The organism is Galbibacter sp. (assembly GCF_048266365.1).
Lineage (GTDB): Bacteria > Bacteroidota > Bacteroidia > Flavobacteriales > Flavobacteriaceae > Galbibacter.
Genome location: NZ_JBLWZP010000001.1, coordinates 230,686 through 288,356, shown reverse-complemented (window position 1 = coordinate 288,356; position 57,671 = coordinate 230,686). Strand labels below are relative to the sequence as shown.

At 39.2% G+C, this 57,671-nt stretch carries 53 protein-coding genes and 3 tRNA genes (1 of these 56 running past the window's edge); 31 read left to right on the top strand and 25 right to left on the bottom strand.

Annotated elements, in window-relative coordinates; genetic code table 11:
* Positions 1 to 1,209, bottom strand: the 5' portion of a protein-coding gene (locus ACN0TV_RS01325; protein ID WP_417359353.1) for a PLP-dependent aminotransferase family protein. 207 nt of this gene lie to the left of the window's left edge; 1,209 of the gene's 1,416 nt are visible here — the first part of the coding sequence; its start codon is at positions 1,207 to 1,209; the stop codon falls past the left edge of the window.
* A 92-nt stretch (positions 1,210 to 1,301) separates the two neighbouring features.
* Here ACN0TV_RS01325 and ACN0TV_RS01320 point away from each other — a divergent pair, with 92 nt between their 5' ends.
* Positions 1,302 to 2,192, top strand: a complete 891-nt coding sequence (locus ACN0TV_RS01320; RefSeq protein WP_417359351.1) for a DMT family transporter — start codon at positions 1,302 to 1,304, stop codon at positions 2,190 to 2,192.
* A 37-nt stretch (positions 2,193 to 2,229) separates the two neighbouring features.
* Here the strand turns inward: ACN0TV_RS01320 and ACN0TV_RS01315 are convergent, their stop codons facing one another.
* Complete coding sequence (locus ACN0TV_RS01315; protein ID WP_417359349.1) at positions 2,230 to 2,760, bottom strand: NAD(P)H-dependent oxidoreductase; 531 nt, start codon at positions 2,758 to 2,760, stop codon at positions 2,230 to 2,232.
* 100 nt (positions 2,761 to 2,860) lie between these two features.
* On the opposite strand from ACN0TV_RS01315, the gene ACN0TV_RS01310 reads away from it, so the two are divergent.
* From ACN0TV_RS01310 to ACN0TV_RS01275, 8 genes are all read left to right on the top strand, one after another.
* Positions 2,861 to 3,217, top strand: coding sequence for a winged helix-turn-helix transcriptional regulator (locus tag ACN0TV_RS01310; protein ID WP_417359347.1), 357 nt, complete (start codon positions 2,861 to 2,863; stop codon positions 3,215 to 3,217).
* A 119-nt stretch (positions 3,218 to 3,336) separates the two neighbouring features.
* Complete coding sequence (locus ACN0TV_RS01305; protein WP_417359346.1) at positions 3,337 to 3,708, top strand: VOC family protein; 372 nt, start codon at positions 3,337 to 3,339, stop codon at positions 3,706 to 3,708.
* 5 nt (positions 3,709 to 3,713) lie between these two features.
* Positions 3,714 to 4,649 carry a pyridoxal-phosphate dependent enzyme gene (locus tag ACN0TV_RS01300; protein ID WP_417359344.1) on the top strand — a complete coding sequence of 312 codons (936 nt, stop codon included), beginning with the start codon at positions 3,714 to 3,716 and terminating at the stop codon, positions 4,647 to 4,649.
* A gap of 355 nt (positions 4,650 to 5,004) precedes the next feature.
* Positions 5,005 to 5,406 (top strand): hypothetical protein, encoded by a 402-nt coding sequence (locus tag ACN0TV_RS01295; protein ID WP_417359342.1) that lies wholly within the window; start codon positions 5,005 to 5,007, stop codon positions 5,404 to 5,406.
* Positions 5,407 to 5,563: 157 nt separating this feature from the next.
* Positions 5,564 to 6,016, top strand: coding sequence for a hypothetical protein (locus ACN0TV_RS01290; protein WP_417359341.1), 453 nt, complete (start codon positions 5,564 to 5,566; stop codon positions 6,014 to 6,016).
* An 82-nt stretch (positions 6,017 to 6,098) separates the two neighbouring features.
* Positions 6,099 to 6,830, top strand: a complete 732-nt coding sequence (locus ACN0TV_RS01285) for a hypothetical protein (RefSeq protein WP_417359339.1) — start codon at positions 6,099 to 6,101, stop codon at positions 6,828 to 6,830.
* A gap of 184 nt (positions 6,831 to 7,014) precedes the next feature.
* A tRNA-Leu gene (locus ACN0TV_RS01280) sits at positions 7,015 to 7,098 on the top strand.
* 182 nt (positions 7,099 to 7,280) lie between these two features.
* Positions 7,281 to 7,997, top strand: a complete 717-nt coding sequence (locus tag ACN0TV_RS01275; protein WP_417359337.1) for an AAA family ATPase — start codon at positions 7,281 to 7,283, stop codon at positions 7,995 to 7,997.
* 14 nt (positions 7,998 to 8,011) lie between these two features.
* Here the strand turns inward: ACN0TV_RS01275 and ACN0TV_RS01270 are convergent, their stop codons facing one another.
* Positions 8,012 to 9,067, bottom strand: coding sequence for an FUSC family protein (locus tag ACN0TV_RS01270; protein WP_417359335.1), 1,056 nt, complete (start codon positions 9,065 to 9,067; stop codon positions 8,012 to 8,014).
* Between the two features lie 59 nt (positions 9,068 to 9,126).
* Positions 9,127 to 9,486: a DUF4180 domain-containing protein gene (locus tag ACN0TV_RS01265; RefSeq protein WP_417359333.1), complete on the bottom strand. Its 360-nt coding sequence runs from the start codon at positions 9,484 to 9,486 to the stop codon at positions 9,127 to 9,129.
* 141 nt (positions 9,487 to 9,627) lie between these two features.
* Here ACN0TV_RS01265 and ACN0TV_RS01260 point away from each other — a divergent pair, with 141 nt between their 5' ends.
* The 5 genes from ACN0TV_RS01260 to ACN0TV_RS01240 all read left to right on the top strand — a co-directional run bounded on the left by ACN0TV_RS01260 (position 9,628) and on the right by ACN0TV_RS01240 (position 16,971).
* On the top strand, positions 9,628 to 10,194 hold the full coding sequence (locus tag ACN0TV_RS01260; protein WP_417359331.1) for a Crp/Fnr family transcriptional regulator: 567 nt from the start codon (positions 9,628 to 9,630) through the stop codon (positions 10,192 to 10,194).
* Positions 10,195 to 10,257: 63 nt separating this feature from the next.
* Positions 10,258 to 11,058 (top strand): DJ-1/PfpI family protein, encoded by an 801-nt coding sequence (locus tag ACN0TV_RS01255; protein ID WP_417359329.1) that lies wholly within the window; start codon positions 10,258 to 10,260, stop codon positions 11,056 to 11,058.
* A gap of 139 nt (positions 11,059 to 11,197) precedes the next feature.
* The gene (locus tag ACN0TV_RS01250; protein WP_417359327.1) at positions 11,198 to 12,115 is read left to right on the top strand and encodes a dihydrodipicolinate synthase family protein; all 918 of its coding nucleotides are present in this window, start codon (positions 11,198 to 11,200) and stop codon (positions 12,113 to 12,115) included.
* A gap of 75 nt (positions 12,116 to 12,190) precedes the next feature.
* Positions 12,191 to 15,454 (top strand): SusC/RagA family TonB-linked outer membrane protein, encoded by a 3,264-nt coding sequence (locus ACN0TV_RS01245; protein ID WP_417359325.1) that lies wholly within the window; start codon positions 12,191 to 12,193, stop codon positions 15,452 to 15,454.
* A gap of 11 nt (positions 15,455 to 15,465) precedes the next feature.
* The gene (locus ACN0TV_RS01240) at positions 15,466 to 16,971 is read left to right on the top strand and encodes a RagB/SusD family nutrient uptake outer membrane protein (protein WP_417359323.1); all 1,506 of its coding nucleotides are present in this window, start codon (positions 15,466 to 15,468) and stop codon (positions 16,969 to 16,971) included.
* Positions 16,972 to 17,193: 222 nt separating this feature from the next.
* Here the strand turns inward: ACN0TV_RS01240 and ACN0TV_RS01235 are convergent, their stop codons facing one another.
* Complete coding sequence (locus tag ACN0TV_RS01235) at positions 17,194 to 17,916, bottom strand: FadR/GntR family transcriptional regulator (RefSeq protein WP_417359321.1); 723 nt, start codon at positions 17,914 to 17,916, stop codon at positions 17,194 to 17,196.
* A 160-nt stretch (positions 17,917 to 18,076) separates the two neighbouring features.
* Here ACN0TV_RS01235 and ACN0TV_RS01230 point away from each other — a divergent pair, with 160 nt between their 5' ends.
* From ACN0TV_RS01230 to ACN0TV_RS01195, 8 genes are all read left to right on the top strand, one after another.
* Positions 18,077 to 19,237 (top strand): AGE family epimerase/isomerase, encoded by a 1,161-nt coding sequence (locus ACN0TV_RS01230; RefSeq protein ID WP_417359319.1) that lies wholly within the window; start codon positions 18,077 to 18,079, stop codon positions 19,235 to 19,237.
* Between the two features lie 10 nt (positions 19,238 to 19,247).
* Positions 19,248 to 20,849, top strand: coding sequence for an exo-alpha-sialidase (locus ACN0TV_RS01225; protein WP_417359317.1), 1,602 nt, complete (start codon positions 19,248 to 19,250; stop codon positions 20,847 to 20,849).
* A gap of 77 nt (positions 20,850 to 20,926) precedes the next feature.
* Positions 20,927 to 21,694, top strand: a complete 768-nt coding sequence (locus ACN0TV_RS01220; protein WP_417359315.1) for a creatininase family protein — start codon at positions 20,927 to 20,929, stop codon at positions 21,692 to 21,694.
* Between the two features lie 40 nt (positions 21,695 to 21,734).
* Positions 21,735 to 23,750: a family 20 glycosylhydrolase gene (locus ACN0TV_RS01215; protein WP_417359313.1), complete on the top strand. Its 2,016-nt coding sequence runs from the start codon at positions 21,735 to 21,737 to the stop codon at positions 23,748 to 23,750.
* A gap of 4 nt (positions 23,751 to 23,754) precedes the next feature.
* A complete protein-coding gene (locus tag ACN0TV_RS01210; RefSeq protein ID WP_417359311.1) occupies positions 23,755 to 26,379 on the top strand; it encodes a sodium:solute symporter family transporter in 2,625 nt (874 codons plus the stop codon).
* Positions 26,372 to 27,874, top strand: coding sequence for a sialate O-acetylesterase (locus ACN0TV_RS01205; RefSeq protein WP_417359309.1), 1,503 nt, complete (start codon positions 26,372 to 26,374; stop codon positions 27,872 to 27,874). The genes ACN0TV_RS01210 and ACN0TV_RS01205 overlap by 8 nt, the downstream gene beginning before the upstream one ends.
* A 29-nt stretch (positions 27,875 to 27,903) precedes the next feature.
* A complete protein-coding gene (locus ACN0TV_RS01200) occupies positions 27,904 to 29,052 on the top strand; it encodes an SGNH/GDSL hydrolase family protein (protein ID WP_417359308.1) in 1,149 nt (382 codons plus the stop codon).
* A 141-nt stretch (positions 29,053 to 29,193) separates the two neighbouring features.
* Positions 29,194 to 29,568 carry a group III truncated hemoglobin gene (locus tag ACN0TV_RS01195; RefSeq protein WP_417359306.1) on the top strand — a complete coding sequence of 125 codons (375 nt, stop codon included), beginning with the start codon at positions 29,194 to 29,196 and terminating at the stop codon, positions 29,566 to 29,568.
* On the opposite strand, the gene ACN0TV_RS01190 is transcribed toward ACN0TV_RS01195, so the two are convergent.
* On the bottom strand, positions 29,546 to 29,770 hold the full coding sequence (locus tag ACN0TV_RS01190) for a hypothetical protein (protein WP_417359304.1): 225 nt from the start codon (positions 29,768 to 29,770) through the stop codon (positions 29,546 to 29,548). The two genes, ACN0TV_RS01195 and ACN0TV_RS01190, sit on opposite strands and share 23 nt — an antisense overlap.
* Positions 29,771 to 29,953: 183 nt before the next feature.
* Here ACN0TV_RS01190 and ACN0TV_RS01185 point away from each other — a divergent pair, with 183 nt between their 5' ends.
* Positions 29,954 to 30,982: a Fic family protein gene (locus tag ACN0TV_RS01185; protein ID WP_417359302.1), complete on the top strand. Its 1,029-nt coding sequence runs from the start codon at positions 29,954 to 29,956 to the stop codon at positions 30,980 to 30,982.
* Between the two features lie 303 nt (positions 30,983 to 31,285).
* Complete coding sequence (locus ACN0TV_RS01180) at positions 31,286 to 31,495, top strand: zinc ribbon domain-containing protein (protein ID WP_417359300.1); 210 nt, start codon at positions 31,286 to 31,288, stop codon at positions 31,493 to 31,495.
* 518 nt (positions 31,496 to 32,013) lie between these two features.
* On the opposite strand, the gene ACN0TV_RS01175 is transcribed toward ACN0TV_RS01180, so the two are convergent.
* From ACN0TV_RS01175 to ACN0TV_RS01150, 6 genes are all read right to left on the bottom strand, one after another.
* Positions 32,014 to 32,949, bottom strand: a complete 936-nt coding sequence (locus tag ACN0TV_RS01175; protein ID WP_417359298.1) for an NAD-dependent epimerase/dehydratase family protein — start codon at positions 32,947 to 32,949, stop codon at positions 32,014 to 32,016.
* 354 nt (positions 32,950 to 33,303) lie between these two features.
* A complete protein-coding gene (locus ACN0TV_RS01170; RefSeq protein ID WP_417359296.1) occupies positions 33,304 to 33,864 on the bottom strand; it encodes a TlpA family protein disulfide reductase in 561 nt (186 codons plus the stop codon).
* A gap of 106 nt (positions 33,865 to 33,970) precedes the next feature.
* The gene (locus ACN0TV_RS01165; RefSeq protein WP_417359294.1) at positions 33,971 to 36,235 is read right to left on the bottom strand and encodes an aconitate hydratase; all 2,265 of its coding nucleotides are present in this window, start codon (positions 36,233 to 36,235) and stop codon (positions 33,971 to 33,973) included.
* 295 nt (positions 36,236 to 36,530) lie between these two features.
* Positions 36,531 to 37,484, bottom strand: coding sequence for an AAA family ATPase (locus ACN0TV_RS01160; RefSeq protein WP_417359292.1), 954 nt, complete (start codon positions 37,482 to 37,484; stop codon positions 36,531 to 36,533).
* A 7-nt stretch (positions 37,485 to 37,491) separates the two neighbouring features.
* The gene (locus tag ACN0TV_RS01155) at positions 37,492 to 38,976 is read right to left on the bottom strand and encodes a peptidylprolyl isomerase (protein ID WP_417359290.1); all 1,485 of its coding nucleotides are present in this window, start codon (positions 38,974 to 38,976) and stop codon (positions 37,492 to 37,494) included.
* A complete protein-coding gene (locus ACN0TV_RS01150) occupies positions 38,973 to 39,857 on the bottom strand; it encodes a peptidyl-prolyl cis-trans isomerase (protein WP_417359288.1) in 885 nt (294 codons plus the stop codon). Before ACN0TV_RS01150 ends, ACN0TV_RS01155 begins: the two co-directional genes overlap by 4 nt.
* Before the next feature lie 124 nt (positions 39,858 to 39,981).
* On the opposite strand from ACN0TV_RS01150, the gene ACN0TV_RS01145 reads away from it, so the two are divergent.
* Positions 39,982 to 40,227: a hypothetical protein gene (locus ACN0TV_RS01145; RefSeq protein ID WP_417359286.1), complete on the top strand. Its 246-nt coding sequence runs from the start codon at positions 39,982 to 39,984 to the stop codon at positions 40,225 to 40,227.
* Between the two features lie 652 nt (positions 40,228 to 40,879).
* Here ACN0TV_RS01145 and guaB read toward each other — a convergent pair.
* The 11 genes from guaB to proS form a co-directional block, all read right to left on the bottom strand.
* Positions 40,880 to 42,352 (bottom strand): IMP dehydrogenase, encoded by a 1,473-nt coding sequence (gene guaB / locus ACN0TV_RS01140; protein WP_417359284.1) that lies wholly within the window; start codon positions 42,350 to 42,352, stop codon positions 40,880 to 40,882.
* A gap of 142 nt (positions 42,353 to 42,494) precedes the next feature.
* Positions 42,495 to 43,358 (bottom strand): hydroxymethylglutaryl-CoA lyase, encoded by an 864-nt coding sequence (locus ACN0TV_RS01135; protein ID WP_417359283.1) that lies wholly within the window; start codon positions 43,356 to 43,358, stop codon positions 42,495 to 42,497.
* On the bottom strand, positions 43,358 to 44,017 hold the full coding sequence (locus tag ACN0TV_RS01130; protein WP_417359282.1) for an HAD family hydrolase: 660 nt from the start codon (positions 44,015 to 44,017) through the stop codon (positions 43,358 to 43,360). The genes ACN0TV_RS01135 and ACN0TV_RS01130 overlap by 1 nt, the downstream gene beginning before the upstream one ends.
* A 95-nt stretch (positions 44,018 to 44,112) precedes the next feature.
* Positions 44,113 to 44,730: a LysE family translocator gene (locus tag ACN0TV_RS01125; protein ID WP_417359280.1), complete on the bottom strand. Its 618-nt coding sequence runs from the start codon at positions 44,728 to 44,730 to the stop codon at positions 44,113 to 44,115.
* Between the two features lie 3 nt (positions 44,731 to 44,733).
* A complete protein-coding gene (locus ACN0TV_RS01120) occupies positions 44,734 to 45,750 on the bottom strand; it encodes a quinone-dependent dihydroorotate dehydrogenase (protein WP_417359278.1) in 1,017 nt (338 codons plus the stop codon).
* A gap of 71 nt (positions 45,751 to 45,821) precedes the next feature.
* A complete protein-coding gene (locus tag ACN0TV_RS01115; RefSeq protein ID WP_417359276.1) occupies positions 45,822 to 46,403 on the bottom strand; it encodes a YfiT family bacillithiol transferase in 582 nt (193 codons plus the stop codon).
* Between the two features lie 423 nt (positions 46,404 to 46,826).
* Positions 46,827 to 47,759: a peptidylprolyl isomerase gene (locus ACN0TV_RS01110; RefSeq protein ID WP_417359266.1), complete on the bottom strand. Its 933-nt coding sequence runs from the start codon at positions 47,757 to 47,759 to the stop codon at positions 46,827 to 46,829.
* 113 nt (positions 47,760 to 47,872) lie between these two features.
* The gene (gene rpsT, locus ACN0TV_RS01105) at positions 47,873 to 48,124 is read right to left on the bottom strand and encodes a 30S ribosomal protein S20 (RefSeq protein ID WP_417359258.1); all 252 of its coding nucleotides are present in this window, start codon (positions 48,122 to 48,124) and stop codon (positions 47,873 to 47,875) included.
* 63 nt (positions 48,125 to 48,187) lie between these two features.
* Positions 48,188 to 48,259, bottom strand: a tRNA-Glu gene (locus tag ACN0TV_RS01100).
* A 53-nt stretch (positions 48,260 to 48,312) separates the two neighbouring features.
* Positions 48,313 to 48,384, bottom strand: a tRNA-Glu gene (locus tag ACN0TV_RS01095).
* Positions 48,385 to 48,469: 85 nt separating this feature from the next.
* Complete coding sequence (gene proS / locus ACN0TV_RS01090) at positions 48,470 to 49,945, bottom strand: proline--tRNA ligase (RefSeq protein ID WP_417359256.1); 1,476 nt, start codon at positions 49,943 to 49,945, stop codon at positions 48,470 to 48,472.
* A gap of 99 nt (positions 49,946 to 50,044) precedes the next feature.
* On the opposite strand from proS, the gene ACN0TV_RS01085 reads away from it, so the two are divergent.
* Positions 50,045 to 51,193, top strand: coding sequence for a hypothetical protein (locus ACN0TV_RS01085; protein WP_417359254.1), 1,149 nt, complete (start codon positions 50,045 to 50,047; stop codon positions 51,191 to 51,193).
* A gap of 34 nt (positions 51,194 to 51,227) precedes the next feature.
* On the top strand, positions 51,228 to 52,754 hold the full coding sequence (locus ACN0TV_RS01080; protein ID WP_417359252.1) for an OmpP1/FadL family transporter: 1,527 nt from the start codon (positions 51,228 to 51,230) through the stop codon (positions 52,752 to 52,754).
* 61 nt (positions 52,755 to 52,815) lie between these two features.
* Here ACN0TV_RS01080 and ACN0TV_RS01075 read toward each other — a convergent pair whose 3' ends face one another.
* Entirely contained in the window at positions 52,816 to 53,259 is a 444-nt protein-coding gene (locus ACN0TV_RS01075) for an SRPBCC family protein (protein WP_417359251.1), read from the bottom strand.
* Positions 53,260 to 53,553: 294 nt separating this feature from the next.
* On the opposite strand from ACN0TV_RS01075, the gene folE reads away from it, so the two are divergent.
* From folE to yidD, 3 genes are read left to right on the top strand one after another with little or no spacing between them, the layout of a single operon-like run.
* Positions 53,554 to 54,234 carry a GTP cyclohydrolase I FolE gene (gene folE / locus ACN0TV_RS01070; protein ID WP_417359249.1) on the top strand — a complete coding sequence of 227 codons (681 nt, stop codon included), beginning with the start codon at positions 53,554 to 53,556 and terminating at the stop codon, positions 54,232 to 54,234.
* Positions 54,235 to 54,289: 55 nt separating this feature from the next.
* Complete coding sequence (gene cysS / locus ACN0TV_RS01065; RefSeq protein ID WP_417359247.1) at positions 54,290 to 55,774, top strand: cysteine--tRNA ligase; 1,485 nt, start codon at positions 54,290 to 54,292, stop codon at positions 55,772 to 55,774.
* Between the two features lie 33 nt (positions 55,775 to 55,807).
* Positions 55,808 to 56,032, top strand: a complete 225-nt coding sequence (gene yidD, locus ACN0TV_RS01060; RefSeq protein ID WP_417359245.1) for a membrane protein insertion efficiency factor YidD — start codon at positions 55,808 to 55,810, stop codon at positions 56,030 to 56,032.
* Positions 56,033 to 56,065: 33 nt separating this feature from the next.
* Here yidD and ACN0TV_RS01055 read toward each other — a convergent pair whose 3' ends face one another.
* Entirely contained in the window at positions 56,066 to 56,647 is a 582-nt protein-coding gene (locus ACN0TV_RS01055) for a PhnA domain-containing protein (RefSeq protein WP_417359243.1), read from the bottom strand.
* Positions 56,648 to 56,786: 139 nt separating this feature from the next.
* Here ACN0TV_RS01055 and kdsA point away from each other — a divergent pair, with 139 nt between their 5' ends.
* Positions 56,787 to 57,620, top strand: coding sequence for a 3-deoxy-8-phosphooctulonate synthase (gene kdsA, locus ACN0TV_RS01050; protein WP_417359241.1), 834 nt, complete (start codon positions 56,787 to 56,789; stop codon positions 57,618 to 57,620).
* The last annotated feature ends 51 nt before the right edge of the window (positions 57,621 to 57,671 follow it).

The following is a 57,671-nucleotide window of genomic DNA, read 5'->3' as shown; positions in this document are numbered from 1 at the left end:
AGCAAGTCCTCCTTGTGGTCGACTAATCTTCGTTCCTTCCGGGAAAAATTCTCCTATCGTTGTTGCGTATTGTTGATAATTATCATGCAAGGTTCTACGTAAATTACGAAGATAATTATCATATCTTCCCGTCAACAAAAAATTACCAACCGCCTCGTGTATTATAGAAGTGGACGCAATAGAATGAATATACTTCAATTTCAGTAGTTGTTCTTTGTACTTTCCAGGTGCGACCCACCCTACCCGATAACCAGGTGCAAGGGTTTTAGATACTGATCCGCACCATAAAACATTTCCGTGGGTATCAAATGATTTACAACATTTTGGGCGTTCATTGCCGAAATAAATATCTCCGTAAGTATCATCTTCAATAAGGGGAATATCATACTCGGCCAGCAAGGATACAATTTCTTTCTTGTTATCATCCGGAGTACAATACCCGAGTGGCGTATTGAAATTAGGGACTAAGAGACAAACATCTATTTTTGGTAATAGATTTTTTAAGGCCTTAACATCAATTCCACTTACGGGATGTGTAGCGATCTCCATAACCTTTAATCCCAAACTAGCAGCAAGGTGTAGAATTCCCGGATAACAGGGACTTTCCAATGCAATAGTATCTCCTCGCTTAGCTAACGCCATAAGACAAAGCACCAATGCATTCATACAACCACTGGTTGTCACAAGATCACTTTCTTTTAAACTACCTCCCCATCCCCTTGAGCGAGCTGCTACCATTCTCCGCAGTTTCACATTCCCTTGGAGTGGCTCGTATTCTGTCCCACCCTCTTTCAATGATCTAGTAGCAAGAACGATTTCCTTCTTTAACTTTGTCAAAGGAAGTAAATCCCCAGAAGGGACTCCGAGGGAGAAAAAGGTTAAATCAGTACGACCCATAGCAGAATACACACCGTTTATCAACTGGTCCGGGTCCACGCTGTTTGCAACAGCCAATGGTTGACTAGCTTCCGGTAACGGGAGCTTTAAATACTCCATTGGACTTACAAAATAGCCCGATTGAGGTTTGGACTGCACGAGTGATTGAGCTTCCAATTCAAAGTAAACCCTTTTGGACGTGTTAATGCTTACACCATATTCTTTACTTAGATTCCTTACAGACGGCAAACGCTCCCCTGTTTTCAGTACACCCGATTTAATGTTTATCGCAATAGTACCAGCGATCTGGTTGTATAAAAAATCCTTCCCCATAACACAAATATAGCTGTGTCCATTAAAATAAAAAAAACTGAGACTGTGTTTATCAAATTCCTTTACCCAATTTTGTATTAAAATAATTCACTATGCAAGAATTGACAATAAATCGCATAAAAGAAAAGACAACACAAGGATGGATAAATGGTTTTATCGGTGTTTTACTATTCAGTGGAACATTACCCGCAACAAGGGTAGCCGTCTTAGAGTTTGATCCTGTATTAGTCACTGCTGCCAGAGCTTCCATTGCAGGATTTCTTGCAGTTTTTGCCTTGTTGTTTTTTAAACAGAGACGCCCTGATAAAAATCAAATCATACCATTAACTATCGTAGCATTAGGTGGCGTTGTGGGCTTTCCGCTACTTAGTTCTTTGGCCTTACAACACGTTACCTCTGCGCATTCTATTGTCTTTGTAGGTATACTGCCCGTGGCGACAGCAATATTTGCCATCTTCCGTGGGGGCGAACGTCCACGTCCAATCTTTTGGCTATTCTCTACCTTAGGGAGTTTACTGGTGGTAGGTTATGCCGTTGCACAAGGCATCACTGCCTCACCTCTGAGCGACATCCTTATGTTTGCGGCTGTTATAGTTTGCGGATTGAGTTATGCTGAAGGAGCAAAACTAACAAAAGTACTTGGAGGATGGCAGGTAATTTCATGGGCACTTGCACTCTCCCTACCGGTTATGCTACCCCTATGCTTTATCTATGAACCTTCTTCGATTGAGAATATCAGTACAGAGGCTTGGATTGGCTTAGGGTACGTGTCGCTATTCAGCATGTTCATCGCCTTTATTTTTTGGTACAATGGTTTGGCACAAGGTGGAACTGCAAGCGTAGGCCAAATACAGTTATTACAACCCTTTTTCGGATTGGCACTAGCATCTTGGTTACTTCATGAGAAAGTTAGCATAGGTATGATCGTAGTTACCGTAGGGGTAATCCTGTGCGTTTTCGGGACAAAGAAATTTGCAAAATGATGATGGCCTAAAACTGAAGTTTAACCCTATAAACCATTTAAAAGTCTCTTAAATATCTCATATAGGATTTCACACTTTCTTCAATATCTTGATTTGAACTATTCAATTCGATTCCATAATGTGGAAAGAACGGTTTGTAATCTGCTTTTACATATTCAAAGGTCAACTCAAATGGTCGAAGTAATTCTTGCATAGTATACTTATACTTTTCGTTTTCGTGATACTCATATTGGTCTATGCCAATAGTAATGGCCAAGGCAATCTTCCTCCCTTTTAATTTGTAGCCGCTCTTTTTACCAAATGCCCATCCATAGCGTAAAACCTCGTCCAACCATTTTTTGAAAAACGGAGGGCAATTGAACCAATAAAAAGGAAATTGAAATACAATTTTATCAAATTTTTCTATCAGATTTTGTTCTGCAATTACATCGATTTTTTCATCGGGATAGACCTTGTGTAGTTCATGAACGTGAAATTCGTCCGGGAATTTCTTGAGCTCCTCTACCCATCGTTTATTGAAAACGGATGCATGCATATCGGGGTGAATAACGACAACCAGTGTCTTCATTTTTTCTCAGCGATTTTAAAATTAAGGCACGAAGTTAAATACAAAACACTAATTTTACAGCTAAGCTGCCAATTGTATGGTACTATACAAAATGTAAGTAATGTCAAAAATTAAAGAAACCTCTACCAATTTTGTCAATAAAAAAGCATTAGCGAGAGAATGTCCTGAACTCTACGCTTCACAGATAATTGGCGGGCAGTGGGCGCTTGCTATATGCTGTTATTTGATCAATGGAAAACATAGATTTGGCGAACTGAAAAAATGTATACCAAACATTACCGAACGGATGCTTACCCTACAACTTCGCAAACTGGAGGCCAACAAAATTGTCACTCGCACTGTTTATGCTGAAGTCCCTCCTCGAGTTGAATACGAACTAACTCCGGTAGGCTATGAATTAAAACCAGTTATTGAAGCCCTTGCAAAATGGGGTGAAAGGCATAAAGCACTTCAATGATCCGGAGTTTAATCCTGAAATCACCTTTATTAGGTGTGTTTCCTTTGTGAGCAAGTTCCTTTTTTGTTCAACTTGTTGTTGAAGATATTATCTTTATGGAAATACTTAAGTAAAGCAAAATGGACCAACAATTTACACCCGGGGTAAACATCGCAATTAAAATACCGAAGAGCAAATACGAAAAGACTGTTGACTTTTATAAAAGAATTCTCAAACTTGAGGTCATAGAAAAACCAATAGATAACCCCACAGTTTCGAGAACACATGAAGTTAAATTTGGGAATATTACAATTTGGCTTGATTGTGTTGACAATTACACACATTCAGAAACTTGGTTACAGTTAGCGGTTCCTGATGTAGAACAGGCTACGAATTATTTGCAGTCCAATGGTGTCGAAACATGTGACGAACTAGAAAAATTACCGGAGAATATGCACTGGATCCAAGATCCGGCTGGCACTGTTTTTAATTTACAAGAACTAAAAAAATAAATTTAATGTTTAAAGAGCCTTTAATTCAAGTGCACCAGCGGATTAAACCATACATTCACCATACTCCTGTTTTAACCTCAACGCTCATCAATACCATTGCAGCTGCAAATTTGTATTTTAAATGCGAGAACTTCCAGAAAATGGGGGCCTTTAAAATGCGCGGGGCCACCAATGCGATTATGCAATTATCGGATGAACAAAAAAGAAGAGGAGTGGTCACGCATTCTTCCGGGAATTTTGCACAAGCACTATCCCTAGCTGCTCAAAGTTTAGAAGTTCCTGCTTATATTGTCATGCCCAAAACAGCTCCTCAGGTTAAAAAAAATGCAGTGAAGGACTATGGTGGTGAGATCATCGAATGTGAGCCCACTCTGGAAGCAAGAGAGCAAACCGCTATGAAATTAGAACGCACCAAAGGAGCTAGCTTTATTCACCCTTCAAATGATTTAAATGTCATTTTAGGTCAAGCAACAGCTGCCAAAGAACTACTAGAGAAGCTTCCAAACTTAGACTACATTTTTACTCCTGTTGGTGGAGGTGGCCTAATTGCCGGAACCGCTATTGCTGCAAAGCATTTTGGAAAGCATTGCAAGGTCATTGGCGGCGAACCGATGGAAGCAGATGATGCCTATCGCTCTTTAAAAAGCGGAAAAATACAAACCAACTCGACCACCAACACTATTGCCGATGGACTAAAAACCCAACTAGGATCCATTAACTTTCCAATTATTCAGCAGGGTGTAGCGCAAATTATTCGTGTTGAAGAACACGAAATCAAATATGCTATGCGCCTTATTTGGGAACGCATGAAAATCATATGTGAGCCTTCTTCAGCGGTAGCCTTGGCCGCTTTGATAAAGGAAAAGGAAGCATTTAAAGGTCAAAATATTGGTGTTATTATTTCTGGAGGAAATGTTGATCTTAGCCAATTGCCATTCTAGAGAATAACCATTAATCATGGTGGTAAGCTCACTTTTGCTTGCAGTAACTAAAATCATAGACCCAGGTCAACAACTACCCGACTACCACCCCTTCCATTACTATTAAAGCACTATTTCCTATTTTAAAAATAAAAAGTGTTCGACAATCGATAATAGCATCTTTTCTCATTTCCATGTAAAGGGCTACAATCACAGCTACTGCAGTGATGATTACAGTATTTCAAATTTTGTAGACGTTTTGTAGACAAGAAAACTGAATTGGTAGTCAACATATAAACGTTTGAATTACGGAGCAATTAAAGGAGCATCTTAAATTTGCTATTTGAGAATTTAACGTAATTATAAATTTAGAGACATGAAAACAGTTCAAATAATTATAGTGGCTTTTCTGGGTTTGCTATGGGCTTCTTGCGGAAATAGTAACCTTAAAGATGTTTCCGATGAGCCGGAGTTTAAGGGCATGAGTAACAATATCTTCTTCACCAATCAACCCATGTATTATTACAAATACAACAACGAGGGTGGAGTAATTACAGATCACTTCTTAAGCCTCCAGCATGATGATTCCAATGGTACAAAAATCCAAGACATTCCCAAGGGTAGCCATATCAAAGTATCCAAGGTTTACAAATTAGCCTTGAAAGATGGTGATACATTAATCTGGATTACGGGTGAGGTATTTCCAAGTCCAAATGTGTCACTTCCTTATGAAACGGCATTAATAGAATCAGAATCCTTTTTTGAACAGCGAAACTAGAGAGATCCTGATTTTCAAACAATAGATTATGTGGGTGCTATTATATCTGATATACATTCAGTTTTTGGAGGCTATTATGAATCTCTTACAGCCACTATTGATACACGTATTTTTGTAAACCAGACAGATATAATAATTAATTAAACACCTAAGATTAGTGGAGTTACTTATTCCAAAAATAGAAATTGAATCCTTAACACCGAAAGAGCTGGAGATTTATAAACACTTAAATCAATCTCCTTATGGAATGGCACTTGCTACTCAGGTGACCGCTAAACTAAAGAAGAATCCAAATGAGAGTGGTGGATTATATCTTTCACATCGAGATTATTGTGGGCATGGTATTTATCTACTTCGCAACAGGTTTTGCTTGGGTATTGTAAATGATGGTCGTGGACCTTATCCGACAATTATGAGCTTTGACCATAGCCATGAATTTATTAATTGGCTAGCTTCTGAAAACGATCAAAGTATGGCATTATATGGGGAACGTTTTAATAATCAAACCATCTCCAAAATTCGGCTAGAATGGTATTTAGACAATGCGCACAGTCCTATTTGGAATGCCTATTGTACTTATATTAGAGAGAACCATAGATCGGCAGAATGAGGTAAAACAATCCATAGCCATCCACATGATAAATTATCACAAGTAAAACATGAACTAAAGAAACAATCACAATCTAATTTTTATGATGCATTTTATTAAAACACTAAAAAACATAGGCCTTGGCATTCTTATATTGGTAATAGGAGTATCCTGCAGTAATGATGACCAGGCCACAAGTGAGCCTCAGATGGGGTATTTCGTGAAAGAAATAGTAACCTTTGGAGAGCATGACAGCTTGGTGCTTAGCTTTGAGTATGATAATCACAATAGAATGATTAGCCAGAGATCAAATGATCTATTGATGGAATTTGGATATAACGATCTGGGACAAATGACCACATATAAAGAAGATGGGAAACTACTTTTTGGTTTTGAGTATAGCAATGATCTGATCACAAAACAATTGATATATAGTCCTGTTTATGATTCGATAACCGAAGAAATAGCGTTCACTTTTTCTAATGGTTATTATATATCACAACAAGATACAATTATCAAAATAGGACAGAATAAACAAATTTTAGAATATGTAGTTGATCAAGTTGAATTCTTGTATGGAGAAGAAACGGGGGTTCATCCACACCTATCTCCTATACCGGCAAGATTTTTAATTGATCCTGATGCATTACTATATGATATGACAATTTCAAATCAAGAACTTCAAGGTTTCAGTACCCTCACACGTCTTGCTATTGTAATGAGCTCCCGAAATGACAAAGGATTAATAGAGAGGATCGACATGAAGAACATGCCAGATGAACGGATTACTCAAAGTTGGGAAATCACCTATGAGCAAAGGATATTGAACCCGTAGTGAGCGGCTGCATTAACAATAATTCAAAAGACAGTTAACGGCTGGTTTTAATTCAAAGGAGAGCTCTAATTCCGAATTTTGAAGCCTGAAATTCTTCAAGGAGCCATTCAGAATTAATTACTTTTATAAAATCACAAAAAAGTTGAACTTATCGCTATATTTTTTTTACTTTTGCCAACCATTCACCGGGGTGCTGGAACTGGTAGACAGGCATGGTTGAGGGCCATGTGTCCATTAGGGCGTGTGGGTTCGATTCCCATTCCCGGTACAAGACAGGAAACGTGATTCTATTTATCGCTTTTCCTGTTTTTTTTAAGATTTCCTTTATAACTCGGGTCAATCTAAACAACTGTATTTTAAAACTGTAAATTTAAAATATAGCCAGATGAATTTTAGTATTTTTGCCTTTTTTCCAAAGGGTGTGTTTAAAAAATTCTAAAGTTGGCAGCCATGAATGTATTCGACCTTACCATAAACGATAGAGAACAAGTAGCTTTAAATGATGTAGTCCTAAGTCAAACCAGCAGGCAGCAGCTTGAACAGCTGGTTAAAGAACATACCTATATTGAAGAATTACACCCCTATGGTCTTCCGGTAAACAACAAGATACTACTGCAAGGAAGTTCAGGTTGTGGTAAAACAATGACGGCAAAAGCTATCGCACAATCATTGGGCAAAAAGATTCTTATCCTTAATTTGAGTAATGTGGTATGTTCACGCATCGGTGAAACTTCCCAAAACATCAAACAGGTGTTTGATAAAGCCGCCAGAGACAAAGCCATTCTTTTCTTAGATGAATTTGATCAGATTGGCAAAGCGAGAGGCAACGATGATAAAGATGTCGGCGAAATGCGAAGACTGGTAAACACCCTGATTCAACTCATCGATTATTACCCGGAAAATGCACTTTTGATTTGCGCGACCAACCACCCTGAAATCATAGATAATGCTTTATTAAGGCGCTTTCAACTTCGAGTCAATTACGAGCTCCCAAAGACTGACGTTTTAGATCGCTATTACGATGAACTATTAGGTAAATTTCCAGAGGAATTACAACACATAGATCGTCTTTACAACATCTCTTTTGCAGAGGCCAAAGATCACGCTTTCACCATGGTAAAGGCAGCCCTAATTCAACACTTGGAGGCTAAAAAAGAACTTGGATAATAGTTGACATTGCACTAGGATTTGTATTTCCTAAGAACAACCTTAGTCCTTTTGACGTGTTTTTTTGCAAAGAAATGTAACCTCTCATTGTACAAGAACCACCCTCCTACGGCTCCAATAATACTTCCTACTACGATATCGAAAAATCTGGTAATCATTAAATGGTCCGGAGTCTCTAATAGACTGATGTTTGGTTCGGCCAGTAATATAGTTAAGGTTGTGATAAACATAGCGGCAATGGCGTAGTTTCTGACAATTAAGAACTCTACAATTGTTTGAAGGATTAGAATGCTTATACAGATCCCGAGCACAGTAATGTCCATTTCTAAGATGAGCCAGGTGAGTCCAAGACCAAGAAAGGTACCAAGGACCCTTTGCATAGCCCGAGTCCAAATATGCTTGGTACTAATGCCCTGCATCACCGCCATACAAGAAATTGGAACCCAATAGGGGTTTTCAAGTTTTAACAGGATTCCGACCAGCAACGCCAAAGCAACCATGACACTATATATTATAGATTCCGTAATGTTGACATATAGGTTCTTTTGTACCACCACTACTGCCGGAGCGTCGCTAATTTTGCTTAGAACAATGATGCTGTATAATAAAGCAATAACACAGGCAATCATAACTCCCATAGCAAAATTTCCTATACTACCGGAGATATCTGAATAATGCGCCGGCATCGTAATGGCAATGGAAGCCACCATAATAAAAAAAAAATTACCTGGAGGCTTGGTAAGTTCTAGTCGATTCAAAGCATAGTGAACCCCAAAGGTATAGAGTCCTAAAAAGATTGGAGTCAACCAAAGATTAAATGAGAATATCAGTCCATAGGAAAAGGAAAGAATAAACCCAAATCCACAAACCATCAGAATCATCATGCGATTCACAAGTTTATTCGATTGGATGTATAAGATGGTCAGCGCCCCTAGAGAGGCTAATTTTCCAGCTTCTATATCATGGATTAAAAATCCAATCAGCAAAGGAATACCTACACAGGAACCAGCCACTATAGGAAGGTGCCAGGCACGATTTGTCTTATTAAATCTAAATAGTTCTTTCCACATTGCAAATGCAAAATTACTTAAAAGAATAGACCCGAGCTTTATTTAAGGTAGCATTACCGTTAATTCGATAAACTTTTAATAGCATCTGAGAGCTGAGCAAGCATATTGACCATCCGCCCCTGATTACACTCGTAGATAAATGCCTGTAGACTCTCTGAGTTATAGGATTTGAAATCTCCTACGATCACAAGTCGCATACGGTAGTTGGAGAATTTTTGCAGAACCTCCCCGGCTAGTCCGTTTTTGAGATCAAAAAATTGAGCTGCGATATTCTCCTTATAAAGAATTACCCTATCATAGCCCTGAAAATACAGTGTTCCAACAAGATCTAATCCATCAGATTCGTTGGTAATCAGAAGATCGTCGGATATAACTTCCGCAATGTCAATCCCATTACTACTATGCTTTTTTACAACCATCTTTGCTTATTTTAATCAAATATAATGAAGCCCTATTGAATACTGTATCTTATAAACCTACAGAAGTAGTTTTAAAATAGTGTATCTTGGGGGTCACTTTTAATCAACCACCAAAACCAGGTCTATTATTTTTGACCAACCATGGATACACTTAGAGCTTATATAGAAAACTTCGTCGATTTAACCCCTATTGAAAAGGAATCCTTTACAACATTGTTTACTGAAACCCAACTTGAAAAAGACGACTATTTTGCAGTAGAAGGTCAGTACGCATCCACCCTCTGTTTTCTTAAAACCGGAGTAATGCGAGCATTTTATCGTAACAGCGCCGGCAAAGAGTACAACAAAACTTTTTTTACGAATTCAAATTTTGTGGCGGCCTATGTTTCCCTGACCACAAAGCAGCGCAATTCCATCAACATCCAGTGCCTGACAGACTGTAGTGTGCTGATAGCGGATTATGATAAAGTCACCGGGCTGTACGCAAAATTCCCAAAGATTGAAAGCCTGGCGCGAAGATTAGCAGAATACAAATTTGCACTCAAAGAAAAGAGAGAAATTGAACTAGCTACTTTAGACGCCACCAAGCGTTATGATATCTTTAGAGAAGAGCACCCGGGTTTGGAGAACCTCATCAACCAATACCATATTGCGTCGTACTTAAGCATCACTCCTACTCAATTGAGCAGAATTCGATCCAAAATTTAAAATCTTTACCTATGTAAATGCACCGCTGTAGATGATTGATGATTTTTGTTAAAAAACAAAACCATGATCAATCTGAAAACTTTCATTATTATGATAATCATCACCGGGTGTACTGCGAATTACCTAACTGCGCAAAATAAAATAGTTATGGTATTAAGCGCAGCAGACACTCTTAGCCTGAATCAAGGAAAAAAATTAAGACAGACCGGTGTGTTCTTAAACGAATTCTATCTGGCGTATCACGCCTTAAAACAAGCAGGCTACCAGGTCGATTTTGCTACAGCTGAGGCTAAAGCCCCTAGTATAGATCAGGAGAGTCTTCATGATAAGTATTGGAAAGAACAACTGGAATTAAAGATTAAAGCCATGGATTTCATTAGAAAAGATAGTAGCTTCTTGCATCCTAAATCTCTAAAGTACATTCTTGAACATCAAAGTGAATATATGGGTTTGATCATCCCTGGAGGCCAAGGCCTAATGGTTGACTTGGCCCATTCCAAGCATATCCCACTGCTATTACAGCAATTTGCTGCAAATCAAAAGCCTACGGGACTAATCTGTCATGCACCTAGTCTACTGCTGACTATAGATAAAGACAAGCATCCTTATATAGGCTACAAGGTAAGTGCCGTCTCTCCAATAGAGGAATTTGTAATCGAACGCTTTATCATGAAAGGTAAGCCCGTTTCCAGAAAAATAGGAAAGCGACTTCGCAGACTTGGTCTTAAATATCGTTCCGGATTTCCAAAGGCTAATTTTGCAATAAAAGATAGAAATCTAGTGAGCAGTCAAAATCCATTTTCTTCTGCAGCTTTTAGCGAATTGTATCTAAAGGCACTCGTGGAATACGGCAATAACAACTAAAAAAATATACATTAGTACGCGGAATCCTTACGTACAATAGGCTCACTAAATTTCTTATTTTAATAACAAATTTTTAACTTAAGTTTGGCTATATCAAATTTTTACATATATTTGCTTATGTTATACATAATACATATATATGAATTTACTAGCAGCAACATATGCTCCCATGAGGGAGGATTACAGTTTAAATACTGAGCTTATAAGCACCTATGGAGAGTTTTTGAAAAACAACGCTATTAAAGGCGCCTTTATCAATGGGTCCACTGGAGACTTTGTTTCACTTTCAACCAAGGAGCGTATGGAGCTTATGGATGCTTGGAGCGGGCAACGCAGTGAGGATTTTAAAGTGATAAATCACGTTGGACACACCTCACTTATTGAGGCTGTTAAGCTTGCCAAGCACTCTGCAATCCTAGCTGATGGTATTGCGGTACTTGCACCCTATTATTTTACCATTAAATCCGTAGGTAAACTCGTTGAGTATTGCAAAGAAGTAGCTATGGCTGCTCCTGAGCTTCCATTCTATTATTACCATATTCCTGTTCTATCAGGAGCGAATTTAGATATGAGAGACTTTGTTCCACATGCTGTTGCAGAAATCCCAAATTTTATGGGTGTTAAGTTCACCCATAATGACATTATCGATTTCCAATTCTGTATGGAACTAAAGGACAAATTAAAACCGGAACTGGAATTTTATTTTGGTATCGATGAAATGTTCGTCGACAGTATCTCTTTAGGCGGACATGGTTGGGTAGGTAGTACTTATAACCATTTAGCACCTTTATACCGTACTATTTCAGAATGTTATAAAATACAGGATTACGAGCAGGCTAACGAACTACAGCGTCGTGCTATAAAATTTGTTCAAAACTTAGATGCCTTTGGTGGCTTTAACGGTGCTGGAAAAAGTTTTATGAGAGCCCTCGGAATAGATTGTGGCCCCAGCAGATCACCGCACATCACATTAACTGATGCGCAGTTAAACCAAGCTTTAGATCAAATGAAATCTATTCAATTAAATCATGATGATTTTGCAAGAAGCGAATCTTAAGTGATTTTTTTGATCAAGCATGTTATACATAATACAATTAAGCTATCAATATTCAATAACTAAACTACACATTTCATGAAGAATTTCTATCATTTTATCAGGACCAAGTTCCTGATTTTAGAAAATCATCTTCGCTTTGGAAGAAGCATACAGATGATGCTCTTAGTATGTTCGCTAGTAACATCTTCCGCATTTGCTCAGAGCAAGCAGGTGAGCGGAACCGTCTTAGACGAATTGGGGACTCCTTTACCGGGAGCCACTGTATTAATTAAAGGAACCACTACTGGAACTCAAACCGATTTTGACGGGAATTTCAGTATACAAGCTAGTGCTGAGGATGTACTTGTCATTAGCTATGTAAGTTATAAGGCTCAGGAAGTTGTCGTTGGAAATCAATCAACTATCCAAGCGAGTCTTCAATTAGACACCGCCATGCTGGACGAGGTGGTTGTAACCGGATATGGTAAACAATCCAGGGCTAAACTGACCACATCGGTATCTAAATTAGATACTCGCGTTATGGAAACCTCAACAAGATCCAATGCTGCTACCGCGCTACAAGGTACCATATCTGGATTAAGAGTAACGAACACTACAGGACAACCTGGGGCTACACCACAAATTACACTTCGTGGTGGAACTAACTTTAACGGTACAGGTTCACCACTGATTTTAATAGATGGCGTCCCTGGTAGTTTTTACGCACTGAACTCGGATGATATCGAATCCATCGAGGTACTAAAGGATGCAGCTGCTACGGCTATCTACGGTGCACGTTCTGCCAATGGGGTAATCTTGGTTACCACTAAAACAGGAACACCCGGACGATCCAGCATCAACTTCAAGCAGAAGTTCAGTATGAACCACAAAAGAAAAACACCTACCTATCTTGGCGCTGCTGATTTTATCAGATACAACAGACAAGCTGTTGCCTACTACAGGGAGGCTACTAATAATCCAAATGGTTTTGGTGCTTTTGTTGACGGAGCTACTGGTTTTGGAACTGGTGGAAACACAACAGACTCTCCGTTTACGACCCAGTTTTTAACTCCTGATAATAGATACTTATTACAGTATCCAGGTTGGGGAACTGTAGCAGATCCACTAGATCCTAGCAGACAGATTTTATTTATGGAGAACGAGGTTGGTGATAATATTTACCAATCCAGTAGAACCATTGATAATTACCTTTCCTTTGATGGGGGTAATGAAAAAGGGTCTTATTACTTAGGACTAGGATATTTAGATAATGAAGGACTTATTCTAGGTTCTGGGTTTAAACGAATTTCAGGTAAATTTAGCGGAAGCTATAAAATCACCGACAAGTTCAGAGTAAACTCGAACATCATTTATTCGCACTCAAATTTAAAACAGAGCCCACTTGGAGGTGATGATACCGTATTTAGACGTTTTGCCGGTCAACCACCAACATCACGTGTATTCAACAACAATCCTGATGGTTCATTATCTGATATATACAATCAAGGTACAAACTCCGGATTTGGTAACCCACTTTACTATCAGGACAAATTTGTTCGTAAGAACTTAGAACAACGTTTGCAAGCCTCTGTAGGAATGAATTGGGAGATAACTGATGAATTAGAGGCTGCTGTAACAGCGAGCCACTTTACAATCAACAACCATAATGATCGATTCAACAAGGCCTATTTGAATGGTGGTACTTATATCACTACCAGAAATGCCTCTACAAGCTTGGAAAGAACCCTAAGGAATCAAGTGACAGCAACCTTAAACTACACCAAAGTTTTAGGAAACCACACCTTTGATTTACTTGGAGGTACAGAGTATTACCAAGATAATTATTATTCTTCTTCGGCGGGAACTAAAGGCTCTCCTACAGACTTCATCTACACCCTTAATGCGGGAAGTGAAGCTAATGGAGTCCCAAGCAGTTTTGAAACCGAACATAGAATTGTATCCCTTTTCGGTCGTTTAAATTATGACTTTGATGACAAATACCTTTTAAGTCTAACCTTTAGACAGGATGGTTCATCCAGGTTAGCTAATGATAAATTTGGATTTTTCCCGGGAGCATCCTTTGCATGGAATGCACATAAAGAGCCTTTCTTTATGAATTCAGGGATCAGCGATGTCGTTACAACATTCAAACCTAGAGTTAGTTACGGGGTGAACGGAAACATCGATGTGTTAGGAAATTACCAAGTTTATGGTTCTTATGGATCCCAAGGTGTATATGATGGCCAAACGGGTTACGCCAATACCGGTCTAGCGACTCCGGATCTACAATGGGAGCGTTCAACAACGCTAAACTTTGGTTTGGATCTAGGATTGTTCAATAACCGTGTAAGTGTTATCGGGGAATATTTCATCAGAGATGTTAAAGATAAATTGGCAGGTTTAACCCTTCCCTACTGGACTGGATTTAGTTCCATTACCACTAATAACGGTACCCTTAGAAACAAAGGTTTTGAATTACAGTTAAACGCAGATATTATCCGTACTCAAGACTTTACTTGGAATTTTGGAGCGACCATGTCTCAAATCAAAAATTATGTGGTTAATCTTCCGGAAAATGATAATGAAAACAACCGTCAAGGTGGACACCAAATCTACAACCCGGATTCAGGAGAATTGGAATGGGTAGGAGGATTACAAGAAGGACAACGCGTTGGAAACGACATGGTTGTTACTTACGTCCAAGATTATATCTATGCCGATCAGGCAGAGGTTGATGCTCATGCTGAGCGTCAGGATGATTTACTTCCGGATCCATTCAAAAGATATCCTGGAGATGTTGCTTGGAAGGATTTTAACGATGATAATATCATCAACTCCTATGACCGTAAGGTGATCGGTAGAACGACTCCTGATTTTGTCGGAGGTTTTACTACAAGTTTCAAATACAAAGGGATTGGTCTTTATGTGAAAACCGACTTTGCAACAGGACATATCGCTTACAACCACATCCGTGGTAAAGGAATTGCACAAACACAAGGGAACTTAAATCAAGACGCTTTGGTTTTACAATCTTGGACTCCTGAAAACAGGGATACAGATATTCCACGATTTGTTTTCACTGACGTACAACGAAATATTTTTAGAGGCAGCGAGGCCTACATCAACAATAACTTCTGGGAAAAAGCGGACTATCTGGCATTAAGGGAAGTCACATTGAGCTATGATGTACCTACTGTTGCTTTCAGTGATAAAATCCAAGCGCTGAGTCTCTACTTGACCGGAAGTAATTTACATTACTTTAAAAGTTATAGCGGTGATACTCCGGAAGAGGGTGGCTACCAGGCTGGTGAATTCCCAATGCCTGTAACTGTAACTCTTGGACTTAATTTAACCTTTTAAAGAACGAGAAGATGAAAAATATATTTAAAATACTATTGGTGTTGCTGCTGGTATCCTGTGAGAGCGAGCTGGAAATCACCGCTCCGAGTGAATTAAACACCAACGGCTTCTGGACCTCAGAGGAAGGAGCCAAAGCAGCACACACAGGACTCTATGGATCATTCCGTGGAATGCAGAGTAACTTCTGGTTACTCGGTGAGCTAAGAAGTGATGTATGGGGAGGACAAACCTTTGAATCTCCTGCTAACGAACCCTTAATTGAATCCAACATTACGGTTTCAACAGCTCCATTTGGAGGTTGGGCAGGTATTTATACCAAAATCCATCAGCTTAATGATTTCATCGAAAATGTTGCTGAAATCAGCTTTAGTAATGAAGCGGACAAAAAACATATGTTAGGACAAGCTTTCGGGTTAAGGGCGTTTTATTATTACACCCTGACGAAAACTTGGGGAGCAGTTCCAATTTCTACGGAATCGCTTTCAGATATAGATCCTTCCTCTCTAAGTAAACCAAGATCTTCTGAGCAAGAGGTTATGAACTTGATCAAATCAGATCTTGAAATTTCTTTGGAATACTTTGGAGGTGATGCCTCTTACTGGCAAGGAAAAAGAATCTATTGGTCTAAGGCAGCAACCCTAGCGCTCAAAGGAGATGTTTACATCTGGTCTGGAAACCTTTTAGGAGGTGGAGCAGCAGACTTTAACACCGCTAAAACGGCATTACAGCAAATCGCTGCTATGGATGTTGCACTAGAAGCTAATTTTGCGGATCTATGGAATACTGAAAACGAAGCAAACAAGGAATTTATCTTTGCTGTAGATTATGAACAAGATCAAGCAACGAATTACTATTCTCTTTTAACAGGGAGAACCACAGAGATTCATCCACAATTTGATCAACATGGAAACCCTATGAATGAGTTCATCTCCAATGGAGGAAACCGTTATGGACCTTCAGAGAAAACACTACAACTTATAGATGATCCATTAGATACTCGTAAGGATGCTACCTTCACGCAGCTTTATAAAGATGATAATGGTGGCGAAGGATATAGCAGTTATAATGCTGATAAATATTTCGGTGCAATAACTAGCAAGTTTGTCGGAAGTGTAGACGGAAGTGTTCGAATTTCAGACAACGACGTTCCTGTATATCGCTATGCGGACGTATTACTTCTATTAGCTCAAGCTAAGAACCTGTTAAATGAAGATCCTTCTACGGAAATCAACTTGGTTCGCGCCAGAGCATATGGTAGCAATTACGATCCTGTAATCCACGGGTATGTCAACGGATCTAAAACTGATAATGCCAATGCTATATTGAATGAGCGTTATAAAGAATTCTTATCAGAGGGTAAACGCTGGTGGGATTTAAGACGCGCCGGAAATCAGTATGTATTTAATAACATCGAGTACATTGACGCCTCAGAAGAATATTTATTAGTGTTGCCGATTACCCTTGATATGATAGGTCGTAATCCAATGCTAGAACAAACTGCAGGTTATCCTGAGTAGGGGTTAAATCATAAAACCCTGCATTTTGAAACATAACAAAACATAGGGTTTAAATATATTTTAAACTCATGTGCAAAGTTTAGAATTGGTTAGTTTTTATTATGTTGTTGTAAAGAGGGAGCTGTTTCGCAGCTCCCTCTTTCTTTTTAAGTCTATTTGAAACGCATCGTTATGTCATGCGTAATCCAAATGAGACTTAAATTATACTAAACGAGATTTAAACTATCTTTTTTTAAGGAAGATTTGATCAAAATGAGGTTCTAAATGCCTTCTCATCGCATTTCTGAAGGTGTCCGGAGTTCCTGTCTTCAGATGATCTAATAGCATTTTATGATTGACAAACTTACCGGAAGAATACTGATAATCTCCGTTGGTCTCCATGCGTTGTTGTTGGTAGTGGTATTCAAATACTGGAAGTAACAAATCTTGGAAACGTTGCAGGGTTCTGTTTCTGGAAATCTGATAAAGCTTACCGTGGAAAGCAATTTCCTTGTCTAATGAGAACATATTCCTGTTGTAATTGGCAGCAGCTTCTTCAGCAACAATTTGCTCTAATTCTGCGATGTCATTGGAGGTAACATATTCAAATAAAAAGTCCGCCATCCCCATTTCCAATATAAGTCGAAGTTCAAATAAACTTTTAAGGGTTTTTTCTCCCAGTAAATTCGGCTCTAAAATACGCTCAAAATTATTGATAATATCTGGTTCCTGGAAGGTCATTCCTTTGTGCTTTTTACTATCGATAAATCCTAAGGTCCTGAGTCTTAGAAGTGCTTCCCTGACAACAGTCCTACTCACCCCCAAGGACGCTGCCAAATCCATTTCCTTGGCGATGGGATCTCCCGGTTTAAGATTGTTTTCTTTAAAATATTGCATCAAACGCATCTCCACTTTATCCACTAAGGATAATGTGTCTATCGGTCCTAACTGTTCTCGGTTTTTCATTTTTTAGTGTTTTTGTACTGCTTAAGCCAAACTCCTGCAAATCTAACACGCTTTGTATAAAGTCCAACAAAATTATCTGTATTTAAATGTTAACACTTAAACATTAGCAATATAATTAAAAAAAAGTTATATTTGTGCATTATGTATAACATAATAAACTATGAAATACGCAAAAATATATAAAGACGCCCTTTTAGATGATATTATCCCTTTCTGGGAGCAGCATTCCATAGATTCGCAACACAGTGGATTTTTTACATGTTTAAATCGTAAAGGTGATGTTTTTGACACCGATAAGTTCACCTGGCTCCAAGGGAGACAGGCCTGGATGTTTTCGGTATTGTACAACGAAGTAGAGCCTAAAGAGGCTTGGTTGGACATCGCAAAATCGGGAATTAACTTTTTGGTTGATCATGCGATGGATAAAGATGGAAATTTTTATTTTTCTACAACTCGAGAGGGAGAACCCTTAGTTCAGCCTTATAATATCTTTTCAGATTGTTTTGCAGCCATGGCTTTTGCCCAATATGCGAAGGCTACAGGAGAGGACACCTATAGCGAACTGGCTAGAGCTACCTATCACAACATTCTAAAAAAGCAACATAATCCAAAAGGGAAATACGAAAAAAGCACTGGAAATAGAGCTTTAAAAGGTTTTTCACTTCCGATGATTCTATCGAATTTGGTATTGGAGCTCGAGCATATACTGGATCATGATGAGATTGAAAAAACTTTAGATCAGTGCATTTCAGAGGTCACCAAAGATTTTCTAGATCGTTCTACAGGGCTAATTCGGGAAAATGTACAGTTGGACGGAAGCCCGTCAGATACTTTTGAAGGTCGCTTGATTAATCCCGGACATGGAATTGAAGCCATGTGGTTCTTGATGGATATTGGCGTCAGACGCAACGATAAATCACTTATGAAGTTGGCTGCCAATACGATAATAACTACCTTAGAATATTCTTGGGATAAGCAGTACGGTGGGATCTTTTATTTTATGGATAGCGAGGGACGTCCTCCACTCCAATTGGAATGGGATCAGAAACTGTGGTGGGTACACTTAGAGACTCTAGTAGCCTTAACCAAGGCCATGGAACATATAGAAGACGAAAGATTACAGCATTGGTATACTAAGGTGCACCACTACAGCTGGGATCATTTTCCGGATCCAAAATATGGGGAATGGTACGGGTATTTAAATCGTCAAGGTGAACCGCTTTTAGAACTTAAAGGTGGAAAGTGGAAAGGGTGTTTCCACGTACCTAGAGCGATGTATCAATGCTGGAAAACTTTTGAACGAATTGAGAACAAACAATAGATTACTACATATGAAATTTTTTAAATCACTTAGACTACTAAATGTGTTGTGCATAGCTTTTGCTATAGTCTTGACGAGTTGCACAACAGTTAAAGAAACAGATCAGGTAACCGCAGAAGTTACCGATTTTGAAATGCCGATATTGTTGCGAAAAGCCGATAACAAGGTGGTCAAACTAAGCCTAAATCTCGCAGATAGCGCAGCGGCAAAAACATTGGTTGGAGTTCATCTGGATATCCTTGGGGATTTACCAGTTTCTTCCATTGAAAACATCAGTGTGTATAGTGATACTACTGCACGAGTGAATTTCAAAAAAGCAAAACAGTTTGGTAGTGCACAGCCAGCACAAACTGTTGCAGTTCAGGGGAAGCTTCCACTGACTAAGGAGCCACAGAATCTGTGGGTATCTATAGCTCTAAAAGAAGGTGCTGATATCACTAAAACAACTGGAGTTGCTATTGACTACTTAGAGTTTGAAGATGGGTCAAGACTTAGCTTTGATGCTAAAGAACCTCATTTATTAAAGCTAGGCATTGCACTTAGAAATAAAGGTGATGATGATGTACATACCTACAGAATTCCCGGACTTACCACCACTAAAGAAGGCACCCTAATTGCAGTTTACGATATTCGATACAACAGTGCCGTGGATTTACAGGCACATGTTGATGTAGGGATGAATAGAAGTACCGATGGTGGTCAAACTTGGGAGCCTATGCAGGTGATTATGGATATGGGTACCTATGGTGATTTACCACAGGATGAAAACGGCATTGGTGATCCGGCAGTACTTGTGGATCAGAACACGGGTACGATCTGGGTAGCGGCACTATGGTTACACGGAAATAAAGACAAAAGAGCTTGGTGGGCTTCAGACAAAGGAATGACTCCTGAGCAAACAGGCCAGTTTATCTTGGTGAAAAGTGACGATGATGGTAAAACCTGGTCAGCACCAATTAATATTACCCAGCAGATTAAAGATCCTTCCTGGAAATTATTCTTCAACGGCCCCGGGAATGGAATCACCATGAAAGATGGAACGCTTGTTTTTGCAGCACAATACAAGGATGAGAATGCGATTCCTCACTCTACCATAGTTTACAGTAAAGATGAGGGTGAAACCTGGCATGCGGGTACCGGAGCAAAATCTGAAACTACAGAAGCACAGGTTGTAGAACTTAGTGATGGTAGTCTGATGTTGAACATGAGAGATGACAGAAACCGTTCGAATCGTAAGGATTCTTTAAATGGCCGCTCTATTGCTGTAACCAAGGATTTAGGGAAGACTTGGACAGAACACCCTACTTCTAGAAAGGCACTTATTGAGCCTAACTGTATGGCCAGCATCATTTCTTTTGAAAGAGAAGGTCAACAGAATGTATTGTTCTTTTCAAATCCAAATTCAAAGGTTGCCAGAGATCACATGACCATTAAAACAAGTTTTGATGACGGGGCAACTTGGCCAAAGAAAAATCAAGTGGAGCTCTATCAGCAAGGAGGCTACGGATATTCGTGCCTTACTCAGATTGATGAGAATTATATCGGTATCCTATACGAAGGCAGTGGAGATTTATACTTCCAAAAGGTTGCTGTAGAAACGCTATTGGATTAAAAAACTGAAATCAACAGCCTTGCAATTTCCGTTATTGGTATTGCAAGGCTTTACCTTAAATCATAAACACCAAAGAGATGAAAACACCAAGACCGTATGTTTTACAAGAAAACAATTGGAAAGACGTCAAAGATCAGGCCTATACCACAGCGGTACTCCCTTGGGGTGCAACCGAGGCGCATAACTATCACCTTCCTTACGGTACCGATAATTATCTCGCTGAAGCGGCAGCCATAGCAGCAGCAGCTATCGCCTGGGAAAAGGGTGCTCGACCGGTTGTCTTGCCTGTAGTTCCTTTCGGTGTTAACACAGGTCAATTGGATGTTCCCTTGTGTATCAATATGAACCCAAGTACCCAATTAGAGGTGCTTAAGGATATTGTACAAGTCTTAGATTTACAAAACATCGATAAATTGGTAATTGTAAACGCCCATGGCGGAAATACTTTTAAACCTATCATACGCGAGTTAAGTGCACTCTATCCAAAAGTATTTGTCTGCGCCTTAAACTGGTGGCGTGCTGAAGATGGGAATCAATTCTTTGATGACCCGGGAGATCATGCCGGAGAACTCGAGACCTCAGCCATAATGCACCTGCACCCTGAACTGGTTCTTCCTTTGGATCAGGCCGGTGATGGTGAGGCAAAAACATTTAAAATACAGGCCTTAAGTACATGGGTAACCACGCAAAGAAAATGGACTTCAGTCACCAAAGACACCGGCGTTGGTGATCCTTCAAAATCTACGGCTGAAAAAGGTGCTGCTTTCTTTAAAGCCACCACTCAAACCATTGGAGACTTCCTAGTGGAGCTTCACCAGGCTGACACCAAAGATCTGTACCAATAAACCCAATAGCTACAATGCAAAACAACTAAACGTAATTTTTATGCGATTTCCTACTTTATTTTTCTTTTTATGTTCCTTAGTCTTATTGTGTAACCACACTGATCTGCGAGCACAGTCTCCAGCTTTTAAAACAAAGTTCAGTGCAGAAGAATTAAAGGAGGCACCGGTAAAATTAATCCCCTATCCACTACAGGTTAAATGGGGTAAAAAAGCGGTGGCCATTAATGGAATCAAGCTATCTGGCTCAACTCCAAAGGCACTTCAAAACGTATTATCTGGAATTATCATTAGCACCAAAGGAATACCTGTTCAAATCCAAACGAATTCAGAAATCCCTGAGCAAGGCTATTCTCTAGAGGTAAAGAGAAATGGGATCACCATAGAAGCTTCTTCAGAAAATGGGCAGTATTACGCCCTACAAACCCTAAGACAACTTTTTTCTCAAAACGATGGTAAGCTGTCAGTACAGCTGTGTAGCATTTACGATGTCCCGGCTTATGATGTTCGAGGCTTGTTACTGGATGTTGGTCGCAATTACCAGACCATGGACTTTTTAAAGCAGCAATTGGACATCATGGCACAATACAAGCTCAATGTCTTTCAATGGCATCTTACAGATCGACCGGCATGGCGTATTGAGAGTAAAGCATACCCACAACTTACCGCTGCTCAAAACCACCGTCCTACCAGAGATCCCGGTCTATTTTATACCTATGATGAGATCAGAGAACTATTCGCCTATGCTAAGGAGCGGCAGATACAGATCATTCCTGAGATTGATATGCCGGGTCACAGTGATTCCTTTATCACATCCATGGGTTTTAAAATGGAATCTGAGCAAGGTATGGTGGCCTTAAAAGTTATACTGAAAGAGTTCTTTACAGAAATCCCAAAAGAAATGGCTCCGATAATTCATATCGGATCTGACGAGGTGAAGATTGACAACCCCGAGGAATTTCTAAATACCATGATTACCTATTGTAATGATTACGGAAGAGATGTCATGGTTTGGAATCCCGGACTTAACACCGATATGGATGTGATCCGACAGGGATGGCGACCGGAAAAGGTTTCAGGGGATAAGCCTTTTAGGGAAATTGATTCCTGGAATAGTTATGTCAACAACGGCGAGCCTTATGTTCATATTTCAAAATTGTTCTTTAAACCTATTGGTGCAGGTTCAAACAACACTATTTTGGGTGGTATACTTTGCCTGTGGAATGATGTGAATGTGAAACAAGGACCTGACATCATAAAAATTAATCCCCTCTACCCTTCACTATTGACTTACGCATGGAAAACATGGACCGATGATGTCAGTGAAGCATCTAGGGAATACTTAACAAAAATCCCTCCTTATGGCAGTGAAGAGAATACTTACTTTGATGCCTTTGAAGATTATTTAATAGCACATAAGGAGCGCTATTTTAAAGATTTACCTTTTCAATACACACCTCAATCTCATGCGCAGTGGAAACTCGTAGGACCGTTTAAGGACAGTACTGACATTTCCCTTGCTCAGGTCGAGCAGGCTTTTCAAAGCTCAGATTCTGTGAGGTTAGCCACCGGAAACACCATTTATATCCGTGATCGCTTTCAGTTAGGCGGTTATTATCCAGCTGCCAAACCTGGCGAGGTCTACTTCGCCAAGACCAACATCTACAGTGAAACGAATCAACAGCTGCAGGCTTGGGTCGGTTTTGAAACCCCTTATAGAGCCAACAGAGCTTATAATGGTATTCCAAAGGCAGGACAATGGGATGCCAACGGAGGAACCTTTTGGATCAATGGACAGCAATTGCCTGCACCAAAATGGATTAACCCAGGTTGGAAACCACAGGTGACCCAAGGTTGGGGAAACAAGCATGACCAAGAAATTGCATGGGAAGACGAAGAATTGTATTGGACACGAGAGCCAGTGTCCATCCCTCTTAAAAAGGGTTGGAATACTGTGATTTTTAAGGTTCCCGGAAAAAACACCTATCAGAATTGGATGTTCACTTTCGCTCCATTATCTTCTGAAAACCTAAACTATAGCACTAGTAATAAAAATTAAACTCATGGCCTATAAATCATTAAAAACCATACGAAATACATTATTTATTTCCTTGGCGATGATCACCACGGTCTTGGCACAAGAAGTCAAACCAACTCATCTAGAATACAGCAATCTTAAAGATATTCCTACTACAGAATCAGCTCAAAAAAGCATCGGTTATGCCGGAATGTTAGGAGGTATTTACCAACAGCATATTATCGCTGCCGGCGGGGCTAATTTTCCAGACAAAATGCCCTGGGAAGGAGGAGCAAAAGTATGGCATGATCAGATTTTTGTCTATTCCAACGGGCAGTGGGTAACTTCTAATCAAACCCTTCCAGAACCTTTAGCATATACTGCCAATGTTTCTACAGAAAAAGGGATTTACAGTATTGGTGGAAATAATAAAAACGGGCCGAATAAAAGTGTTTTCATTTTCACATATGATGCCATCCAAAAGGATGTTGTAGTTAAAAACGGACCAGAATTACCTCAACCACTTGCCAATGCCGCGGCTGTGTATTTTGAAGGCTACATTTATCTTATAGGAGGAAGTGATGTCAATGGCAGCACCAACCTGTTTTACAGGCTTAATCTTGAAACAGGCACCACATGGGAACAGTTAGCTGATTTCCCGGGGGATCCCAGATCTGTACACTCTGCAGTGGTTCAAGATGACTCCTTTTCTAAAAAAATATATGTCATTGGTGGGAGAAATGAGCAAAATGGGCAAAAGTCCAAAGCGCTTTCCAGCTTTATCTCCTATGACTTGAAACACAGTGTATGGGAAGAAGAAGGTCCTATTGAAATCCAAGGCAAACCTCGCGTTATTATGGGGGCTGCGGTAGAACGTAGTGGTTCAATGCATATCTTAGTTTATGGTGGATCTGATGAAAAATTATTTGATCAGATCGAAAACTACACCCTTAAGGCTAGTGCAAGTATTAATGATTCTATCAAATCATCCTTAACGGCAAAAAAGAATGCCATATTTAAAAATCATCCCGGTTTTCAAAAAGAGGTATTGGCCTTTAATACCATGACCGACACTTGGTCCGTGTACGACACTCTAGAGGATCAAATACCAATAACTACCCTTTCTTTTAAAGCTAACGATCGATTTTATATCGTTTCAGGAGAGGTTGCCCCAGGGGTGCGAACTCCTAAAGTGTATGAATACCACTCCAGTAAAAGCGCCAGTACATTTGGTTGGTTAAACTACGCTGTTATCGCAGGCTACTTTGTAGTTTCCTTGGGAATAGGATTGTATTTCTCCTACAAACAACGCTCCACAAATGATTACTTTGTGGGTGGTGGAAGAATCCCTTGGTGGGCCTCCGGACTTAGCGTTTTTGGAACCCTGCTTAGTGCCATTACATTTATGGCTATCCCTGCTAAGTCGTTCACAACGGACTGGTCCTTTTTCTTTTTAAACATCGCGGCCATTGTGGTGACACCAGTGATCGCCTATTTGTTTATTCCGTTTTTCAACAAACTAAAAATTACCACCGCATATGAGTTTTTAGAGGATCGCTTCAACTATACCGCTAGAGCCTTTGGAAGCTTGTCCTTTATTTTATTCCAACTGGGAAGAATCGGAATTGTATTATTACTTCCCTCACTTGCTATTTCTATCGTTACTGGAATTTCAGTGGAAACAAGTATCCTGATTATGGGGATCATATGTATCGTGTATACCACTTTTGGAGGTATTGAGGCGGTAATTTGGACCGATGTATTCCAGGTCATTATTCTAATGGGCGGAAGTATATTGGCAGTGATTTGGATTTTGAGCCATACCGAAATGCCGTTTGGTGACATGATAACTTATGCCGATGCCAAAGAGAAATTTAATGTTATAGACCTCAGTTTTAATTTCACTGATTCCACCTTCTGGGTAGTCTTTATAGGAGGACTTGCCTCGGCTATGGTGAGTCAGGGAACAGATCAAACTATTGTTCAACGTTATCTCACCAGTTGTGATCTTAAAGATTCAAGAAAAACCTTATACACCAATGCGGTGCTTATCTTACCAGCTACCATTATATTTTTCGGGGTAGGAACATTGTTATTTATATTTTACACCGAGATGCCGGAGCGACTTAGCCCTGGAATCTCCAATAACGATTCAATCTTCCCGTGGTATATTGTCAATGAATTACCCAAAGGTATCTCCGGACTATTGATCGGTGGTATATTCTCCGCTGCCATGTCTAGCATCTCTAGTAGTTTGAATTCTGTTTCAACGGCGTTTTGTAATGACTTTTACAAGCGTTTCAATCCAAAAGGAAGTGATCAAAATTTATTAAAGGTCGCACGTATTGCTACTGTTGCCATTGGAATATTCGGAATTATATTTGCGTTATGGATGGCCAATTCCAATATCAAATCCCTTTGGGATCAGTTCTATAAATTCTTAGGATTATTTACTGGTGGCCTTGGAGGTATGTTTCTTTTGGGAATGCTTACCAAAAGAGCCAATTCTAATGGTGTTATCATTGGGCTTGTACTCAGCGCCCTTGCAACTTGGTTCGTCAGCATGTATACTGATATTAACTTCCTCATGTATTCACTAATTGGTATGGTGAGTTGTTATGTATTCGGATACCTATTTAGTTTACTATTTAAAAAACCAGCTCATGTATAAATCTGTAATGCTTTGCCTTCTATTTCTTGGCTCACTCTCAAAAACCTATAGCCAGCTCACTGTAGACAAACACTTCAGTGACCATATGGTTCTGCAAAGAGAGCAACCAATTACCTTAAGCGGAAATGCGCTGCCTGAGGCATTAGTTCGTGTTGAGTTTGGTGTAATTCATTTGCAAACCTCAGCGGATTCTAATGGGCATTGGTCTCTAGTGTTGCCTTCACAAAAAGCACAAAACACCCCGGCCTCACTAGTGATTCGGACTGAAAAAGAACAGATCGAACTAAAAGATGTTTTAGTTGGTGACGTATGGCTGTTAATAGGACAATCTAATATGGAATTTGAGCTGCAAAAGGAATCCCACTACGAGCAAGAAAAAAACAAGCTTCAGCAGCCTTTACTTCGATTTTATAACCCGAGTTTTGCCGGAAAATATATTTACAATCGTCATTTCAAAGATTCTGTCTTGAATCGCCTTACCCCTGAACTCTTCTATAGTGATGTTGATTGGCAAGTCAGTGACTCCACTAGCGCACCATCAATGAGCGCGGTAGGCTATTATTTTGCTCGTCGTATAATAGCGGAAGAAGAGATTCCTGTCGGACTAATACACCTAGCTATCGGAGGAGCTCCGCTTGAGAGCTTTATTTCAGTCGAAGCTTTGGCAAGTGATCCTGGATTTTCTAAAAAAGTAAGGGGGAATTGGTTATATAATGATGCCTTACCCGATTGGATTCGTGAACGTGGTCGACAAAATGTTGGCAAGCGATTTATTTACGCAGATCAATTCGGTCCTAATCACGGATATAGACCTGGATTTGCATACACCAGCGGAATTAAAGGCTTAAAAAATTATCCTATTCGCGGAATTCTTTGGTATCAAGGTGAGAGTAATGCACAGGAAGTTGATAGGGTTATGGAATATAACGATCTACAGAAACTTATGGTTTCACAGTTCAGAACACTGTGGAAACAGCCCGAGCTCCCTTTCTATTATGCGCAGCTTTCCTCCATTGACACCGTACGTTATAAGGGACAGCTTTGGCCTTTGTTTAGAAATGAGCAGCGACTGTTTTTAAATAGTACCGAGAACACAGGAATGGCGGTAACATCAGATATCGGTGCGCAGCATGATGTACATCCAAGGGATAAAAAAACAGTAGGTGAACGCTTATCTCGTTGGGCACTCAGAGATGTCTATCATCATGACATTATAGTATCGGGACCACTAGTGAGCAAGGTGGAGTATCGTGGTAACCAACTGATGATTCATTTTGATTCCGTTGGAAAAGGATTGACATTTGAAGGAGATCGTCTTGTTGGTTTTTACCTTGACGGTAAACCGGTCAAGGCACGAATCAAAGGTCGCATCGTAGTCATCCATGTGAAAGAAAAGCCAACTGAGGTAGCCTATGGTTTTGCCTCTTTTAGCAAGGGTAATTTGACCAATAAAGAGGGACTCCCAGCTTCGAGTTTTATTTTAAAAGTGCAGTAAAAAGAACTGGATAAAAATACAATAATAAAATGTTCGTAACATCTATAATTCTAAAGTTGCAGTTTTTTGGACGGGATCAAGCAACTATTGGAAGCGTTATACTAGGGCTAATGTTTGTACTATGTACAAGCGCACTCTCAGCTCAACACAAGGATGAGGACTTAAATTGGAAGTCTATTTCTGAATTTAAAGTCTTTGGAAGTTTAAACACTTTTGATAATGGAGCGGTTAGACGTTTTCCGGATTCCCTACATAAAGATCTTCGTGAAAGGTTGTGGAATCTTTCCGGGAATACTGCCGGATTCTATATTAAATTCAAAACAGATTCACCTTTCATTAAAGTGAGCTATACCCCTAGTGGGGAATTGAGTTTTCCACACATGCCTGCCACCGGGGTAAGTGGTGTGGATCTTTATTTAAAAACCGACCAAGGGTTTGATTGGGTTCGCGGAGGATATTCATTCGGAAAAACCGTTAATTATACCTTTTCACATATAAAATTAGCAGATGGAAAGCATGAGTTTTGGCTCTACCTTCCGCTTTATCAATCGATAGCAGACTTTAAGGTTGGAACCCCTAAAGCATACTCCTTAGTTCCTATCCGAGAATCAGGGGATCAAAACCCCATTATCGTATATGGAACCTCTATCGCACAAGGGGCTTGCGCCAGCCGAGCCGGTATGGCTTGGACTAATATTTTAGGGCGTAAGCTTCCCTACCCTGTGGTCAATCTGGGGTTCTCAGGGAATGGGCGATTAGAAACTGAGGTCATTGATTATATGGCAAATTTTAAGGCGAGTGCTTTTGTCTTAGATTGTATGCCTAACTTTACCAGTGGACAAGGGTTGAGTCCTGAAGCGGCTATAGCCCGATTAACAGCTTCAATCACCACACTTAAAAAGAGTCATCCTAATACGCCAATTCTTATCGTGGAGCACGCAGGATACTCAGATGGGGAAGTTCAAATAAATAGATACCACACCTATAACCAGCTCAATAAGGCAACAAAAGAAGTGTACAACCAATTAAAATCGACCTATGATGGTTTGTACTTACTGACTAAAGAAGAAATTGGTTTGACTTCCGATAGCTTTGTTGACGGAACCCACCCAAATGATCACGGTATGTTGCAATATGCCCAGGCCTATGAAAAGGCTTTGAACGAATTATTGAAATAAACAACCTTGAAGTTTTTGATTAATCTCATCATAAAGCATTTATTTTTCATATTACTTAAGGGTATCTTTGTAAGGATTTAAGGAACCATACCACAATTAGAATGGTGTGGTACATTTAGCATACCCATAAAAAATGAAATAATGGTTAAAGAAGATATTCAAACGCTGGATGACATTAAACTTTTGGTTGACCAGTTTTATGGCAAGATCCGTGAAAACAATCTACTCGGCCCAATATTTGATGGCGTAATTAAAGATAAATGGCCAGAGCATTTGGATAAAATGTATCGGTTTTGGGAAAGTATCCTCTTAGGAAACAACACCTATAACGGAAGACCTTTTCCTCCCCACGCCGAACTTCCAGTACAGTTAAAGCACTTTGATCAGTGGAAGGCTCTGTGGTTTGAAACGCTTGATGAACTCTACCAAGGAGAAGTTGCCGATATGGCCAAATGGAGAGCCACGAAAATCGCAGAAGTTTTTCACGCTAAAATCAGTTACTTCCAAAACCAATAGTTAGTACGGACTTGGAAGTAATCCATTCGAATTTCTGACTTTTATTTATCTCTTCATTCTCTTGCCGAATGGATGTCCACCCGTGTTTCAAAGCTACTTCGTGAGCTGCTCGCTGAGCTTCGAATCCTATGCAGTAATCCAGCATTGTCTTTCCTTGTTCGTCGATCCGATTGACTAAAATATGGATGTACCTATATTTCACTTCTATAGATATCTGTAGATAGGGATCATAAAACATCCGTTTGCAATTCGTTAAAGAATGTAGTTAAGCTATATATCTATTTCTTGAACTTGCTTTAATATTTATAGCTCATTTATGTTGCTTTTATAGCTCATGTTTTCATCTAAATGAGCTATATTTACATATTAAAATGAGCTATAAGGAATGAAAGAGGAGATTGTATTAGATTTTATCAGGAATAATCCATTGACCACTTCAAGGGATATTTACCATGGATTACAAGAATCTTTTAGTTATGCGACTGTTAAGCGTATTTTAAAGAAGCTGTATGATGAGGGGCTTATTGTTACTGACGGTAAGAAGAGAGGCACGAGCTATGCCCTGAGTTCACCTTATGATCTTTTTTATCCCTTAGATATTAATGAGTATTTTAAAAATGAACAGGATCAAAGAAAGATAAAAGATACGTTCGATTTTGGCATTCTAGATGTTTTAATTAGTGTTAGCTTATTTACTCCTGAAGAGGATAAGTATCTAAATAACTTACACGAGAAGTTTTTAGAAAATATTTCAAAATTATCTCCTTCGTCATACAATAAAGAATTAGAGCGTTTGGCTATTGATCTTAGTTGGAAATCTTCTCAAATTGAGGGGAATACCTATTCGTTATTGGAAACGGAGCGGTTGCTTAAAGAAAAAGAGACAGCGTCTGGTAAACCGAAAGACGATGCATTAATGTTGCTTAATCATAAGGAGGCATTAAATTTCATAATTGAACATCCCGATTATGTTGTTCCTTTAAACATAAGAAGTATTGAGGATATTCATAGTATCTTAATCAAGGATTTAGACGTTGACCGAAATATCAGACAACACAGAGTAGGTATTTCAGGTACCAATTATGTGCCTCTGGATAATGAATATCAGATCCGAAAAGCTTTAGATGCGATGTGTAATTTGATTAATATAAAAGAAAATCCTTTAGAGAAATCTTTGTTGTCCCTAATCTTGCTTTCTTACATTCAAGCATTTGTTGATGGGAATAAAAGAACGGCTAGAATTGTAAGTAATGCTATTTTAATTGCTGCAGGCTATTGTCCGATTTCTTTTAGGACTGTAGATTCTATTGAATACAAAGAGGCTATGCTTACCTTTTATGAACTCAATAATATTAGTGCGTTTAAACGTATTTTTATTTCGCAATTCGAATTTGCTGTAAAAACTTATTTTTAAAGACTGTACCTGATTTGTCCCTCTAGTGCTTCAACTGTCTGTAAACGAGGTTGAGTTACTTTCTGTATCGGGTAAATAGGCTCTGGTAAGTTTTTTCTGCCCAAAGTTAAACCCCTGTATACAAATGCAATGTCTTTCCTGTTACCTGATTTCATTTGCTCCATAAATCTGCTGTCCTTGATATTTCAGTTAGATTTTATCTAAGTGTGTAACTAAGTTAGGGCAGCAGATAGAGCTTTTTACCAAAGGTATACTTCATAATTTATTTATCTGTTATTATTCTTTAGAGGGCAAAATAACGATGTGTGTAAACATATTGGTAAACGAACTGCCAAGCACTTTAAGTGCAACAACTTTGGAAGCCATATGGACGCGGATGTAAACGCATCGATCAATATCGCTACCCTTGGACGCGCCGTAAACCGCGATGAAAAATCGAATGCTATGTGTTGCGATATTGCTCATCTAGCTTCAGGTTTAAAACCCAATCCATCGCTATGCGTGGTTGGGTAGTTTATTCAAATTAACCTATAAGATAAATCAATAGCGTCCTAAACGTTTAAAAAAAAAGAAAGGGAATTCTGTATCTCAAATTAAATGTACTGTAAAAAAATTACGGCAAAATATTGTTTTTGTATTTAATTCTTCAATAATTTGAAAACAATACGGTTTACGTTTACAACTACATGATATCGAGTAATCTAACCTTGTTTCAAACAATTCAGACAGACAGTTTTTTTTCAATTTGATAAGTGGGGTAGTTAAATAGGAAAGCCCCTAAACATCGAATTTTATATTTTATTTTCCTAGAATACGAAAAAGAATGACAGAGTAACAACAGTGGAAGGCTCTGTGGTTTGAAACTCTTGATGAACTCTACCAAGGAGAAGTTGCCGATATGGCCAAATGGAGAGCCACGAAAATCACAGAAGTTTTTCACGCTAAAATCAGTTACTTCCAAAACCAATAAATAGTACGGCCTTGGAAGTAATCGAATCGAATGCCTATTATAATTTGAACAGATCGAGGTACTAACCGATATGTTTTAATATATCTTCAGTCATCTGTTCTATGCCATAGTCATGTTGCCAATTCCAATCTAGGCGTGCCTGGGTATCATCGATACTATTTGGCCATGAAGATGCGATCTGTTGTCTAAAATCCGGCTTGTATGTAATCTTAAAGTCAGGATATCTTTTAACGATGGCTTGATGAAGATCCTTAGGGGTAAAGCTGATGGCAGCAACGTTATACGAAGAACGTATGCTAATATCTTTAGTTGGAGCTTGCATTAAATCTATAGTTGCTTTAATGGCATCTGGCATATACATCATTGGAAGGTACATGTCTTCAGCTAAGAAACACTCAAAATCTTGTTTGTTAACCGCTGCTCTAAAAATATCCACAGCGTAATCTGTAGTCCCTCCACCGGCGAGTGATTTATATCCAATTAAACCAGGATACCGAATACTTCGAACATCCACTCCATATTTTTGGTTATAGTATTCACACCAACGTTCACCTGCTAATTTAGAAATACCGTAAACCGTGGTCGGATCCATGACACAATGTTGTGGCGTATTATCCATGGGGGTGTTTTGTCCAAATACAGCAATGGAAGATGGCCAATAAATTTTGGAAATTGCACCAGTTCTACCGAGCTCCAGTACACTGAGCAAACTATCCATATTCAATTGCCAAGTAAACAATGGATTTTTCTCTCCAGCAGCAGAAAGGATGGCCGCTAAATGATATATCTCCGTAACCTGATGGGTTTCGACCAGGGATACTAAACGATCCTTATCCATCACATTCAGGGTTTCAAAAGTACAGTAATCAAATTTCTCAGCTGCTGCCTCATTAATATCCGTAGCAATGATATTTACAGCACCAAAAGTACTTGCTAATGCTGCTGTCAATTCGGACCCTAATTGTCCTCCTGCCCCAGTAATTAGTATTTTACCCATTAAAAAGTTATTAATTTTAGTAAAAAGTAAGTAATTGAAAATTTATTGTTTTCGTTTACACAAATATCTTTAATTTTTTCACACCTCCTAGCATTCCCAAAATATTTTTATTTCAAACGTTTGAAATTACATTGTAGAATTATCAAGAGTTTAGATGATTTTTTAAACACAAGTTCCAACTTCTTATAATTTGATTAAACTATTGCTAATGAAATATCAAAATTAGATACTATTTATTAAAAGTTAATCTTGCCTTAACCGTAGCGTTGCCTGTATTGCGTATAAAACCAAGATTTAAGAGAAAATGGTAGTGTTTATACACTGTGAAGTTGTCAAAGGTAAAGGACATGTATCCTATAGGTTTAATAACGTTGTAATGGTCTGCCTAACGCTTTTACTGTTCCAGTTGGCTGCACCATTTTTATCAATAACGATGTTACCGGCTTTATCGACCAGATAGGTTTGAGGAATACTTTTATGGTTAAATGCAGCCGGGGGTTCACTTATAGCTTGGTATACCGGGAAGTTGTAATTGTGTTTATCTAAGAATCCTTGAATCTTTTCCTTGGGTTCTTGGGAGACAAACACAAAGACGATTTGATCCCCATAGTCATTGTAGAGCTCTTGCATACTTGGCATTTCAGCAATGCAGGGCGGACACCAGGTTGCCCAGAAGTTTAACAGCACTACCTTGCCTTGAGTATCTTTAAAACTATACCTGTTTCCTTCAAGGTTTTGTAAATCCCATTGGTAAGTCGTTACTTTTGACCTGTGATCCTCTGCCACCACAGATGGTGAAAAGGCTAGCAATCGGTTGAGCTGTACTTTAATTTGAGTTCCTAAAGGCGTGAACAAAAGCACCAGGATCCCCACTAGTAATAATATGTTCTGAATCTGTGATTTATTGAGTTTCATCCCTTGGAGTGGCTTTAGTAACAGGGGTTAAAAACAAAAGCCTCCGTTGTATTGGAAGCCCTTGTTTTATAAAAAGTTATATTAAATTCTTCAAGTCCTTTGAGGCTTATAAAGCATTTTCCTTTTTGATAAGATTCAATGCTGATCCTTCTTTAAACCAGGCAATTTGAGAATCGTTATAAGTGTGATTTAATACGATCACATCTTTAGATCCATCAGCGTGAACAACCTCTACATTTAGTGGTTTTTCAGGCGCGAATTGATCTAGATCTAAGAAGTTGAAGGTATCATCTTCTTGAATCAAGTCATAATCACTCTCGTTTACAAAAGTAAGCCCTAACATCCCTTGCTTCTTAAGGTTTGTTTCATGGATACGCGCAAATGATTTTACGATCACCGCAGCAACACCTAGGTGTCTTGGCTCCATGGCAGCATGCTCACGAGAAGATCCTTCACCGTAGTTATGGTCACCTACAACTACTGAATATACATCAGCAGCTTTATAAGCACGAGCAACATCCGGAACTCCACCATATTCACCTGTCAATTGGTTCTTCACAAAGTTAGTTTTCTTACCAAAGGCATTCACAGCCCCAATCAACATATTATTAGAGATGTTATCCAAGTGTCCTCGGTAACGTAACCATGGTCCAGCCATAGAAATATGGTCAGTGGTACATTTACCAAAAGCTTTGATAAGCAATTTAGCTCCTTTGATTTGGTTATCAATTGGTTTGAATGGCGTTAGTAATTGTAAACGCTCTGAACTTGGACTTACAGATACTTCAACACCGCTACCATCAATTAAAGGTTCCACATAACCAGCATCCTCAACAGCAAATCCTTGTGGTGGTAATTCAATTCCGGCTGGCTCATCCAATCTTACTTCTTCTCCATCTTCGTTGATAAGCGTATCTGTCATTGGATTAAAGTCTAAACGACCTGAAATTGCAATTGCAGCAACCATTTCCGGAGAACCTACAAAGGCATGTGTATTAGGATTACCATCAGCACGTTTAGAGAAGTTTCTGTTAAACGAGTGTACTATGGTATTTTTTTCTTCCCCTTTTAAATCACTACGATCCCATTGTCCAATACATGGACCACAAGCATTGGTGAATATTGTAGCATCCAAGTCTTCAAAAATCTTAAGGATACCGTCACGTTCTGCAGTGTATCTAATTTGTTCTGATCCCGGGTTAATTCCAAAATCAGACTTTGCTTTTATCTTTTTATCAACCGCTTGTTTGGCAATAGAAGCCGCACGGGTTAAATCTTCGTATGAAGAGTTGGTACAAGATCCTATCAGACCCCAATCAACTTTTATCGGCCAGTCATTTTTAGCTGCTTTTTCACCAAGCTCTCCAACCGGAGTAGCTAAATCCGGTGTAAAAGGACCGTTTAAGTGTGGTTTAAGTTCATCAAGGTTAATCTCGATCACCTGGTCAAAATACTGCTCCGGGTTTGCGTAAACTTCATCATCTCCAGTAAGGTATTCTCTAATTCCATTAGCCGCATCAGCAACTTCTGAACGATCTGTAGCTCTTAGGTAACGCTCCATAGAATCGTCATAACCGAAAGTAGAAGTTGTTGCTCCTACCTCAGCACCCATATTACAGATGGTTCCTTTACCGGTACATGATAAATTTTTAGCACCTTCTCCGAAATATTCAATGATAGCACCGGTTCCTCCTTTTACAGTAAGAATACCGGCAACTTTTAAGATCACGTCTTTAGCAGAAGTCCAACCGTTTAGTTTACCGGTTAGTTTAACACCGATAAGTTTTGGGAATTTTAATTCCCAAGCCATACCCGCCATTACATCAACTGCATCAGCACCTCCAACTCCGATGGCAACCATCCCTAATCCACCAGCGTTAACTGTATGTGAATCCGTTCCGATCATCATTCCACCCGGAAATGCATAATTTTCTAATACCACTTGGTGAATAATCCCTGCTCCCGGCTTCCAAAATCCAATACCATATTTATTTGATACTGATCCAAGAAAATCAAAAACCTCATTACTGGTTTCATTTGCACGCTTTAAATCTTTTGCTGCTCCTTGTTTAGCCTGAATAAGGTGATCACAATGCACGGTGGTTGGTACGGCTACCTTAGATTTTCCAGCCTGCATGAATTGCAACAAAGCCATTTGTGCAGTAGCATCCTGGCAAGCAATTCTATCCGGTGCAAAATCTACATAATCTTTACCTCTCACAAAAGCCTTGTTTGGTGTACCATCCCACAAGTGTGCGTAAAGTATTTTCTCCGATAAGGTTAACGGTTTACCAGTGAGTTCACGTGCCTTGTCAACACGTTCTGCCATGGTGTCGTATACCTTCTTAATCATATCAATATCAAAAGCCATATTAATTGTATATTTTTTAATTTGAAAGTCCTGCGAAAATACAAAAAACCATAGAGTTATTAAAGTTTTTAAGAAAACATTCGGGAATTGAGAATGTTTTAAAAATACCACATTTTTAGCGCTTTAAAAAGCGTTGAATGCAAGGAATGACAGCTCTTTTTACAGAAATGCTAATTTAAAACACTTCGGTTAAAATGATCGCTATTCTTGATAGTGTTTGGGAATCAAATTATTGCGAAAATCGACTTTATTATCAAAAAAATAAAGCCAAAGATACCGGAAGACCTTATGGTTTCTAAAACAAAGAAGTAATGATTGCGTCTATGGAAACATTTTCGGCTTCGGCCTTGTAATTTTTAAGGACTCTATGACGTAAAATCCCGAGAGAGACTGCCTGAACATCCTCTATATCCGGAGAGAATTTACCTTGAACTACAGCATGGGCTTTGGCGGCTAGAATCAAATTCTGTGAAGCTCTTGGTCCGGCGCCCCAATCTACGTACTCATTAATGGTGTTGGTGGCAAGTGAGCTGTTTGGCCTAGTCTTACCTACAAGGGTTACTGCGTACTCCACTACATTATCAGCAACCGGAACACGTCGTATTAGTTTTTGGATCGCTATAATCTCAGCAGCGCTGAACATAGGTTTTACCTCATAGCTATGATCTACAGTGGTGGACTTTACTACAGCGACCTCCTCTTCAAAACTAGGATAATCCAATTCTATAGCGAACATAAAACGATCCAACTGCGCTTCAGGTAGTGGATAGGTTCCTTCTTGTTCAATGGGATTTTGTGTAGCCAGCACAAAATATGGCAACTGCAAAGGATAAACAGTTCCTGATACGGTTACTGATCGCTCTTGCATGGCCTCTAGCAATGCGGATTGTGTTTTCGGAGGGGTTCTATTGATTTCATCTGCCAAGATGATGTTGGCAAACACCGGGCCTTTTATGAACTTAAAGGCTCTGCTTGAATCCAAGACTTCACTCCCTAGAATATCGCTAGGCATTAAGTCCGGAGTAAACTGTATGCGTTTAAAATCCAGCCCAAGAACCTTTGCAATGGTATTGATCATTAGGGTTTTTGCCAAACCCGGCACCCCAATTAAAAGCGCGTGCCCACCAGAATAAATTGAAAGTAGTACTTGGTCGATCACGGAATCTTGACCAACGATTACCTGGGCTATTTCTTCTTTAAGTTTTTGGTGTTTGACCACCAGATTTTTGGCGGCAGCTACATCTTGCATAAGTAAATTATTTCTTTAGCCAGTTATTGGCAAAATCACAATCACGGTTATCCGGGGCTACACTTATATAAGTATCTTTTATTTTCTCATCCATCCATTTACCGATTTCCTCAAGTTGCTTTTCCTTAAGAGCCAAATCTTTAATTTTAATATAATCCTTGGCGTAATCGGCTTTATGTGCTTCGTGTCTTGAAATCACCTTTAGAAGTTTAAACTGAATTCCAGTTCGCGTCTCTTCAAGTAATGGTTGTGAAATCTCTTCTCCCTCTAAAGGATTGATTTGCGAATAAAGTGTAGGATCCATTTTAGTCAACTCAAACTTGGTATCAAAGGTCTCGGGGTTTCTAAGGACTCCACCTTCGAATCTCGTTTCTTTTTCATCTGAAAAATTACGCGCTGCTTCTGAGAATGTAAACTCCTCATCTACGATTTTTTGACGAATATCCTCTAACTCCTTTTTTGTCTCATCAATGGCTTCTTGAGAAATCTTTGGACGAAGTAGGATATGGCGTACCAGACGTTCTTGACCTCTAATTTTTTCTACTTGAAGAATATGCCACCCGAAATCACTTTCGAAAGGCTCAGAAATACCACCTTCAGGAGTACTGAAAGCTGCATCTTTAAATGATTGAACAAATCCGGAGCTTTTGGTAAGCACATAAACTCCACCATTTTCTGACTTCCCCGGATCCTCTGAATATAAGGTTTGCTTAATAGCAAAGCTAGAGCCACTTTCCAGGACATCCCTTCTGTAGGACTCTAATTTATCGATAGTTTCTTGTACTGCCTCTTCTGTAGGCTTTGGTATTTTAACGATCTGAGCAATTTCTACCTCGTCTCCGAAAACAGGAAGCGCTTCCTCGTCCAAACTGTTGTACCATTGACGTACTTCTTCAGGAGTGATTTCTATTTCTTCAACAACTTTTGCCTGCATACGTTGTGATAACTGAATGGCTTTTTCCAATTCAGTCATTTCTTCTCTAAGGCTTTGTTCGCTATCTTTTCGGTAGTATTTCAGTAGCTTCTCCATAGAACCTACCTGAGAGACAAAAAATTCCATTTTACGATCGACAATACCACTGATCTCCGCGTCAGAAACCAGGATACTATCCTGTATCGCTTGATGAGCATACATCTTATCTTCCATCAATCTTCCCAAAACTTGGCATCTTGTGATATTAGCAGTAGAAATCCCTTGGGTTTGCATATCGATAAAGCTTTTATCGATATCCGATTCTAAGATTACGTATTCACCCACTACAGAGACAACACCATCAACCTTTTCTCTTTTGGAGTCTACAATTTGAACAGTATCAACTGCAGCTGTAGCAACCGTATCGGTGACAGCCGAATCAGAAACCGCTAAGGCGAGATCCTCTTGGGACTCAAGTTGAGCCGTGGAAGAATCCGCAGCATTCGTTTCCTGCCCCATAACTGGTGCCATACTCAATATTGATATATATAAAACAGTGAACAGTCCTTTCATTCTCATTTTCTAGAATCTTGTTTTAAGTCAAAAATTTCAAATTCTTTATTTCCAGTGGCCTCATCTAAAAGCTCCCGCTCCAATTTTTTGATAAAATCCAACTTTCTTTTATTCAATATAATTTTGCGTACAGTAGGCTCTACATACTCCAAGGGAGCAATGTCATTACGCTCAAGCACTTCATTTACAGTGACCAAATATACTCCTAAAGAATCGGAAAGCTCAAAAAAATGTGATTTTTTTAGATAACTTCCGCTATTCTCTATATTGATTTTAGGTAATTTCTGTATAATGGAAGATGACTTCACCCATGTACTATCATTTAATGAATAGGATTTAAAGGTAATCGCCAGTGAATTCAGCAGGTCCTTATCCTCTTGGTTAAAGCGCCGAATTGCTTCGCGCAATTGCTTAATGTCATCGTATTGATTGGCTACATTGATATATCGTATTTTCACCAAACGCTCATTGAGTTTAAAGTTTTCTTTATGATCTTCGTAATAGGTTTCAAGCTCCATATGAGACACTTGTGTATCCATGGACTTAGCCACTAAACCCTCCTTATAAGCATTGATAAAAAGATCCGCTCTGTATTGTTTAACCAAATCTTCAAACTCCTTTTGTTTGATCTCCGGAATGTTCAGTTTAGCCCTGGAGAGCATCAGTTGCTGCTGTGCCCAATCCTGTATGTAGTTATTGGCCAAAATAGTACTGTCTTGAACCGAAATATTCTCGGGTATTATTTTATCTATATCTGAGAGTACTAAGTAGGACTCACCTACTTTAGCAATAGGGTCCTCAACCGGTTGCGATTTAAAGTAATCGCACGAAACCAGAAGAAGCAGTGCAATTCCTAAACTTAATTTTTTCTTGTATGTTGATACCATGGGAAACCTTAATTCTGACAAAAATAATAATTCAGCTAAAGTATTCAAGCTTTTTAACAACGCTATAAGATAGTTTTAGCACACTATTTTAGTTAATTTTGCAATCAAATATAACAACACTCAGATGGAATATGTAAAAATGATTTGGGATTTTATGGGAGAGGCAGGTCAAAACACGGCGAAACATTTTGAAATCCACCTTAAAGAATTCTTATCCAGGGATCAAGTTCCCTATAAAAAAATCGGGATGGAAACCCCTATAGAACAACAACACAACTTGATTTACTTAATTGTCGAGATGTCTTATGTAGATCAGCTTAGAGCAGCACTAAAACCACATCGAGGGCAGAAGGTCACTCTTGAAGATTAAAAACAATATGAGATTGCTTTAGAAAAGATTTCTTTTTGGTATCGTCCTAGAGTGCCCAAAACTGCCGTTTAAGTGATTTAAAGCATGTTTTTTTGTCCTAATTTATTAAGCCCATTTTTCTTCAAAAGCCTCTCTATCTATAACCTTAGAATCGAAATTAGCTTTAAATCAATCCTGCATAAATAAATTTGAGACACCCTAAATCTAACCATTTTACTGATTTATAAGATTGTTTTGATTGATTTTTAAAAAAGAAGAACCCCCAGTATGTATTCATTGGGAGGTGTTGTTCCTTCATAAATGGATTCTCAAGGCATTTGTGCAAATCTACCTTCACAGAGTATTGCACTGATTTTTCAAATTACCCTTAAATGAACAAGGAGACAGTTAAATCCATGACTGTTGCAAAGGCATGGGCTCTATTAATTTTTTGCAGGTATCGAAAACATCAGCTTTATTTATACATTCAACTTTCATGTCAACAGAATATATCAGCTTCCAATTTTTGCAAGGCGAATACCAATAATAAATTATATGCTGTCTTAGATTTCTTAATTCCCACACTAGCTCCTATAAGAACAAAGGAGCATTTTAGTTTATAAATCTAAAACGCTCCTTTGTTTATTTTTAAGTAAAAATTACTTTGCTCTTATTATCTACTGTAATTAGGCGCCTCATTGGTGATGGTAACATCATGAGGGTGACTTTCGTTAATTCCACTAGCTGTGATTTTCACAAAACGTCCATTTTCTTTTAATGCCTTAATGCTTGCAGCACCACAGTAACCCATACCAGCTCTCAGTCCTCCAATAAATTGGTGCATGCTCTCAACAAGCTCACCTTTATAAGGTACTCTACCAACAATTCCTTCAGGTACCAGTTTTTTTAGATCGTCTTCCACATCCTGGAAGTATCTGTCTTTACTACCGTGTTGCATAGCTTCTACTGACCCCATACCTCTATAAGATTTGTATTTTCTACCATCGTAAATAATGGTTTCACCCGGCGATTCTTTAGTACCGGCCAAAAGTGAACCTAGCATTACGCAATCAGCTCCGGCAGCAATAGCTTTTGGAATGTCTCCGGTATATCGAACACCGCCATCAGCAATCACAGGTATTCCTGTTCCTTTAAGCGCAGTGGCCACTTCTAACACTGCGGAAAACTGTGGATATCCTACACCTGCTACCACTCTAGTGGTACAGATGGATCCTGGTCCAATTCCTACTTTAACTGCATCCGCACCGTGCTTAACAAGATATCTGGCAGCCTCAGCAGTGGCAATATTTCCAACAATTACTTCGAGGTCAGGAAATTCTTCTTTGACTTCTTTCAAAATACCTACAACTCCCTTAGTGTGCCCATGAGCAGTATCAATAACGATGGCATCAACGCCCGCATTAACAAGAGCTTCAGCTCTCTCAAAAGCATCACCGGTAACTCCAATGGCTGCTGCCACTCGTAGTCTACCGAATACATCTTTATTTGCTATTGGTTTTTGAGTAAGTTTGGTAATATCTCTAAAGGTAATAAGTCCCACAAGTTTGTTATCCTTATTGACAACAGGTAGTTTTTCGATCTTGTGCTCTTGTAAAATTTCTTCAGCGTCATGAAGTGAAGTACCTTCACCGGCAGTGACTAAATTTTCATGAGTCATCACCTCAATGATAGCACGATTGTTGTTTTTTTCAAACCTCAAATCTCTATTGGTAACGATTCCTTTAAGGTGTCCGAATTTATCCACCACAGGAATCCCTCCAATACTATGCTCTTTCATGCTATTTTTAGCATCCTCAACCGTCGCCGTCAATGGCAGGGTAACAGGATCTATGATCATACCACTTTCCGCTCGTTTTACTCTTCGAACCTTAAGGGCCTGCTGTTCAATAGTCATGTTTTTGTGCAGTACACCTATTCCACCCTCTCTAGCCATGGCAATAGCCATTCTACTTTCGGTCACAGTATCCATTGCAGCGGATACTATAGGCACATTAATGGTAATATTTTTTGTGAATTTTGTTTGAATGTTGACCTCACGTGGTAGAACTTCAGAATAATTCGGAACGAGTAGTACATCGTCGTAAGTTAATCCTTCGCCAACAAACTTTGCATTGTGAGCTTCCATATTGCAACTTGTCATTTAGTTGCACACAAATGTACTGCTTTTTTTATTTAGATTTTAACAATTTAGCATTTTATTGGGATACGGAAAATTTTGGCTCTAATTCGAAGAATCTCACAGTGATTCACCCAAAATACTGCAGGTATTAATGGTATTGATTGAAAATCTTAATCGCCTCGTTATAAGCACTCTCAAAACTCATAGCGCCGACATTAAATTCTGCCTTTTTTGAAGTTAGATAGGAGATCAGTTTCTCAGTTGGCATGTTCCCTGTAAGAGCATCGGCAGCCATTGGGCATCCGCCGTAGCCCTGTATAGCTCCATCGAATCTTCTGCAACCTGCCTTATAGGCAGCATCCACCTTTTCATACCAAGCCTGAGGAGTGGTATGTAAATGCGCACCGAATTCAATCTCCGGATAGGCTGGAATTAGATGCGAAAACAGATAATCAATAGAATCTGCGGTGGAAGTCCCTACGGTATCCGAGAGTGAAAGGATTTTAACTCCCATTAAAGAAAGTTTTTCTGTCCAACCTCCTACGATATCGACATCCCATGGATCTCCATATGGATTTCCGAACCCCATGGAGAGGTAAGCTACAACTCGTTTGTTGTTTTTATCCGCCAATTCAAGAATTTCTTTGAGCACGTCAATACTTTCTGAAATTGTCTTATGCGTATTACGCATCTGAAAGTTCTCAGATATGGAAAACGGATAACCCAGATAGCTAATCTCGGGATACTTGACAGCATCCTCAGCGCCTCTAACGTTAGCTACAATGGTAAGAAGTTTACTCCTAGTTGCACTAAGGTCTAGTTGAGCGAGAACCTCAGCAGTATCCTTCATCTGCGGGATCGCTTTAGGAGAGACAAAACTCCCAAAATCAATGGTATCAAATCCACAACGTAAAATCGACTGAATGTACTGCACCTTTTTATGGGTTGGAATAAAATCTTTTATTCCCTGCATGGCATCCCTAGGACATTCTATGAGTTTGACGTGTTCCATTAGCTTATCAACTGCTTAATTTTAGAGTTGTCTAACTGCAAAAATGAGCTAATAACCTCATCAGCCAAAGACAGATCCTGTTGACCGGAATTTGGATTATTATAACCTACACATTGCATCTGTGCAGATTTTGCAGCTCGGACTCCGTTATTACTATCCTCAATCACTAAAAAGCGATCAGGCTGTAAATTATAAAGTTCAGCGACTTTTAAAAATATATCCGGAAATGGCTTACTTCGCGTTAGCGATTCGCCACTGACAATAAAATCAAATTTTGAACCTATATTAAATTTATCTACAAAATGATGTATCAATTTCTCTGCAGAGGATGAAGCGAGTGACATTTTAAGCTGCATATCCTCTAATCGCTGCAGCAGTTCAAGCGCACCCGGTACAAGTTGAATGTCTAGCTCTTTTATTGACACATACATAAATTCCTTATGGAAATTCATCAACTCTCTTGCGTCTGTTTGAATATGAAAATCTGAACGGATCTTTTCCCACATCGGAACTGCAGCCATTCCTACAAGGGTGTGGTGGTATGCTACGGAAAAATCTAAGTTTAATTCCTCGAATACTTTTTTGAATATTTGTTGATGAGCAGGTTCACTATCGATCAACACCCCATCCATATCAAAAATAAAATGATCTCTAATCAAAATTACATACGTTTTAATCAAAGGTAATCAACCTTAGTAGTATATACAATAGTTACTTTACTGTTCACTAGTCAATAACAAAAATACCAAGCTTCTTATAGCACTATATAAATAGCGATAGCCACAAAGACTATAACCTGCATCCATTTGAGTACTATAGGAGCGGCTTTCTGCTGCTTCACGTAATTGGATATTTTACCTGCCAGATAAGCCAAAGTCGAAAATACAATCAGTGAAACCAACATGAAAATAAGGCCTAAAATAAAAAATTGTTTGACATTACTTAGCTGCTGATGAAATAGAAAACCCGGGAAAAATGCTAGGAAAAATATAGCCACCTTAGGGTTGAGCACATTCATCATAAATCCCTTAACATACAAGGCCATATAGGATTTTTGAGGCTGGTCCGAAGTATCAATTGAAACAGCAGCTTCACTTTTGTAAACCTTATATGCCAAGATCAATAAATAGAGAGCTCCAACGCTTTTTAAAATCATCAATGCCACTTCGGATTGTTGAATTAAGGCAGAAACGCCGAAGGCCACTAATGAGGTATGAATTAAACAGCCGCTTATCAGTCCGAAGGTCGTCGCCAATCCACTTCTAACTCCATAAACCATACTTTGAACCATCACAAATATATTGTCTGGCCCAGGTGCCAAGGCTAAAAGCGTTGAAGCCAAACAAAATAAATATAGGGTTTCCCAGCTCAAGTGTTATTTTTTTAAAAGAGCCTTATTGATGCTTTTTATAAGACCAGGTCCCTGGTAAATAAATCCTGTATAAATCTGTACCAAAGATGCTCCAGCCTCCAGTTTTTCAATAGCGTCTTTTGCACTGTGGATTCCTCCAACACCAATGATCGGAAAGGCCTGATGGCTCGCTTGACTTAAAAACCGAATAACCTCAGTGGATCTATCTTTTAGCGGAGCACCACTTAAACCTCCTGTTTCTTGTTTGTTTTCTGATTGCAAACCTGTTCTTGAAATAGTGGTATTGGTTGCGATTACTCCTGCGATTCTTGTCTGGGCAACAATGGCAACAATATCCATGAGCTGCTCATCGGTTAAATCCGGTGCAATTTTTAGAAGTATCGGTTTTGGTTTATCTTTTGCTTTATTTAAAGCCTGCAATTGCAGCAGTAGTGCTGTTAGCGGTTCCTTATCTTGCAGGGCTCTTAAATTCGGCGTATTTGGGGAAGATACATTCACCACAAAGTAATCCACATAGGGATAAAGAGCATCAAAGCAAATGGTATAATCTGAAATCGCTTCTTCGTTCGGGGTGTTTTTGTTTTTTCCTATATTTCCACCAATCAGAACACCTTTGTTACGTTTAAGTCGCTCTACTGCATCTTGAACACCCTGATTGTTAAATCCCATTCTATTGATGATACCTTGATCTTCTTTTAATCGGAACAAACGCTTTTTTGGATTCCCCTCCTGCCCCACTGGAGTAAGGGTTCCAATTTCTACAAAACCAAAACCAAAATTACCCAGCTCATTGAAAAGACTGGCGTTCTTATCAAAACCGGCGGCAAGTCCAACCGGATTTTTGAATTTCAACCCAAAAACCTCTCTTTCTAATCGTTTATCCTCCACACAAAACATGGCTCGGATCAAAGCTGAAACGCCTGGAATTTTGTTTAAAAAGGAAATAGCTGCGAAACTAAAATGATGTATTTTTTCAGGATCGAATTTAAAAAGTATCGGTCGAATAATTATTTTATACATAGGTATTCTCAAGTTTGCACAAAAATACTTGAAACCAAAGAACTTCAAACTATTTTCAGGGAATAATTATCTTAGATCCAATCCTCGCGTTTAGCAAGGGAAGTGATGTGCGCAAAATGGTGCTCACTGTGCCATGCGTACATTGCTATAGTCTGAGCTAAACTTATTTCCTTTTGCGATACTGGATGGATAAAGATCCTCTCAAGCTGATCTGAAGTCAAACTTTTCAGCATATATACCCAACGGCGGTGCAGAGATTCGATAAGATTAAGTGACATCTCTATATCTGCATCCTTGGCATCTTCCAAAGTGGCCCATCGATCTTCATGGTACGCCTTTATGGTCGGCCTGTCTTCTGTGAGAGTCCACTTGAAACGGATATATGCATTGAGATGACTGTCGGCCATATGATGAATAACCTGACGTACAGTCCAGCCTTCTGGACGATAAGGCGTATCTAGTTGCAAATCATCAAAATCTTCTACAAGATGTTCGAGTTTATGCGGTAAATCTGCAATAGTATTGATCCATTGCTTAACACTTTCATCTGTGTACTTCTCAGGAATCTGCATTTTCCCGATTGGGTATTTGAGGGATTCTAGATCATGTTTTTCCATGATACAAATGTAATGAACCAAAATCAGGAAAAGCATTCAAATCAAGGCAAATTATTCTTAAAATTTAGGAGGTAAACCTCCTTTAATAAGGACAACCTTTTAAGTGCTGACAACGAACTTAATTAATACTATTTAATCTTTTAAACACAACTAAATCAGACACCTCGATATCCTATAAATTGTATTTTAATAATTCTGAAAATTTAAGTCTACAGATGAAAATTTTACTCAATAGAACAAAAGTTTTGTCGCTACTAAAATCCCTATGATCAAATTTGAAGAAGTGGACAATTACTTGGCTCTAGAGAATGCAAACTAATTAACCTTAGTTAAAAAAATTAACGTCTTCTAATATTCCAACGAGCACAAAATTCTGGAAGTATCTAGTATAAAAAAAACGGAAGCTCCTGTACTGGAAATTCCGTTCTTTTATTATGAGTAATTGCTCCTTTTCGGAAGTTATTTCACTTTCATAAGTTCAACATCAAAGATAAGGATTGCATCTGGTGGAATAACTCCTCCGGCACCACGTGAACCATACCCTAAATGTGGTGGTATAACAAAACGTGCTTTATCTCCTACTTGCAATAGGCCAACACCTTCATCCCATCCGGAAATTACCTGGCCAATACCTAAGGTAAAATCGATAGGTTGTTTTCTCGCATATGAAGAATCGAATACTTGACCATCTTGCAATTGTCCTTTATAATGTACAGAAACCATTTTACCTTTTTCTGCCTGGGTACCGTCACCTTTTTGAATGATCTTATATCTTAGACCAGAATCGGTGCTTTCAAAACCAGCAGCCAATTTATCCAAAGCCTCTTCAGCTTCTCTTTTTGCCTCTGCTATTCTTTTTTCTCTTTCCCCTTCAAAAACTCTAAATGCTTCAATGGCATTCCATCTTTCAGCTTCTTGACCTACACGTACAATTGTAAGAGATTCCAATTTATCACCTTGCTCGATAGTGTCCACTACTTCCTGACCACTCTCTACAAATCCAAATACAGAATGCTTACCATCCAACCACGGTGTAGCAACATGAGTGATAAAGAATTGAGACCCATTGGTACCAGGACCTGCATTAGCCATGGATAATACTCCGGGCTTATCGTGTTTTAGTTCCGAATGGAACTCATCATCAAATTTATATCCGGCATCTCCGGTACCAGTCCCAAGTGGACAACCACCTTGAACCATAAAGTCATTGATAACTCTGTGAAAGCTCAAACCATCATAGTAAGGCTTACCTTGTGGTTTTACACTATTCTCCATATTTCCCTCTGCCAAAGCGACAAAGTTCCCTACAGTACCAGGAGTTTTATCATAGGTCAACTTTACTAAGATCTCTCCCTTAGTCGTTGCGAATTTTGCATAGATTCCGTTATCCATAAGTTCTTTTTTTAGAGATTGCTCCAAGATCTTAGAGCAATTTATGTTTTTTAAATAAAAAAAGCCCCACGTAGAAGCGGAGCGATTTTATACCTTTAAAATTAATAATCTGATTAAAGAGCGTTGATGCTTTTAGTCAAACCAGATTTTAAGTTCCCCGCTTTGTTAGCGTGGATAATATTTTTCTTAGCTAATCTATCAATCATTCCGGATACTGAAGGCAATAAAGCTTCCGCTTCACTCTTATCTTCAATCCCACGTAATCTCTTAATAGCATTACGCATGGTTCTGTGTTGATATCTATTTCTTAAACGAACTGCTTCGTTTCTTCTAACTCTCTTTAATGCCGATTTGTGATTTGCCATCTTGCTACGTTATAAAATTTTTACAAATGTACAGATTTTTAAATCTGCTTAATTGTTCTCCTGTAGTCCGTAGGGGAATCGAACCCCTGTTACCAGGATGAAAACCTGGCGTCCTAACCCCTAGACGAACGGACCAAATTAATTGCGAACTTTTAATATCGCGTTATTTTAAAGAACTCTATTCTTAGTAGTCCGTAGGGGAATCGAACCCCTGTTACCAGGATGAAAACCTGGCGTCCTAACCCCTAGACGAACGGACCATTATTTTCTCAAATGCGGATGCAAAAATACAACTATTTTTAAATCATGCAATACTAATAATTAAAATTTTTGAAAATTTTGAAATTAGTACGCTTTTGCAAAGAGAACACGTCTTTTTGAAGGCTTTCCGGTATAAATACAACTGCCATTTTCTTCTTTCGCATCTAGTGCGATACAACGGATACTCGCCTTGGTCAATTCTTTTATTTTAGCTTCTGTCTCTTCTGTTCCATCCCAATGCGCTGACAAGAACCCTCCTTTAGTTTCTAATAAGGCTTTAAACTCCTCAAAAGAATCAACTTCGGTAATATGTGAATTTCTGTAATCTAAGGCCTTTTGATGAATGTTCTCCTGCATTTCAATCAACAATACTTCAATACGATCCACCACAGCATCCATAGCTACAGTTTCCTTTGTCATGGTATCTCTACGAGCTACTTCGAAGGTATTGTTCTCCATGTCTCGCATTCCGATGGCCAAACGAAGCGGCACTCCTTTCAATTCGTACTCGTTGAATTTCCAGCCCGGCTTCTGAGTGTCTCTATCGTCAAACTTCACTGAAACCCCTTTAGATCTTAATTCTTTAACTAATGGCTGCACACGCTCGCTTATGGCATCTAATTGCTCCTGTCCTTTATAAATCGGAACGATCACTACCTGAATAGGGGCGAGTTTTGGAGGCAATACCAAACCGCTATCATCGCTATGCGTCATAATAAGCGCTCCCATCAATCGGGTAGATACACCCCAAGAGGTTGCCCATACGTATTCTTGTTTCCCTTCACGGGTCGCAAATTTCACATCAAATGCTTTTGCAAAATTCTGTCCTAAAAAGTGAGATGTCCCCGCTTGCAATGCTTTCCCATCTTGCATTAAGGCTTCTATACAGTATGTCTCTAAAGCCCCGGCAAAACGTTCGCTATCAGTCTTTGTTCCTTTAATCACCGGAACACCCATAAAGTTCTCAGCAAAGTCAGCATAGACATTCATCATTTGTTCCGCCTCCTTGACAGCCTCCTCTTTGGTTTCATGAGCCGTATGTCCTTCCTGCCATAAAAATTCGGCAGTTCTTAAGAAAAGACGGGTACGCATTTCCCATCGCACTACGTTTGCCCACTGGTTAACCAAAATAGGCAGATCGCGATACGACTGCACCCACTTTCTATAAGTATCCCAAATGATCGTCTCAGAAGTTGGTCTTACGATAAGCTCTTCTTCCAATTTCGCATCCGGGTCCACTATTATTCCTCCACCGTTCTCATCATTTTTCAAACGGTAGTGTGTAACTACAGCACATTCTTTGGCAAAACCCTCTACGTGAGCTGCTTCTTTACTCAAAAACGATTTTGGAATAAACAAAGGGAAATAAGCGTTCTGATGTCCGGTCTCCTTGAACATACGGTCAAGTTCAGCCTGCATCTTTTCCCAAATAGCATATCCATAGGGTTTGATTACCATACAACCCCTAACTGCCGAGTTTTCAGCGAGATCTGCCTTAACAACCAGCTCATTATACCATTTTGAATAATCCTCTTCTCGACTCGTTAAATTCTTTGCCATATTACAGTAGTTTGGCACAAATCTTGTACCTTAGTTAAATATAATGAATAGTTTGGCAAAACTAACTATTTTTGTTATGTTCAACAATAAAAAAGTGCAATGATGAAAACACCACATAAACATTCTAATTTAAAGGCAATTCCGGTCGTTTTTGTCATCGGCATGCTCTTGAGCTCTTGCGGATCGTACCAACAAGCAACCTACGGGACTACTGATGGCATTTATTCGGATAATAGTCAAGGCGTATATAACGAACCTGCGCCGCAATCCCAAGAGACCACTAGAAATAATCAACACCCCTCTAACACAGTGGTGATAAGCGATTACCAAAGTTACTTCGGCAACCGCGCTGAAGTCTTGGACGACGCCATACAATACAGACAAGAAAACGAAGTCTTCACAGACGTTGACAGCTACAGCAGCACCGATATTGATAGCACTGCAATAGTTCAACAATATATAGATAACTACAATGGAGGAAATCCCGGTTGGGGTGATAATCCAGAAAGAACCATCGTAAATGTATACAACAATTACGGGTGGAGTGGTTATTATGGCTGGAGCGGTTACTACGGTGGCTGGGGTAGCTATTATGGCTGGGGCGGTTATCATAACCCATACTGGGGACCATCCTATTATGGTTGGGGATGGAACAGCCCTTACTGGGGTTATGGATACTACGGCGGCATGTACAGCCCATATTATGGATACGGCCCTTATTACGGAAATCGTTACTACCCATACTACAGACCTCATTATTCGAGAAGTTATGCGTATACCAATACCAGAAGAGGATATTACGGAAGGACAACAACTGCTGTTAATCAATATGCAAGGACTACTACCCGTACTTCAGATGGATCCTACAGAACATCCAGAGGCTATTCCAGAACGACAAATCGCGATGGTTATAACCAAAACAGAACCTCAACCAGAAGAACTGACGGATACTCAAATTCTTCTCGTGTTGGCGTAGATGGAAGGTATAGTAGAAATCCAGGGTATTCAACTAGAAATAGCTCTAGATCAACAGATAACCCTACCTATTCCAGAAGTAGCCGTAGCAACAACAATACTAGTAGGAATTCAAACTATTCGAGGACTAATTCTTCAAGAAGTTCGAACACCTACTCTAGACCTTCAACTACAAGAAGTAGTGGTAGTACATACTCGAGATCTTCAGGCAGCTCTACTAGAAGTAGCGGCACAAGATCATCAAGTACAAGTACTAGAAGTAGTCGAAGATAATTTTTAATCAAAATCACACTATTTTATTTTATACATGAAAAAATATAGTCTAATCATAGCATTCCTATGGGTAGCAGGATCGGCCTATGCCCAGAACAGAAATGATGTTGCCCTATACGCAGACGACGATCTCAACGGTACGGCACGTTACCAAAGCATGAGCGGTGCCTTTGGGGCGCTTGGAGGCGACCTTTCTTCACTGAACATCAACCCGGCCGGGTCGGCAGTTTTTACAACTTCTGCATTCACGGTATCTGCAGGAAATTACCGCATGGACACTGAAAGCAACTACTTTAATCAACAAAGTAATGACCATGCATCTGACCTTCAATTCAACCAGGCAGGTGGAGTCTTTGTCTTTAACAATATGTCCAACTCTCCTTGGAAAAAATTCTCCTTAGCTGTGGGCTACGAACTCAACAACAGCTTTGAAAACCAATACGTCATCAGAGGAAATGGCAACAACTCTATTGCTTCGTATTTCAGTAGCAATGCACAGGGAGTTCCACTAGAAGAATTGGAAGTTTTTAGTGATGAAAACCTTACTGACCGTTATATGGACCTTGGCAATAGCTACGGTTTTTCCGGGCAACAAGGCTTATTGGGTTACCAGAACTACATCATTAATCCGGTAACGGAAGATCCTTCCGAAACAGATTATGTGTCTAACGCTGATTTTGCCAATGATCTGTACCACAATCAACGCGTATACACATCTGGTTTTAACAGCAAGTTTCTGGTTAATTTTGCCACCCAATTTACCGATCAGTTCTATTTTGGTGCAGGCCTTAATTTCCATAGTGTTGAGCGTGAAAAAATCACGCAATTTGACGAGAGCGGTTACGCTAATGATTCCAACTTACAATATGTGCAGTTCGACAATGAACTCTTCACTTATGGAAACGGATTTTCGTTTAATCTAGGAGGTATTGCCAAACTGAATAACCTTATTCGTGTAGGAGCAAGCTACCAATCACCTACATGGTATACTTTGACCGACGAGCTTCATCAGTTCATCAATACCGATTATTATGAAGATTCAGCATCCACAGAATTACTATATGCTGAAAACTCGCCTCAAACCACACTTTTGTTCCCTGATTATAAAATTCAGATTCCCGGAAAATGGACAGGAAGTATGGCTTTTATCTTTGGAAACAACGGTTTGATCAGTGTAGATTATCAATATCAGGATATGGCTAACGCTAAATTAAAACCAGACAATGACGCTTATTTTGCTCATGAAAATGATTTGATAGCAAACGAATTTAAGGCAACTTCAACAGTTAGAGTTGGTGGTGAATACCGCGTAAACAGACTTAGTTTTAGAGCTGGATATCGCTTCGAAGGGAGTCCATATAAAAATGGTCTTACCATGGGAGACCTCAATGGATACTCCGCCGGGATAGGCTATACTTTTGGCCCATCTAGACTAGATTTAGGATTCAGCCAATCACAAAGAGACTACAACACACAGTTATACGATACAGGTTTAACCTCAGCGTCGGATCTTGATCAAAGAAGAACGCGCATTGTTCTATCCTATACCTTTAATATGTAGAAAAGGATAACTTAGAGTGACTACCGGATAAGGATATTCAGCTAAACAGTCCTCTGTGGGTTTAATGATCAAATAAAGTACTTTTGAGGTAGTCCGGAAGGCTCTTTTTTACAATTTCTTCCCAGCCTGCCTCAAAGCTTTCAACAGCTAAGGCATCACTCCCATCTTTAAAGTTCTCTACGCCTTGATGTCTTAAGCGAATACGAGTATAGGAACCTTCTTTAAATAAATCCCAGCTTACAATAGACACGCCCTTACTGATCTCCGGATAGGTCCAAGTATGACGTAATCTTCGCATAGGATCTATCTCTAGAATCTTACACACGTGTTTAAAATTTTCCCCGTTAGGTTCATAAAAGTAAAATTCACAGCGTTGTTTGAGCTCAAAACCTTGAACTTTGAAATACCATTTTGCCATAATTTCAGGCTTTGTGATGGCGTCCCAAATAGTCTTCAAAGGTGAATTGAGCACTAAGTTTACTTCAATGGCATCATTGTTCTGCATATTTTTAAATGTTTCTTTCCAAAACGAAAGTTTTGGCAAAAAATTACAACTAATGTGTTTTAGCTCGGGATTAGTTTTTGTACATCGCTATAATTGTGAAAGTTAACCAACAAAACAATAAAAGCGATACTGATTTAAAACAGGGATTCAATCCTAAATACGTATCTTTGCACTCAATTTTTAAGGATAGCCCAAAGGATGCATATCGGAATGAATTATATTTGTACAACCGGTTTCCCTAAAAATACGAAGAACAGCTAAAATTCAGTTCTTTTTTTTAAAAAAAATACGCACATGAAAATAGACAAAGCCTTAGAGGATCATTATGAAGACTTAGGAAATGATCACGTATCATCAGCAGCAGAAACGCCTATGAGAGCTGATGCTTTTGAAATGTCAGATGATGAGAAAATAGAAAAGATTGAGTCACAGATGTACACCATACTTGAAACCTTAGGACTTGATCTCACAGATGACAGCCTCAGAGGCACACCAAGAAGGGTGGCTAAAATGTTTGTTAAAGAAATTTTTGCCGGACTCCACCCTGATCGCAGACCAAAAGCTTCTACCTTCTCTAACAAGTACAAATACGGAGAAATGCTTGTAGAAAAAAACATCACGGTATACTCAACCTGTGAGCATCACTTATTGCCTATCGTTGGACGCGCGCATATCGCCTATATCTCCAACGGAAAGGTGGTTGGCTTATCTAAGATGAATCGTATTGTAGATTACTATGCCAAAAGACCACAGGTTCAAGAGCGTATGACCATGCAAATAGTTCAGGAGCTACAAAAAGCCTTGAATACAAAAGACGTTGCTTGTGTCATCGATGCCAAACACTTGTGTGTTAATTCAAGAGGAATTCGGGATATCGAGAGTAGCACGGTAACTGCTGAATTCGGTGGGAAATTCAAAAATACTGAAGTACGTAGGGAGTTTTTGGATTACATCAAACTGGATACCGAATTTTAAGATCTTTTAAACACGCACCTCAAGACAAAGTATAACAAAACGATCCAAAAATAGCATGCAGGCATATCAAGAGAACGAGCTGAAACTCTACAATTCAATTTCTGGAGAAAAAGAAGTATTTAAACCTATAACAGAAGGCTATATCGGTATGTATGTCTGTGGTCCTACTGTATACAGCAATGTCCATTTAGGAAATTGTAGAACGTTCATCTCCTTTGATTTGGTTTTCCGTTACTTTAGACACCTGGGTTATAAGGTGCGTTATGTTCGTAATATTACTGATGCAGGGCATTTAGAAAATGACGCTGACGTCGGTGAAGATCGTATTGCCAAAAAAGCGAGATTAGAACAAATTGAACCAATGGAAGTGGTTCAACGTTATACCGTGGATTTTCACAACACCTTAATGCGTTTCAATAACCTGCCGCCTAGCATAGAACCTACGGCAACAGGACATATTATTGAACAGATTGAAATTATCAAAGAAATCATCGATAGAGGTTTTGCTTACCTTGTGAATGGGTCCGTTTATTTTGATGTTTTAAAATATAACCAGACCAACCATTACGGTAAGTTGAGTAAACGAAACATTGAGGATCTTATTCACAATACCAGAGAGACTGCCGGTCAATCTGAAAAGAAAAACCCACAGGATTTTGCCCTTTGGAAAAAAGCAGAACCACAGCACATTATGCGTTGGCCTTCCCCATGGAGTGATGGTTTCCCGGGATGGCATTTGGAATGTACAGCCATGAGCACCAAATATCTCGGGGAGCAATTTGATATCCATGGAGGTGGAATGGATCTTAAATTCCCACATCACGAGTGTGAGATAGCCCAAGCAGAAGCAGCTACAGGTAAAAGCCCGGTAAACTATTGGATGCACGCCAATTTATTGACCTTGAATGGCAAAAAAATGGCAAAATCAACCGGTAACAACATACTGCCTCATGAAATATTCTCAGGCAATAACGATACCTTAAGTAAATCATTTACCCCGTCAGTAACGCGGTTTTTCATGTTGCAGGCGCATTATAGAAGCATTTTAGATTTCAGTAATGACGCATTACTAGCCTCAGAAAAAGGATTCAACAGATTACTTGAAGCATACAATTCGCTATCCCAACTCGAGATATCGAAGAGTACTAGTTTCGATATAATACAGTGGAAAAAGCAGTGTTACGAGGCTATGAATGACGACTTCAATAGTCCAATTTTAATTGCACACCTGTTTGAAGCAGTAAAGCAGATCAACCTTATCAAGGATCAAAAAGCCAGCATTACTGAGGCAGATTTAAACCTGCTACAGCAAACCATGCAAGGGTTTATCTTTGATGTTTTAGGATTACAAGATGAAAGCATTACTCAAGACAGCTCAACTGAAAGACTCAATGGAACCATAGAATTATTGATTCAATTGCGTGCTGAGGCAAGAGCAAACAGGGATTTTGCTACTTCCGATAAAATTAGAGATGAATTGGCTGCTTTAGGCGTAGAGTTAAAAGACGCTAAGGAAGGAACGACTTTCAATTTCCAGTAGATCGAAATTGTATTGTACTAAACAATTAAAGTCATGATCAGAAAGATCATTATAGCACCTTTTATTTTTTTAGTCAGGATATACCAAGGGGTCATATCCCCATTGACCCCTGCAACTTGCAGGTATTCTCCGACTTGTTCCCAATATACTGTTGAGGCACTAAAAAAACATGGTCTCTTCAAAGGAGGATGGCTGGCCATCAAAAGGATATCCAGTTGTGGGCCGTGGGGTGGATCAGGTTATGATCCGGTTCCTTAGAAAAGACCGCGTCTATACGTTTTTGAAATTGTACTACTGTCTTTTGACAAATTTTGTCAAAATAACAATCATCTGTCCTTCTACTTTTCCTTCGATTTGTTCAGGATTATCGTGAACCAAGCGAATGTTTCGAACTGCAGTTCCAATCTTAGCATTTAAAGAAGAGCCTTTGACGTCTAAATCTTTAATTAAGGTCACCGTATCTCCGTTTTGAAGAATGTTTCCGTTGCTGTCTTTGTGAAGTTCAGCTCCTGCCTCACTAAGGTGATCTCCAGATTCTTTAGCCCATTCCAATTCTTGATCATCCAGATAAATCATTTCCAGCGCATCCACTGCCCAGCTCTCATTTCTAAAGCGTTGAAGCATTCTCCAAGAAATCACTTTGATCGCCGGAATTTCACTCCACATTGAAATCGGTAGGATAGGCTCCCAAAAAGCACTATCAGCCTCCTGTGTTTTTTCGATTTGTGCAATGCACTTTTCGCTAATAAAAATACTACGTTGGTCGTTAGTCTCTCCGGTGTAATTAACCAGGTATACTTTTAAATCCTCAGTCGCGTTACTCAATTCACAACTATTCCCGCTACGTTGTCTAAGATTATCTTCTAAGCTCATAATATCAAATTAAGCCGCAAAAATAGCCAAAGCATTTGAAAGAAGCTATTTGGAAGTTAAACTAAATAAGGTTGACTTATTTTAACGAAGTTACACTTTGAGAAACTTCGTATCTTTGTAGGACAAAATAACCTTGAAAATGGATTTAAATAAAATACCACAGATAAAACACACCGATAAAAATAACTTCTTTTTATTAGCGGGTCCTTGCGCTATTGAAGGTGAAGACATGGCGATGAGAATTGCAGAGAAAATGGCCGGGATTACGGACAAACTTGGAATTCCTTATGTATTTAAAGGGAGTTTCAAAAAAGCCAATAGAAGCCGTATCGATTCCTTTACAGGTATTGGAGATGAAAAAGCCTTAAAGATCTTGCGTAAAGTGTCCGAACAATTTGGACTTCCAACCATCACCGACATTCATAAAGAAAGTGATGCTGCCATGGCAGCAGAGTATGTAGACATTCTACAAATCCCTGCGTTTTTGGTTCGTCAGTCTGATTTATTGGTTGCTGCAGCGGAGACCGGAAAAACAGTGAATCTTAAAAAGGGACAGTTTATGAGCCCGGAAAGTATGAAACATGCCGTTCAAAAAATTCTGGACGCCAACAATGAACAAGTCATCATTACGGATCGTGGAAGTATGTATGGCTATCAGGATATGATCGTAGATTTTAGAGGTGTTCCAACAATGAAACAATATGCTCCTGTGGTTTTAGATGTTACCCATTCATTACAACAGCCAAATCAAAGCAGCGGTGTAACCGGAGGGCGACCAGAATTGATAGGCACTATTGCCAAAGCTGGTATCGCAGCAGGTGTAGACGGTATTTTCATGGAAACGCATTTTGACCCTGCCAACGCGAAGAGTGATGGCGCTAATATGTTGCATTTGGATATGGCAGAACAACTTCTTACTCAACTTAGCGCACTTCGAAAAACTGTAAATACTTTTGATGAAATTAAACTATAGTGTCCGCATACCTTGTAATGGCGAAGTCACTATGAAATATCATAAAATAAC

What these genes read in the sequence shown, in the direction of transcription:
- ACN0TV_RS01320 (WP_417359351.1), top strand. Translation starts at nt 1,302, where the DNA reads ATGCAAGAATTGACAATAAATCGCATAAAAGAAAAGACAACACAAGGA.
- ACN0TV_RS01315 (WP_417359349.1), bottom strand. Translation starts at nt 2,760, where the DNA reads ATGAAGACACTGGTTGTCGTTATTCACCCCGATATGCATGCATCCGTT.
- ACN0TV_RS01310 (WP_417359347.1), top strand. Translation starts at nt 2,861, where the DNA reads ATGTCAAAAATTAAAGAAACCTCTACCAATTTTGTCAATAAAAAAGCA.
- ACN0TV_RS01305 (WP_417359346.1), top strand. Translation starts at nt 3,337, where the DNA reads ATGGACCAACAATTTACACCCGGGGTAAACATCGCAATTAAAATACCG.
- ACN0TV_RS01300 (WP_417359344.1), top strand. Translation starts at nt 3,714, where the DNA reads ATGTTTAAAGAGCCTTTAATTCAAGTGCACCAGCGGATTAAACCATAC.
- ACN0TV_RS01295 (WP_417359342.1), top strand. Translation starts at nt 5,005, where the DNA reads ATGAAAACAGTTCAAATAATTATAGTGGCTTTTCTGGGTTTGCTATGG.
- ACN0TV_RS01285 (WP_417359339.1), top strand. Translation starts at nt 6,099, where the DNA reads ATGATGCATTTTATTAAAACACTAAAAAACATAGGCCTTGGCATTCTT.
- ACN0TV_RS01275 (WP_417359337.1), top strand. Translation starts at nt 7,281, where the DNA reads ATGAATGTATTCGACCTTACCATAAACGATAGAGAACAAGTAGCTTTA.
- ACN0TV_RS01270 (WP_417359335.1), bottom strand. Translation starts at nt 9,067, where the DNA reads ATGTGGAAAGAACTATTTAGATTTAATAAGACAAATCGTGCCTGGCAC.
- ACN0TV_RS01265 (WP_417359333.1), bottom strand. Translation starts at nt 9,486, where the DNA reads ATGGTTGTAAAAAAGCATAGTAGTAATGGGATTGACATTGCGGAAGTT.
- ACN0TV_RS01260 (WP_417359331.1), top strand. Translation starts at nt 9,628, where the DNA reads ATGGATACACTTAGAGCTTATATAGAAAACTTCGTCGATTTAACCCCT.
- ACN0TV_RS01255 (WP_417359329.1), top strand. Translation starts at nt 10,258, where the DNA reads ATGATCAATCTGAAAACTTTCATTATTATGATAATCATCACCGGGTGT.
- ACN0TV_RS01250 (WP_417359327.1), top strand. Translation starts at nt 11,198, where the DNA reads ATGAATTTACTAGCAGCAACATATGCTCCCATGAGGGAGGATTACAGT.
- ACN0TV_RS01245 (WP_417359325.1), top strand. Translation starts at nt 12,191, where the DNA reads ATGAAGAATTTCTATCATTTTATCAGGACCAAGTTCCTGATTTTAGAA.
- ACN0TV_RS01240 (WP_417359323.1), top strand. Translation starts at nt 15,466, where the DNA reads ATGAAAAATATATTTAAAATACTATTGGTGTTGCTGCTGGTATCCTGT.
- ACN0TV_RS01235 (WP_417359321.1), bottom strand. Translation starts at nt 17,916, where the DNA reads ATGAAAAACCGAGAACAGTTAGGACCGATAGACACATTATCCTTAGTG.
- ACN0TV_RS01230 (WP_417359319.1), top strand. Translation starts at nt 18,077, where the DNA reads ATGAAATACGCAAAAATATATAAAGACGCCCTTTTAGATGATATTATC.
- ACN0TV_RS01225 (WP_417359317.1), top strand. Translation starts at nt 19,248, where the DNA reads ATGAAATTTTTTAAATCACTTAGACTACTAAATGTGTTGTGCATAGCT.
- ACN0TV_RS01220 (WP_417359315.1), top strand. Translation starts at nt 20,927, where the DNA reads ATGAAAACACCAAGACCGTATGTTTTACAAGAAAACAATTGGAAAGAC.
- ACN0TV_RS01215 (WP_417359313.1), top strand. Translation starts at nt 21,735, where the DNA reads ATGCGATTTCCTACTTTATTTTTCTTTTTATGTTCCTTAGTCTTATTG.
- ACN0TV_RS01210 (WP_417359311.1), top strand. Translation starts at nt 23,755, where the DNA reads ATGGCCTATAAATCATTAAAAACCATACGAAATACATTATTTATTTCC.
- ACN0TV_RS01205 (WP_417359309.1), top strand. Translation starts at nt 26,372, where the DNA reads ATGTATAAATCTGTAATGCTTTGCCTTCTATTTCTTGGCTCACTCTCA.
- ACN0TV_RS01200 (WP_417359308.1), top strand. Translation starts at nt 27,904, where the DNA reads ATGTTCGTAACATCTATAATTCTAAAGTTGCAGTTTTTTGGACGGGAT.
- ACN0TV_RS01195 (WP_417359306.1), top strand. Translation starts at nt 29,194, where the DNA reads ATGGTTAAAGAAGATATTCAAACGCTGGATGACATTAAACTTTTGGTT.
- ACN0TV_RS01185 (WP_417359302.1), top strand. Translation starts at nt 29,954, where the DNA reads ATGAAAGAGGAGATTGTATTAGATTTTATCAGGAATAATCCATTGACC.
- ACN0TV_RS01175 (WP_417359298.1), bottom strand. Translation starts at nt 32,949, where the DNA reads ATGGGTAAAATACTAATTACTGGGGCAGGAGGACAATTAGGGTCCGAA.
- ACN0TV_RS01170 (WP_417359296.1), bottom strand. Translation starts at nt 33,864, where the DNA reads ATGAAACTCAATAAATCACAGATTCAGAACATATTATTACTAGTGGGG.
- ACN0TV_RS01165 (WP_417359294.1), bottom strand. Translation starts at nt 36,235, where the DNA reads ATGGCTTTTGATATTGATATGATTAAGAAGGTATACGACACCATGGCA.
- ACN0TV_RS01160 (WP_417359292.1), bottom strand. Translation starts at nt 37,484, where the DNA reads ATGCAAGATGTAGCTGCCGCCAAAAATCTGGTGGTCAAACACCAAAAA.
- ACN0TV_RS01155 (WP_417359290.1), bottom strand. Translation starts at nt 38,976, where the DNA reads ATGAGAATGAAAGGACTGTTCACTGTTTTATATATATCAATATTGAGT.
- ACN0TV_RS01150 (WP_417359288.1), bottom strand. Translation starts at nt 39,857, where the DNA reads ATGGTATCAACATACAAGAAAAAATTAAGTTTAGGAATTGCACTGCTT.
- ACN0TV_RS01145 (WP_417359286.1), top strand. Translation starts at nt 39,982, where the DNA reads ATGGAATATGTAAAAATGATTTGGGATTTTATGGGAGAGGCAGGTCAA.
- guaB (WP_417359284.1), bottom strand. Translation starts at nt 42,352, where the DNA reads ATGGAAGCTCACAATGCAAAGTTTGTTGGCGAAGGATTAACTTACGAC.
- ACN0TV_RS01135 (WP_417359283.1), bottom strand. Translation starts at nt 43,358, where the DNA reads ATGGAACACGTCAAACTCATAGAATGTCCTAGGGATGCCATGCAGGGA.
- ACN0TV_RS01120 (WP_417359278.1), bottom strand. Translation starts at nt 45,750, where the DNA reads ATGTATAAAATAATTATTCGACCGATACTTTTTAAATTCGATCCTGAA.
- ACN0TV_RS01115 (WP_417359276.1), bottom strand. Translation starts at nt 46,403, where the DNA reads ATGCTTTTCCTGATTTTGGTTCATTACATTTGTATCATGGAAAAACAT.
- ACN0TV_RS01110 (WP_417359266.1), bottom strand. Translation starts at nt 47,759, where the DNA reads ATGGATAACGGAATCTATGCAAAATTCGCAACGACTAAGGGAGAGATC.
- rpsT (WP_417359258.1), bottom strand. Translation starts at nt 48,124, where the DNA reads ATGGCAAATCACAAATCGGCATTAAAGAGAGTTAGAAGAAACGAAGCA.
- proS (WP_417359256.1), bottom strand. Translation starts at nt 49,945, where the DNA reads ATGGCAAAGAATTTAACGAGTCGAGAAGAGGATTATTCAAAATGGTAT.
- ACN0TV_RS01085 (WP_417359254.1), top strand. Translation starts at nt 50,045, where the DNA reads ATGATGAAAACACCACATAAACATTCTAATTTAAAGGCAATTCCGGTC.
- ACN0TV_RS01080 (WP_417359252.1), top strand. Translation starts at nt 51,228, where the DNA reads ATGAAAAAATATAGTCTAATCATAGCATTCCTATGGGTAGCAGGATCG.
- ACN0TV_RS01075 (WP_417359251.1), bottom strand. Translation starts at nt 53,259, where the DNA reads ATGCAGAACAATGATGCCATTGAAGTAAACTTAGTGCTCAATTCACCT.
- folE (WP_417359249.1), top strand. Translation starts at nt 53,554, where the DNA reads ATGAAAATAGACAAAGCCTTAGAGGATCATTATGAAGACTTAGGAAAT.
- cysS (WP_417359247.1), top strand. Translation starts at nt 54,290, where the DNA reads ATGCAGGCATATCAAGAGAACGAGCTGAAACTCTACAATTCAATTTCT.
- yidD (WP_417359245.1), top strand. Translation starts at nt 55,808, where the DNA reads ATGATCAGAAAGATCATTATAGCACCTTTTATTTTTTTAGTCAGGATA.
- ACN0TV_RS01055 (WP_417359243.1), bottom strand. Translation starts at nt 56,647, where the DNA reads ATGAGCTTAGAAGATAATCTTAGACAACGTAGCGGGAATAGTTGTGAA.
- kdsA (WP_417359241.1), top strand. Translation starts at nt 56,787, where the DNA reads ATGGATTTAAATAAAATACCACAGATAAAACACACCGATAAAAATAAC.